Annotated in this window: 56 protein-coding genes and 1 pseudogene (2 of these 57 running past the window's edge); 29 read left to right on the top strand and 28 right to left on the bottom strand. The window is 69.2% G+C overall.

Features of this window, described 5'->3' with window-relative positions; genetic code table 11:
- Nucleotides 1-625, bottom strand: partial view of an ATP-binding response regulator gene (locus tag FJ694_RS03880; protein ID WP_157264410.1) — the 5' portion only. It extends 941 nt beyond the left edge of the window; the window shows 625 of its 1,566 coding nt (coding positions 1-625); the start codon lies at nt 623-625; its stop codon lies off the left edge, out of view.
- Entirely contained in the window at nt 622-2,142 is a 1,521-nt protein-coding gene (locus tag FJ694_RS03875) for an ATPase domain-containing protein (RefSeq protein ID WP_157264409.1), read from the bottom strand. The genes FJ694_RS03880 and FJ694_RS03875 overlap by 4 nt, the downstream gene beginning before the upstream one ends.
- A gap of 591 nt (nt 2,143-2,733) precedes the next feature.
- Between FJ694_RS03875 and FJ694_RS03870 the strand changes: the two genes are divergently transcribed.
- The 4 genes from FJ694_RS03870 (at nt 2,734) to FJ694_RS03855 (ending at nt 3,880) form a co-directional block, all read left to right on the top strand.
- A complete protein-coding gene (locus FJ694_RS03870) occupies nt 2,734-2,979 on the top strand; it encodes a hypothetical protein (RefSeq protein WP_157264437.1) in 246 nt (81 codons plus the stop codon).
- 4 nt (nt 2,980-2,983) lie between these two features.
- A complete protein-coding gene (gene infA / locus FJ694_RS03865; protein WP_157264408.1) occupies nt 2,984-3,244 on the top strand; it encodes a translation initiation factor IF-1 in 261 nt (86 codons plus the stop codon).
- Between the two features lie 128 nt (nt 3,245-3,372).
- Nucleotides 3,373-3,582 (top strand): transcription antiterminator/RNA stability regulator CspE, encoded by a 210-nt coding sequence (gene cspE / locus FJ694_RS03860; protein WP_157264407.1) that lies wholly within the window; start codon nt 3,373-3,375, stop codon nt 3,580-3,582.
- 88 nt (nt 3,583-3,670) lie between these two features.
- A complete protein-coding gene (locus FJ694_RS03855) occupies nt 3,671-3,880 on the top strand; it encodes a cold-shock protein (RefSeq protein ID WP_157264406.1) in 210 nt (69 codons plus the stop codon).
- A gap of 59 nt (nt 3,881-3,939) precedes the next feature.
- Here the strand turns inward: FJ694_RS03855 and FJ694_RS03850 are convergent, their stop codons facing one another.
- A complete protein-coding gene (locus tag FJ694_RS03850) occupies nt 3,940-4,161 on the bottom strand; it encodes a CrpP-related protein (RefSeq protein WP_157264405.1) in 222 nt (73 codons plus the stop codon).
- 431 nt (nt 4,162-4,592) lie between these two features.
- Here FJ694_RS03850 and FJ694_RS03845 point away from each other — a divergent pair, with 431 nt between their 5' ends.
- Nucleotides 4,593-4,898, top strand: a complete 306-nt coding sequence (locus FJ694_RS03845; RefSeq protein ID WP_157264404.1) for a hypothetical protein — start codon at nt 4,593-4,595, stop codon at nt 4,896-4,898.
- A 213-nt stretch (nt 4,899-5,111) separates the two neighbouring features.
- On the top strand, nt 5,112-5,402 hold the full coding sequence (locus FJ694_RS03840; protein ID WP_157264403.1) for a hypothetical protein: 291 nt from the start codon (nt 5,112-5,114) through the stop codon (nt 5,400-5,402).
- Nucleotides 5,403-5,606: 204 nt separating this feature from the next.
- On the opposite strand, the gene FJ694_RS03835 is transcribed toward FJ694_RS03840, so the two are convergent.
- A complete protein-coding gene (locus FJ694_RS03835; protein WP_157264402.1) occupies nt 5,607-6,110 on the bottom strand; it encodes a universal stress protein in 504 nt (167 codons plus the stop codon).
- Between the two features lie 262 nt (nt 6,111-6,372).
- Complete coding sequence (locus FJ694_RS03830; RefSeq protein WP_157264401.1) at nt 6,373-7,935, bottom strand: bifunctional aminoglycoside phosphotransferase/ATP-binding protein; 1,563 nt, start codon at nt 7,933-7,935, stop codon at nt 6,373-6,375.
- 233 nt (nt 7,936-8,168) lie between these two features.
- On the opposite strand from FJ694_RS03830, the gene FJ694_RS03825 reads away from it, so the two are divergent.
- Nucleotides 8,169-9,524, top strand: a complete 1,356-nt coding sequence (locus tag FJ694_RS03825) for an MBL fold metallo-hydrolase RNA specificity domain-containing protein (protein ID WP_157264400.1) — start codon at nt 8,169-8,171, stop codon at nt 9,522-9,524.
- 161 nt (nt 9,525-9,685) lie between these two features.
- Nucleotides 9,686-9,829 (top strand): annotated as a pseudogene (locus FJ694_RS37895) (nicotinate phosphoribosyltransferase); the annotation flags it as partial.
- A gap of 100 nt (nt 9,830-9,929) precedes the next feature.
- On the opposite strand, the gene FJ694_RS03815 reads toward FJ694_RS37895, so the two are convergent.
- From FJ694_RS03815 to FJ694_RS03795, 5 genes are all read right to left on the bottom strand, one after another.
- Entirely contained in the window at nt 9,930-10,676 is a 747-nt protein-coding gene (locus FJ694_RS03815) for a type 1 glutamine amidotransferase domain-containing protein (protein WP_157264398.1), read from the bottom strand.
- Between the two features lie 94 nt (nt 10,677-10,770).
- Nucleotides 10,771-11,937, bottom strand: coding sequence for a zinc-dependent alcohol dehydrogenase (locus FJ694_RS03810; protein ID WP_157264397.1), 1,167 nt, complete (start codon nt 11,935-11,937; stop codon nt 10,771-10,773).
- Nucleotides 11,934-12,473: an SRPBCC family protein gene (locus FJ694_RS03805; RefSeq protein WP_157264396.1), complete on the bottom strand. Its 540-nt coding sequence runs from the start codon at nt 12,471-12,473 to the stop codon at nt 11,934-11,936. The genes FJ694_RS03810 and FJ694_RS03805 overlap by 4 nt, the downstream gene beginning before the upstream one ends.
- Before the next feature lie 32 nt (nt 12,474-12,505).
- Nucleotides 12,506-13,645, bottom strand: a complete 1,140-nt coding sequence (locus FJ694_RS03800; RefSeq protein WP_157264395.1) for a glutathione-independent formaldehyde dehydrogenase — start codon at nt 13,643-13,645, stop codon at nt 12,506-12,508.
- On the bottom strand, nt 13,642-14,148 hold the full coding sequence (locus FJ694_RS03795) for a hemerythrin domain-containing protein (protein ID WP_232539884.1): 507 nt from the start codon (nt 14,146-14,148) through the stop codon (nt 13,642-13,644). The genes FJ694_RS03800 and FJ694_RS03795 overlap by 4 nt, the downstream gene beginning before the upstream one ends.
- 411 nt (nt 14,149-14,559) lie before the next feature.
- Here FJ694_RS03795 and FJ694_RS03790 point away from each other — a divergent pair, with 411 nt between their 5' ends.
- Both FJ694_RS03790 and FJ694_RS03785 read left to right on the top strand, forming a co-directional pair.
- A complete protein-coding gene (locus tag FJ694_RS03790; RefSeq protein WP_157264393.1) occupies nt 14,560-15,714 on the top strand; it encodes a zinc-dependent alcohol dehydrogenase in 1,155 nt (384 codons plus the stop codon).
- A 10-nt stretch (nt 15,715-15,724) separates the two neighbouring features.
- Nucleotides 15,725-16,285 carry a hypothetical protein gene (locus FJ694_RS03785; protein WP_198320715.1) on the top strand — a complete coding sequence of 187 codons (561 nt, stop codon included), beginning with the start codon at nt 15,725-15,727 and terminating at the stop codon, nt 16,283-16,285.
- Here FJ694_RS03785 and FJ694_RS03780 read toward each other — a convergent pair.
- Together FJ694_RS03780 and FJ694_RS03775 are read right to left on the bottom strand one after the other, a co-directional pair.
- A complete protein-coding gene (locus FJ694_RS03780) occupies nt 16,261-19,449 on the bottom strand; it encodes a bifunctional diguanylate cyclase/phosphodiesterase (RefSeq protein ID WP_198320714.1) in 3,189 nt (1,062 codons plus the stop codon). The two genes, FJ694_RS03785 and FJ694_RS03780, sit on opposite strands and share 25 nt — an antisense overlap.
- A 391-nt stretch (nt 19,450-19,840) precedes the next feature.
- Nucleotides 19,841-21,967, bottom strand: coding sequence for a PAS domain-containing sensor histidine kinase (locus tag FJ694_RS03775; RefSeq protein ID WP_157264391.1), 2,127 nt, complete (start codon nt 21,965-21,967; stop codon nt 19,841-19,843).
- 422 nt (nt 21,968-22,389) lie between these two features.
- On the opposite strand from FJ694_RS03775, the gene FJ694_RS03770 reads away from it, so the two are divergent.
- The 4 genes from FJ694_RS03770 (at nt 22,390) to FJ694_RS03755 (ending at nt 24,599) form a co-directional block, all read left to right on the top strand.
- Complete coding sequence (locus tag FJ694_RS03770) at nt 22,390-22,818, top strand: Rossmann-fold NAD(P)-binding domain-containing protein (protein ID WP_198320713.1); 429 nt, start codon at nt 22,390-22,392, stop codon at nt 22,816-22,818.
- Between the two features lie 176 nt (nt 22,819-22,994).
- Nucleotides 22,995-23,450: a universal stress protein gene (locus FJ694_RS03765; protein ID WP_157264389.1), complete on the top strand. Its 456-nt coding sequence runs from the start codon at nt 22,995-22,997 to the stop codon at nt 23,448-23,450.
- 204 nt (nt 23,451-23,654) lie between these two features.
- Complete coding sequence (locus FJ694_RS03760; protein WP_157264388.1) at nt 23,655-24,194, top strand: hypothetical protein; 540 nt, start codon at nt 23,655-23,657, stop codon at nt 24,192-24,194.
- A gap of 168 nt (nt 24,195-24,362) precedes the next feature.
- Entirely contained in the window at nt 24,363-24,599 is a 237-nt protein-coding gene (locus FJ694_RS03755; protein WP_157264387.1) for a universal stress protein, read from the top strand.
- Nucleotides 24,600-24,743: 144 nt separating this feature from the next.
- Here the strand turns inward: FJ694_RS03755 and FJ694_RS03750 are convergent, their stop codons facing one another.
- A complete protein-coding gene (locus FJ694_RS03750) occupies nt 24,744-25,676 on the bottom strand; it encodes a hypothetical protein (protein WP_157264386.1) in 933 nt (310 codons plus the stop codon).
- Nucleotides 25,677-25,777: 101 nt separating this feature from the next.
- Nucleotides 25,778-26,905, bottom strand: a complete 1,128-nt coding sequence (locus FJ694_RS03745; protein ID WP_157264385.1) for a hypothetical protein — start codon at nt 26,903-26,905, stop codon at nt 25,778-25,780.
- Between the two features lie 677 nt (nt 26,906-27,582).
- Between FJ694_RS03745 and FJ694_RS03740 the strand changes: the two genes are divergently transcribed.
- The 3 genes from FJ694_RS03740 to FJ694_RS03730 are packed head-to-tail and all read left to right on the top strand — an operon-like array spanning nt 27,583 to nt 29,392.
- Nucleotides 27,583-28,038: a universal stress protein gene (locus FJ694_RS03740; protein WP_157264384.1), complete on the top strand. Its 456-nt coding sequence runs from the start codon at nt 27,583-27,585 to the stop codon at nt 28,036-28,038.
- A gap of 53 nt (nt 28,039-28,091) precedes the next feature.
- The gene (locus FJ694_RS03735; RefSeq protein ID WP_157264383.1) at nt 28,092-28,742 is read left to right on the top strand and encodes an isochorismatase family protein; all 651 of its coding nucleotides are present in this window, start codon (nt 28,092-28,094) and stop codon (nt 28,740-28,742) included.
- Nucleotides 28,739-29,392 (top strand): BON domain-containing protein, encoded by a 654-nt coding sequence (locus FJ694_RS03730; RefSeq protein ID WP_157264382.1) that lies wholly within the window; start codon nt 28,739-28,741, stop codon nt 29,390-29,392. Before FJ694_RS03735 ends, FJ694_RS03730 begins: the two co-directional genes overlap by 4 nt.
- Nucleotides 29,393-29,445: 53 nt before the next feature.
- On the opposite strand, the gene FJ694_RS03725 is transcribed toward FJ694_RS03730, so the two are convergent.
- The 7 genes from FJ694_RS03725 to FJ694_RS03695 all read right to left on the bottom strand — a co-directional run bounded on the left by FJ694_RS03725 (nt 29,446) and on the right by FJ694_RS03695 (nt 35,970).
- A complete protein-coding gene (locus tag FJ694_RS03725; RefSeq protein ID WP_157264381.1) occupies nt 29,446-29,943 on the bottom strand; it encodes a PAS domain-containing protein in 498 nt (165 codons plus the stop codon).
- Between the two features lie 33 nt (nt 29,944-29,976).
- Nucleotides 29,977-30,774, bottom strand: a complete 798-nt coding sequence (locus FJ694_RS03720) for a PAS domain-containing protein (RefSeq protein ID WP_198320712.1) — start codon at nt 30,772-30,774, stop codon at nt 29,977-29,979.
- A 337-nt stretch (nt 30,775-31,111) separates the two neighbouring features.
- Entirely contained in the window at nt 31,112-31,747 is a 636-nt protein-coding gene (locus tag FJ694_RS03715) for a response regulator (RefSeq protein ID WP_157264379.1), read from the bottom strand.
- 14 nt (nt 31,748-31,761) lie between these two features.
- Entirely contained in the window at nt 31,762-33,006 is a 1,245-nt protein-coding gene (locus FJ694_RS03710; RefSeq protein ID WP_157264378.1) for a sensor histidine kinase, read from the bottom strand.
- A 717-nt stretch (nt 33,007-33,723) separates the two neighbouring features.
- A complete protein-coding gene (locus FJ694_RS03705; protein WP_157264377.1) occupies nt 33,724-33,861 on the bottom strand; it encodes a hypothetical protein in 138 nt (45 codons plus the stop codon).
- A gap of 699 nt (nt 33,862-34,560) precedes the next feature.
- Entirely contained in the window at nt 34,561-35,373 is an 813-nt protein-coding gene (locus tag FJ694_RS03700) for a universal stress protein (protein ID WP_157264376.1), read from the bottom strand.
- A gap of 153 nt (nt 35,374-35,526) precedes the next feature.
- The gene (locus FJ694_RS03695; RefSeq protein WP_259373147.1) at nt 35,527-35,970 is read right to left on the bottom strand and encodes a c-type cytochrome; all 444 of its coding nucleotides are present in this window, start codon (nt 35,968-35,970) and stop codon (nt 35,527-35,529) included.
- 231 nt (nt 35,971-36,201) lie between these two features.
- On the opposite strand from FJ694_RS03695, the gene FJ694_RS03690 reads away from it, so the two are divergent.
- Nucleotides 36,202-36,723, top strand: coding sequence for a Rossmann-fold NAD(P)-binding domain-containing protein (locus tag FJ694_RS03690; protein WP_157264374.1), 522 nt, complete (start codon nt 36,202-36,204; stop codon nt 36,721-36,723).
- 274 nt (nt 36,724-36,997) lie between these two features.
- A complete protein-coding gene (locus tag FJ694_RS03685) occupies nt 36,998-37,669 on the top strand; it encodes a Crp/Fnr family transcriptional regulator (protein ID WP_157264373.1) in 672 nt (223 codons plus the stop codon).
- Nucleotides 37,670-37,688: 19 nt separating this feature from the next.
- On the opposite strand, the gene FJ694_RS03680 is transcribed toward FJ694_RS03685, so the two are convergent.
- Nucleotides 37,689-39,770, bottom strand: coding sequence for a PAS domain S-box protein (locus FJ694_RS03680; RefSeq protein WP_232539882.1), 2,082 nt, complete (start codon nt 39,768-39,770; stop codon nt 37,689-37,691).
- A gap of 31 nt (nt 39,771-39,801) precedes the next feature.
- Complete coding sequence (locus FJ694_RS03675) at nt 39,802-40,551, bottom strand: response regulator (RefSeq protein ID WP_157264372.1); 750 nt, start codon at nt 40,549-40,551, stop codon at nt 39,802-39,804.
- A 518-nt stretch (nt 40,552-41,069) separates the two neighbouring features.
- Here FJ694_RS03675 and FJ694_RS03670 point away from each other — a divergent pair.
- Nucleotides 41,070-41,477 (top strand): ATP-binding protein, encoded by a 408-nt coding sequence (locus FJ694_RS03670; RefSeq protein ID WP_157264371.1) that lies wholly within the window; start codon nt 41,070-41,072, stop codon nt 41,475-41,477.
- 108 nt (nt 41,478-41,585) lie between these two features.
- On the opposite strand, the gene FJ694_RS03665 is transcribed toward FJ694_RS03670, so the two are convergent.
- A complete protein-coding gene (locus tag FJ694_RS03665) occupies nt 41,586-41,996 on the bottom strand; it encodes a TauD/TfdA dioxygenase family protein (protein WP_157264370.1) in 411 nt (136 codons plus the stop codon).
- Nucleotides 41,997-42,562: 566 nt separating this feature from the next.
- Nucleotides 42,563-43,669, bottom strand: coding sequence for an LLM class flavin-dependent oxidoreductase (locus tag FJ694_RS03655; protein WP_157264368.1), 1,107 nt, complete (start codon nt 43,667-43,669; stop codon nt 42,563-42,565).
- A 179-nt stretch (nt 43,670-43,848) separates the two neighbouring features.
- Here FJ694_RS03655 and FJ694_RS03650 point away from each other — a divergent pair, with 179 nt between their 5' ends.
- The 9 genes from FJ694_RS03650 to msuE all read left to right on the top strand — a co-directional run bounded on the left by FJ694_RS03650 (nt 43,849) and on the right by msuE (nt 53,578).
- Nucleotides 43,849-45,099, top strand: coding sequence for an acyl-CoA dehydrogenase family protein (locus tag FJ694_RS03650; RefSeq protein ID WP_157264367.1), 1,251 nt, complete (start codon nt 43,849-43,851; stop codon nt 45,097-45,099).
- Nucleotides 45,096-45,686, top strand: a complete 591-nt coding sequence (locus FJ694_RS03645) for a cysteine dioxygenase family protein (protein WP_310735030.1) — start codon at nt 45,096-45,098, stop codon at nt 45,684-45,686. Before FJ694_RS03650 ends, FJ694_RS03645 begins: the two co-directional genes overlap by 4 nt.
- On the top strand, nt 45,686-47,299 hold the full coding sequence (locus tag FJ694_RS03640; RefSeq protein ID WP_375140193.1) for a rhodanese homology domain-containing protein: 1,614 nt from the start codon (nt 45,686-45,688) through the stop codon (nt 47,297-47,299). The genes FJ694_RS03645 and FJ694_RS03640 overlap by 1 nt, the downstream gene beginning before the upstream one ends.
- A 116-nt stretch (nt 47,300-47,415) precedes the next feature.
- Nucleotides 47,416-48,357: a LysR family transcriptional regulator gene (locus tag FJ694_RS03635; RefSeq protein ID WP_198320711.1), complete on the top strand. Its 942-nt coding sequence runs from the start codon at nt 47,416-47,418 to the stop codon at nt 48,355-48,357.
- A 116-nt stretch (nt 48,358-48,473) separates the two neighbouring features.
- Nucleotides 48,474-49,505 (top strand): ABC transporter substrate-binding protein, encoded by a 1,032-nt coding sequence (locus tag FJ694_RS03630; RefSeq protein ID WP_157264365.1) that lies wholly within the window; start codon nt 48,474-48,476, stop codon nt 49,503-49,505.
- Between the two features lie 99 nt (nt 49,506-49,604).
- Nucleotides 49,605-50,651: an ABC transporter permease gene (locus FJ694_RS03625; RefSeq protein WP_157264364.1), complete on the top strand. Its 1,047-nt coding sequence runs from the start codon at nt 49,605-49,607 to the stop codon at nt 50,649-50,651.
- Nucleotides 50,645-51,454, top strand: a complete 810-nt coding sequence (locus FJ694_RS03620) for an ABC transporter ATP-binding protein (RefSeq protein ID WP_157264363.1) — start codon at nt 50,645-50,647, stop codon at nt 51,452-51,454. The genes FJ694_RS03625 and FJ694_RS03620 overlap by 7 nt, the downstream gene beginning before the upstream one ends.
- Before the next feature lie 16 nt (nt 51,455-51,470).
- Nucleotides 51,471-52,658, top strand: coding sequence for a c-type cytochrome (locus tag FJ694_RS03615; protein ID WP_157264362.1), 1,188 nt, complete (start codon nt 51,471-51,473; stop codon nt 52,656-52,658).
- Between the two features lie 350 nt (nt 52,659-53,008).
- Nucleotides 53,009-53,578 (top strand): FMN reductase, encoded by a 570-nt coding sequence (gene msuE, locus FJ694_RS03610; protein ID WP_157264361.1) that lies wholly within the window; start codon nt 53,009-53,011, stop codon nt 53,576-53,578.
- A gap of 91 nt (nt 53,579-53,669) precedes the next feature.
- On the opposite strand, the gene FJ694_RS03605 is transcribed toward msuE, so the two are convergent.
- The 3 genes in view from FJ694_RS03605 to FJ694_RS03595 are tightly spaced (at most 30 nt apart) and all read right to left on the bottom strand, a layout consistent with a single transcriptional unit that may run on beyond the window.
- Nucleotides 53,670-54,941, bottom strand: a complete 1,272-nt coding sequence (locus tag FJ694_RS03605) for an NAD(P)/FAD-dependent oxidoreductase (RefSeq protein WP_157264360.1) — start codon at nt 54,939-54,941, stop codon at nt 53,670-53,672.
- An 11-nt stretch (nt 54,942-54,952) separates the two neighbouring features.
- On the bottom strand, nt 54,953-55,264 hold the full coding sequence (locus tag FJ694_RS03600; protein WP_157264359.1) for a c-type cytochrome: 312 nt from the start codon (nt 55,262-55,264) through the stop codon (nt 54,953-54,955).
- A gap of 30 nt (nt 55,265-55,294) precedes the next feature.
- Nucleotides 55,295-55,409, bottom strand: partial view of a YeeE/YedE family protein gene (locus FJ694_RS03595; protein ID WP_157264358.1) — the final stretch only. 1,067 nt of this gene lie beyond the right edge of the window; the window shows 115 of its 1,182 coding nt (coding positions 1,068-1,182); the start codon falls outside the window, past its right edge; it ends in the stop codon at nt 55,295-55,297.

Here is a 55,409-nt window from a genome sequence, read left to right as displayed (position 1 = left end):
CGATGAGCCGCACGATCTGGCCCATCTGCCGCTCCATCATCGCCAGCACGCCGGCAAAGCGCGCATCCGGCGCCGGCATCGCCTGGAGCACTGCCAGCCCCGTGCGCAGCGGCGCCAGCGGGTTGCGCAGCTCGTGCGCGAGGGTGGCCAGGAACTCGTCCTTGCGGCGGTCGCCGTCGCGCAGCTCGGCCTGGGTGCGCTCCTGCAGCAGCAGCTGGTCGCGGATCTGGTACTGCCGCCGGCGCGCGCGCAGCGCCGCCTGCACGGCGCTGAGCATGGAGCGGGCGGACACCGGCCGGTCCAGCAACGTCACGTTGCGCAGCCGGCCCAGCACCCGATCCATCGCCGGCGTCGCCTGGCGGCCGCGTGCCAGCACCACGACCGGCACGTCCGACCACGGCGGCTGCTGCTCCAGCCACGCCAGCACCGACTCCAGCGCCGGGTCGAACAGCGCGTCCTCGGTGAGCAGCACGACGCCCGCGCCCTGCGCCAGCTGCTCGCCCAGCGCGGCCAGCGCGGTGCAGACCACGCCTTCCAGCCCCGAGCGCGCCAGCAGCGACAGCGTCACCTCGCCGTCGCGGCGCGTCGGCGGCAGCACCAGCACGCGCTCCGCGGACGCGCTCATGGCAGCGCGGGCGCAGGCCCTTCCCCGAGGTCCGGCGCATCGGTGGCGGGCCGCAGGCCACTGTCCACGGGCACCCCGGCGAGCACGCCGCGCAGCTGCACCAGCGGTGCGCTCAGGTGCACGCCGTCGGCGTCGAACCAGAGCTGGCGGATCGTCTCCTCGTGGCGGCCGCTGCGCTTCTTGAGCACCGAGATCGCCTTCTTGACCCGGCCCTCGTGCTCGAACAGGCGCAGCACCACGACGCTGTCGGCCAGGTAGCTGGCGTCCACGGGCGACTGCATGCTCGGGCCCAGCAGGCCGCTCTGGGCCGCGACCAGGAAAGTGGCCACGCCGTGGTTGTTGAGGTAGGCCAGCAGCTCGTGCAGCTGCGCCGTGAGGAAGCGGCCGTCGGGCATGGCATTGAGGTAGCCGTTGAGGCTGTCGATGACGACCACCCGGGCGTCGCGCTGCTCCACGGCGTCCCGGATCAGCGCTGCGAACTCCCCGGGCGCGATCTCGGCGGGATCGATCTGGCGGACGTGGACCTGGCCCGCGCCCAGCCCCTCCACCAGCGGCATGCCCAGGCCCTGGCAGCGGGTCAGCAGCAGCGCGCGCGACTCGTCGAAGGCGAAGACCGCCGCGTGCGCGCCGCGCGCGGCCGCGGCCTGCGCGTACTGCACCGCCACGGTGGACTTGCCGCTGCCCGGCGGCCCGAGCAGCAGCGTGGTCGTGCCGCGGTCGATGCCGCCGCCCAGCAGCGTGTCCAGCGCCGCCACGCCGCTGGGCACGCGCTCCGGCGCGAAGTCATTGCCGTGGTGGGCCGCCACCAGGCGCGGAAACACCCGGATGCCGCCGCGGCGGATGCTCATGTCGTGGAAGCCGCTGCGGAAGTCGCTGCCGCGGAACTTCACCACCTGCAGCTGCCGCTGCATCTGGCCGTAGGCCGGGGCGCGCTGGTTCAGCGAGATCACGCCGTGCGCGATGCTTTGCAGCTGCAGGTCGGGCCCCTCGGCCGTGCGGTCGTCGAGCAGCAGCACCGTGCAGTGGCGCGCGGCAAAGAACTGCTTGAGCGCCAGGATCTGGCGCCGGTAGCGCAGCGAGCTCTGCGCCAGCAGCCGCAGCTCCGACAGGGAGTCGAACACCATGCGGCTGGGATCGACGCGCTGCACGGCGCCCAGGACCTGGCGCGTGGTGTCGGTGAGCTCCACCTCCGAGGGGTGGTACATCGTGAGCTCGGCATCGCCTTCGAGGTCGCCCTCGCGGCCGAGGATCTCCTCGATCTCGACGCCGTCGAGCGAGAGCCCGTGCGATGCGGCACCCGCGGCCAGCTCCTCGCGGTTCTCGGACAGCGTGATGTAGAGGCAGCGCTCGCCCAGGCGCACGCCTTCGCGCAGGAACTGCAGCGCCAGGGTGGTCTTGCCCGCGCCCGGGTTGCCGTCAACCAGGTAGAGGCGGTGCGCGATCAACCCCCCGTGCAGCACGTCGTCGAGGCCGGGCACGCCGGTGCAGGAGCGTTGAAGGGTGTTGTCGTGTTCCATGGGCAGCGGCTCGGCACGGTAACCCGAGGGACGTAGCACACGATGGGCCTGCCGTCACCCGGCGGCTGCATCCGTCCGGCAAGGAAGGCGGCCCGGCGGTGGGCAGGTCGCGGAACAGGCTCGAGGGCAGGGACGGCGGCCTGCGCTGCGACCGGCGGCGACCGGCGCGCCCATCCGCCGGCGCGACCCAGGGCCCCATCGCCACCGCCCCGCCCCGCCCCGCCCCGCCCCGGCGGCTGGATGCTTCCTCAACTTTTTGGCCGATCCTGGCCGCGTACAAAGACCTTTGTGCCCGCGCCGCGCCGCGCGGTGGTACATTGGGCTCCTGGCGCTTGCAGCAAGCAGCCCCGCATGGGGCCTTTTCCCGAGCCGGCGCCTGGATCACGAGTCGATCCCCTTCCCTTTCCAGGACTTTTGGTTGCCCTTGCAATCCCGGCGTCCTGGTAGCCCCAAGCTCGCAGCGAACACCCCTGCCAGCTTCGCGCGCGGACCGAGCTCATCCATCCGCCGCCTCACGTGCGCCTTGCCGCACGCCTTTCCCGTCAAGCCCGGCACGGCCCCATCCAGGGACCGCGCCATCGAAAGCCGTTCATCGACACATCCATCCGGGTAGGCAAGTACCTTGTCTCCCCTTTGACCCGGCATCTCGGGTCGAGCCGCTACGCGGCTTCCGTCTCCATTCGCAGCGGGTACGGCAGCGCCACCCACGACCGTGTCATGCGCTTCGTGCCGGAGTTCGACTCCGGCGAAGCCGCCCTGCGCTACGCCACCGCGCAAGGGCTGGACTGGATCGGCCGCACCGCCGCCGCTTCGCACCCTTCACACACCCAGGAGTGAACCCATGGCCAAGGAAGAACTGATCGAAATGCAGGGCGTCGTGGGCGAGGTCCTGCCGGACTCGCGCTTTCGCGTGAAGCTCGAGAACGGGCACGTGCTGGTGGCCTATACCGCCGGCCGCATGAAGAAGCACCACATCCGCATCCTCGCCGGCGACAACGTTTCGCTGGAGCTCTCGCCCTACGACCTGAGCAAGGGCCGCATCACGTTCCGGCACCTCGAGCGCCGCGGGCCGCCCTCGTCGGCGCACCAGCGCAGGCGCTGATGCTGCTGTCCGCCGCGACGACACCGCACCACGACTTCGGCTGCCTGGCCAGGCGGCTGCTTGACTGCACCAGCCTGAGCTGGGGCCTTTCTCCCCTTTTCCCCACCATCCTCACAAGGATTGACGACATGACGACTGAAACCGGCACCGTGAAATGGTTCAACGAAAGCAAGGGCTTCGGCTTCATCACGCCTGACAGCGGCGGCAAGGACCTGTTCGCCCACTTCAAGGAAATCAGGGGCAGCGGCTTCAAGACGCTGGCCGAGAACCAGCGCGTGGAGTTCGAGGTCACGCAGGGCCAGAAGGGCCCGCAGGCTTCGAGCATCCGCACGCTGTAACCACCGCGGAGGGCACGGCCTTCGGGCCGCTTCCCGAGGCCGGCGCGGCCCCGCTCCCAGTATTTCGTTACCCCCAAGGACTGATGACATGACCACCCAGACCGGCACCGTGAAATGGTTCGACGAACCCAAGGGCTTCGGCTTCATCACGCCTGACGGCGGCGGCAAGGACATGTTCGCCCACTTCAGCGAGATCAGGAGCGGCGAGTCCAGGACGCTGGCCCAGGACCAGCGCGTGGAGTTCGAGGTCGCGCAGGGCCGCAAGGGCCCGCAGGCGTCCAACATCCGCGTGCTGTAACCGCGGCACGGCCGCGCTGCGCCGGCCCTGTCCACGACGAGGCGGGCCGCCACAGCGCTTCAGCGGCTGGGGCGTATCCAGACGCCCGTCACGGGTCTCGAAGCCTGCCGCTCATAGCCCACGCGCCAGGCGTCGTACCGGCGCTGCCATTCCTGCTGCGACTCGCCCGTCAAGGGCGGCATGTTCAAGGCACGCAGCATCGGATTCGAACCCCAGGCTTCACCCCGGGCCGCCGCCTTGGCGCCCTGCCTCTCCAGCTCCGCATGCTCGCCGGGCTTCATGTCGGGGTTCCCTTCTCAAGACCTGGCTCGTTTCACGCGCAACCAGGTTGCGCCAGGCGACTGGACGCCCCTGCTGCCTGCCGCCTGCCGGGCGACCGGCTCAGGCACCCGTGACTCACGCTAACACGTCGGCTTGGCCCTCCCGCAGGCAGGGCCCGAGGACGCGCCTGCCCGCCGCTCCATCGGCGGGGGCTGCAATCCAGAAACCCGGGCATGTTTTCGCCTTCGGGTTCGGCAGGCGCCCCGCTTGCCTTGATCCATGACTCAACAGGAAACCCATGACAAACCCTTCGATATCCATGCCCGGCCAGGAAATGCTGCAGCCTTTCATGCAGCCCTTCGTCCACCTGACACAGCGCAACATGCAGTTGTTCACCAGCTTCTCGGCCTCGCCGGAAATGGTGGGCCTGTGGCTGAAGAACGGGCAAAGAATGTTCAGCCAGGCCGTCCAGGAGACCGCCTCCGGGAAAGGTTCGCGCCAGCCTCATGAAGCGATCGAGCAGGTGCAAGCCAACATGTCGGAAGTGGGACAGTCCAGGGCGTTTGCCGGCCTTTTGCAGGGCCTGATGCAAAGCCACCTGCAGTTCCTGACCGACCTGGCCCAGGCGCAGATGGCTGCGCTGGGCCGCATGCCGGTACAGATGATGGAAAACCTGCAGCAGGCAGCCGTCAACGGCGCGCCCGCCGCGGCAGTGCTGGAAGAGCAGCCCGCGCGCTCCCGGCGCAAGGCGCATTGACCTGGCCGTCCTGCCGGAAGTGAATTCCCGCCGACGGATGGCTGCGGGGCGGGTTGCCAGCCCTGCTGGTGAAGGAAATCCAAATGCGTGATGGGGATGGCCCCTCGGCATTCAATGCACAGTGCATCCGGTCCATTTGCCCGAAGCGCGCGGGCCGCGAAGCGGCCGGCGCACGTTGCGGCTCCATCCACCCACACCCGCCCTTCGCAGCCCATGCCTTCCGACACCCCGTCCCGTGACGACCTGCGCGCCCGCTTCGCGGCGCAAGCGCCCGCCGACATCCCGAGCTGGTTCCAGCCGGCCCTGGTCGAGCCGCTCCTGCCTTCGCTGCCGGAGCGCGGGCCGGAGGTGGACCACAACGCCGCGGTCAAGACCTGGTCCGACCAGAGAAGCCAGGCCCACGCGCGGCGCGAGCAGTACCGGTACTTCGCCTGGCGCTGGTACTACGCCGACCAGATGCTGGCGCACAGCGAGATGCCGATCAGCCTGCAGCCGCATGCCTGAGCCCGACGGCTGCGTTGCTCGGGGAGCGCGCGCCTCACCACCGGGCCGGCAATGACTGGAGCGGCCCATGAGTGCCGAGTCCGATCCGGAGCAGAAGCCGCGCCTCCCGACCGCGGCGCCGCCATGAGCTCCGCGCCCAGCGGTCTTGCTGCCGGCGCCCTCGCCAGCCTGCCGGCCGCAGGCATGCGCGTCCTTATGGCTTGCTCAGTTGGCTGCCCACAGCAGCGCGGCGCCGGCGCCGACGCTGGCGGGAATGCCGATGCGCTCCAGTGCGCTGGCCTGGTCGCCGACGATCACCTCGACGGGCACGTCGGCCCGCTCGATCAGGGCGCCGGTCAGCGACTGGCCGATGGCACGCACCAGCGGGCTCCTGCGCGCCGTGCCCATGACGATGCGGTCACAACGCAACCTGCGCGCGGCAGCCAGGATGCAGCCCACCCGGTCGCCGACCTCGGCATGGACGTGGTGCTCCACGCCCGCCTCGGCCAGCAGCCGGCGCGCGGGCTCAAGAGCGACGCTGGAGCGCTCGCGGTGGAAGTCGGCCCGTACCTCGCGGCTGACGTGGCGCGCCACGTAGGCCGAGAATGCCGGCTGGACATTGAGCAGGTGCACCCGCAGGCCCGGCTCGCGCCGGTGCTCGGCGATCACGTGGCGCACGGCCCGCAGCGCGTTGGGCGAGCCGTCGCAGGGCAACAGAAGATTGGCCATGGCAATGCCTCCAGAACGCATCGGTGCGCCGATGCAGCGGTGAGTCGAATCTAGCGCCCACCCGCCAGGGCATGAAGCAGCCTGGCCGAGCAGCACCTTCCAGTAAAACCGAACCCTGGAAGTCGATTCCTCGACCCGGAGCGGTCCACGCCGGGGCGCCTTGCCGCTCGCCGCCCGCGCCCAGCAGCTGCCCGGACATGGGCTCGCGCACGCCTCATGCGGGCGCCGGACCGGCGCAGTTCCCCCTGCCCGCTCCGCACGGTCAGGGAGCGCATGCCGCTGCCGCGGTTGCCTGCAACCAGCGGGCCGCCAAGGCACCGGTATCCAGCGCCGCGTCAGTTTCCACCTCGAGGGCGAAAGCACGCTCGCCCGCGTCCAGCGGCTCGGCAGTGTCGAGCTGGGCCTGAAGCACTTCCACGCCGGCTTCGGAAGCGTCATGGCCCGCGGCATCGCGCTCGGCCACGCGCCGGCGCAGCGTGTCGGTGCGGGCACTGCAGGCCAGGATCGCGAAGGGCACGCCCAGGCTGCCGGCCAGCTCCGCGAAACCGCGGCGCTGCGCCCGGCGCAGGAATGCGGCGTCCACGATCACGGGAAAGCCGCCCAGCAGCGCCTCCCGGGCGCAGGCCGCCATTCGCTCATACGTACGCTGTCCGATCTCGTGGGAGTACAGGGCCAGGCCTTGCTCGGCCGAGCGCTGCAGGGGCTGCAGGCCGAACAGGCGCTTGCGCTCCACGTCGGAGCGGATGCGTATGGCCCCGGCGCGCATCACCAGCGCCTGCGCCAGCGTGGACTTGCCGCTGCCCGCGGGGCCGCAGGTGATCAGCAGGCGTGGCGCCGCGCCGGCGGCCACCAGGTCTTGCGCGCATGCCAGGTAGTCCGGGGCGCCGGCGTCCCCGGCCGGCGACAGCGAGTGCACCAGGGCGCGCACCAGGGCCCGGTAGACCTGGAAGAAGCGCAGCACGCGCGTGCCGGCGTAGTCGCCGCACTGCTGCAGGTAGACGTCGAGGAAGCAGAAGGCCAGATCGGCGCGGCCGTGCGCCTGCAGGTCCATGGTGGCGAAGGCCACGTCGCTCATGACGTCGCTCCAGCGCAGCGCCGCGTCGAACTCGATCGCATCGAACGCGGTGGCATCGTCCGGGCCCAGCACGACGAGGTTGCCCAGGTGCAGGTCGCCGTGACACTCCCGTACCGCACCGACCTCGCGCCGCTGTGCAAGCACCGGAGCCAGCGCCTGCGCCTGGATGTCGACCCAGCCGCGCAGCGCGGCCAGGCGCGCGTCGTTGCCGGTTCCGGCGTCGAGCTGGTCGAGCACGTTCAACGCCTGGCGCCGCACTTGCGCCGGGTTTCCGAAGGTCTCATGCGGCGCGGCCATGGCGGCGCGCTGGTGAAAGAAGGCGATGCGCTGCGCCAGCAACTCGATGTGCCGCCCGTCGAGCGTGCCCTGTCGCGCCCGCGCGCTCATCAGCGCATCGTCGGCGAAGCGGCGCATGACCACGGCATGGTCGAGCACCGGTCCGGACCCGCCCCAGCGCGGCGCCGACGGCGTGCCGCGCACCGGGATCACGCCCAGGTACAGCGCGGGCGCGAGGCGGCGGTTGACGCGCAGTTCCTCCCGGCATGCCGCCTCGCGCTTGGCCGCGTCGCCGAAGTCCAGGAAGGGCAAGCGCACCGGCTTCTTGAGCTTGAAGGCCAGGCGATCCGTGAGCAGCACCCAGGAGACATGCGTCTCCTTGAGCACTACCGGTTTCCCCGTGCAGTGCTCCAGCTGCGACCCCAGTGTTCCGATCGACAGCGCTGGAGGAGATGTGCAGGCGGCTTCCGTCATGACTCAGGACCTCTGCTGCGTCGTGAACCGGCCGTCGCACCTTGCGATCCATCCGCGCGCATCGGCCAGCACACGCAATTCCAGGGCAGTGCCACACCGGGCACGCCGGCACAGGCCAGCGTATCGGCTTCCCGGCCCACTGTGGCCCCCGCGGCCGCTTGCATCCTTGAGATGGCTCAAGCGCCGGGCCAGCCTCCATGGCGACCATGGGCAGCACCGTCACGAGGTGACCGATGAAGCTCGGCTTTCTTGGCGCTGCGGGTACCGTCACCGGCTCGAAGTACCTGCTCGAACACCGCGGCCGAAGGATGCTCGTCGACTGCGGCCTGTTCCAGGGCTGGAAGGCGCTGCGCGAGATGAACTGGGAGCCGCTGCCCTTCGAGGCGAGCGCGGTCGATGCGGTGCTGCTCACGCACGCGCACCTGGACCACTCGGGCTCGCTGCCCCTGCTGGTGCGGCAGGGTTACCGGGGGCCGGTGCTGGCCACGCCGCCCACCGTCGAGCTGTGCCGGCTGCTGTTGCCCGACAGCGGCCGCATCCAGGAGGAAGACGCCGCCTTCGCCAACCGCCACCACACCTCGCGCCACGAGCCGGCGCAGCCGCTCTACACCGAGGAAGACGCCAGGACGGCCCTGCGCCGCCTGGACCCGGTGCCCTTCGACGCGCCGACGCCCGTCGTACCGGGCGTGACCGCCACCTTCCAGCGTGCCGGGCACATCCTGGGCGCGGCGTCCGTGCTGCTCGACGTCGAAGGGCACCGGCTGTTCTTCTCCGGCGATGTCGGCCGGCCCGACGACCTGGTCATGCCCGGTCCCGCGCCCGTGCCAGCGGCGCACTCGATGGTCGTGGAGTCCACTTACGGCGACCGGCTGCACCCCGCGCTGGACGCCGAAGCCGCGCTGGGCGACGTGATCACGCGCACGGCCGCGCGCGGCGGCAGCGTGGTCGTGCCCGCCTTCGCGGTCGGCCGGGCCCAGGCGCTGCTGTTCATGCTGCACCGGCTCAAGGCGCGCGGCGCGATCCCCGATCTGCCCGTGTTCCTCGACAGCCCGATGGCGATCGACATGACGGCCATCTACCACCACTACCGCGCCGAGCACCGGCTGTCGGCGCAGGAATGCGCGGGCATGTGCGGCGTGGCCGAGATGGTGCGCACGCCGCAGCAGTCGCGCGCGCTGGGGCAGCTGCGCTTTCCCGCAGTCATCGTCTCGGCCAGCGGCATGGCCACGGGCGGACGCGTGCTGCACCACCTGCGCCAGCGCCTGCCCGACCATCGCAACAGCGTCGTGCTGGTGGGATTCCAGGCCGGTGGCACGCGCGGTGCACGGCTGCTCGCCGGTGAAAGGATGCTTCGCATCTTCGGCGAGGACGTGCCGGTGAAGGCCGAGGTCGTTGCGCTGGAGGGCCTGTCGGCCCATGCCGACGCGGCACAGCTGGTGCAGTGGCTGTCCACCGCGCCGCAGCCGCCGCAGCGCGTGTTCGTGACCCACGGCGAGCCTGCCGCCGCCGATGCGCTGCGCCAGCGCATCGGCAGGGAGCTCGGCTGGTCGGCCACCGTGCCGTTGCTGGGCCGGGTGGTGGAGCTGTAGCCGCTGATGGCACCAGGTTACAAGGCGGCGACCGAAGCACGGGCCTGGATTGCGCCTCGTCAATGGCGCGCGCCCAACCGCTCCTGACCTTGTCTTCGGGCACCACGATCGGGAGTTCCGTCGCCACCGGACGGGCGTGGCATGAAGCCCGGCCCAGGCAGTTGCCAGGCGCGCGTGCAGCGTACCCAGCCGGCTTCGACGGTACGGCCACGGCCGTGGCGGGGTGGCGCTTCGGCATCCCGGTGCTCGGCACCATGGCCCATTCGTTCATCCAGGCACATGCCGGCGAGGAAGCCGCCCTCGAGGCGTGCAAGGGAGCCCTGGACACCGCCTCGCCTCCCGCGGCGGCATCCGCCGCCGTTCCTGGTGACTGCACCGGCTCGATGGAGGCCGAGCAAAGGTGGCTCAGCCCGTGAGGCCGCGCGCTGCCTTGTGGTGGTTGCGCGCGACATAGAAGGCAGCGAGCGCGCCGACCAGCGCCACCGCCCGGAACGACGGGCGAGGCAGCCATTTCATCGCACCGAGCACCACCTGCGGCGGTGCATCGCGCTGCGGCGACGAGTCCGCGGCGGTGGCGGGAGCCGCCGCAGTCTCCGCCGTTGGCGGCTGCCCGGCGAAAAAGGGCAGCAGCGCGCTCACGAACGGCACCATGTCCTGTGGCCCGCGGCTGGTGAGCCAGTTGCGGTCCCTCACCACCGCCTGGTCCAGCCAGGTCGCGCCCGCGTTGACCATGTCGTCGCGCACGCCCGGCCACGACGTCATGCGGCGGCCCGAGGCCAGCCCGGCGGAGGTCAGCAGCCAGGGGCCGTGGCACAGCGTCGCGATGGGCTTGCCGCCGGCATCGAACCCGCGCACGAACTCGCGCGCCGGTGCCGACTGGCGCAGGAGGTCGGGATTGATGAAGCCGCCGGGAATGAGCAGGGCGTCATAGTCGTCCACCGAGGCATCGGAGAGCGTGCGGTCCACCTTCACCCGGCTCGCCGGCTCGTGGAGGTTCACGCCGCGGATGCGTCCCGGGCGCAGGGAGATGATGTCCACGCCGGCGCCCGCTGCGCGCAGCGCCGCGACGGGCACGGTCAGCTCGACCTTCTCGAACCCGTCCGCGGCGAGCACCGCGATGCGCCTGCCCTTCAATTGATGCCCAACCGCCATGGGGTCCTCCGTTCAGTTGTCCCGCGCGCCGTGCGCCGCGCCTTCCGTGCCCGGCCGCAGCCGGCCGGCCACCGCTTTCCGCGAGTGCCGGCGCTCAGGGCTCGAACACCGCGCGCACCAGCCCGTCCTGCTTCTTCTTGAACATTTCGTAGGCGCGCGGCCCATCCTCCAGCGAGAAGCGGTGCGTGGCCATGAATGACGGGTCCAGCTCGCCGCGCTGCGCGTGTTCGAGCAGTCGCGGCAGGTAGCGTTGCCCGTGCTGCTGCGCGGTGCGCAGGGTCAGGCCCTTGTTCATGATCGTCCCGATCGGGAACTTGTCCATCATCCCGTACACGCCCAGGACCGACAGCGTGCCGCCCTTGCGGCAGCACAGGATCGCCTGGCGCATCGCCTCCCCGCGGTCGGTATGCAGGTGCAGCACCTGCTTGATCCGGTCGTAGGCGTACTCCAGTCCCTCGCCATGCGCTTCCATGCCCACCGCGTCGATGCAGGCGTCGGGGCCCCGGCCACCGGTCATGTCCTTCAGCGCGTAGACCACGTCGGTGGCGGTGTAGTCGATGGTTTCGGAGCCGACCTGCTCGCGCGCCATGCGCAGCCGTTCCGGAAAGCGGTCGATGCCGATCACGCGCTCGGCACCGAGCAGGAATGCGCTCTTCTGCGCCATCAACCCGACACCGCCGCATCCCCACACGGCGACGGTGTCGCCCGGCTCGATGGCGCAGAAATCGGCACCCATGTAGCCCGTGGGCGCCGCATCGGAGAGGAACAAGGCCTGCACGTCCGAGACGCCGTCGGGCACCGGGAAGCAGTTGGTGTCCGCGTGCGCCAGGCGCATGTACTGCGCATGCGAGCCCGCGTAGCCGCCGAACGCGTGGGTGTAGCCGTAGATGCCGCCCGTGGGATACCCGAGCAGCGGTTCCTGCAGGTACGGATGCGGGTTCGTGTTGTCGCACAGCGACCAGAGCTGCTTGCCGCAGTACCAGCATTGGCCGCAGCCGATGAAGGAGGGCACGACCACCCGCTCACCCTTGCGCACCTTGCGCACCCCCGGGCCGACGTCGACGATCTCGCCCATGAACTCGTGACCGATCACGTCGCCTTCCTTCATCGTCGGTATGTACCCGTCGATGAAGTGCAGGTCCGAGCCGCAGGTGGTGCTCAGGCGCACCTTGAGGATCGCGTCTCCGGGATTGACGATGATGGGGTCGGGAACGGTCTCGACCGCGAGCTTGTTCACGCCGTTCCAGCAGATGGCTCTCATTCGAATGCTCCATAGGGATCGGGGTCGTCGCGCGTGGTCGGGTTGTGCTCCAGCGTGGGCACCTCGCCGGTTTCGGCCAGGCTCTTGAAGCGGCGAAGGACGAGTGCGCCCATCGCGTGCGGCGCGTGGGTGAGCCGGGCCACGAAGTCGCCCAGCTTGCCGCCGGGCGGATCGAAGCGCCAGGTAAGCCGCACCTCGGTGCCCCAGCCGGGGCGGCCCGGGCCGAACACCAGCTCGCCTTCGTTGGGCAGCTCGGCGCCCTCCGTGGACTGCCAGGCGATCCGCCTGCCGGGATCGTCCACGACGATGCGCGAGTCCCACTCGACATCGCCAATCCATTTCGCGTGTGCTTTCCAATGCCAAAGGTCGCCCGAGGCGGAGACCTCGGCAAGCTGCGCCATGACCACGCGCTGCGCGCGCGCGTCAAGCCAGAGCCGGTGCAGCTCCTCGGGCGGCAGCCCGATAGGCAGTGCGCAGCGCACCTCGTGCGCGCTACCCTGGAGCGAGGAAGATTGCGGTGCTTGACTTGCGCTCATGCGTGTTCCCGTTCGAGGTGCAGACGGACCGTTCAGCCGTTGGGCTTCAGCGTCACCTTGGTCCAGCCGTCCTGGCGTTCATCGAAGTTCCTGTAGGCCTCGGGCGCCTGCTCCAGCGGCAGCTCGTGCGAGACGATCCACGAAGGCTTGACCTTCTCCTGCTCGATGAGGCGGCTGAGGAAGCGGTTGTAGGCCTTCACCGGGCACTGGCCCGTGCCCATCTTCTGGCCCTTGAACCAGAACATGCCGAAGTCGAAGGCCATCTGCCCGCGCCGCTGCAGCTTGTCCTGCGCGTTCGGATCCATCGGCACGAACACGCCCACCACCCCGATGTGGCCGGTGAACTTGACCGCGTTCACGAGGTTGTTCATGGTGAGGTTGGGCACTTCGTGCTGATGCATGTTGCAGCACTGGTAGCCCACGCATTCGCAGCCGCAGTCCGCGCCGCGCCCGCCGGTCAGCTCCATGACGCGCTCGATGCCGCCGCCCTCGGTGTCGTCGATCGCCACCGCGCCGATCTTCTCGGCCAGCGCCAGCCTGTCCTTGTGGGTATCGACCACCATCACCAGGCTCGCGCCCTTGACGGTGGCTGCCAGGGCCGCCATCAGCCCCACGGGGCCGGCGCCGTAGATCACCACCGACTCGCCGGGACGCAGCTGCGCCAGCTCGGTGGCGTGGTAGCCCGTGGGGAAGATGTCGGAGAGCATCACGTAGTCGTTCTGCTTCTCCTGGGCGTCGCGCGGCAGGATCAGGCAGTTGTAGTCGGCATAGGGCACGCGCAGCAGTTCCGCCTGCCCGCCGTGGTAGGGCCCCATGTCGGCGAAGCCGTAGGCGGCGCCGGCGAGCCCCGGGTTGGCGGTCAGGCAATAGTTGCTCAGCCCGCGCTCGCAGTTCTCGCAGAAGCCGCAGCCGATGTTGAAGGGCATGGACACCATGTCCCCGACCTTCACCCGGTCCACGGCGGGCCCGACCTCGATCACCTCGCCCACGTTCTCGTGGCCGAGGATGCGGCCCGGCCGCATGTCGGTGCGCCCTTCGTACATGTGGAGATCCGAGCCGCAGATGTTGGTGCGGGTGATGCGCACCAGCGCATCGGTCGGACGTTCGATGCGGGCGTCGGGCATGTCCTGGACCTGGACATCGCGCGGCCCGTTGTAGACCAGTGCCTTCATGATGACCCCTTCTTCCTTCCCGCCGGCGCGGGCGCCGGTGCTGCGGCCTGAAGCTCCTTCTTGCGCGCATGGAGCTCGGGCACCATGCCGCGCAGGTCGGCCGTGGAGTAGCGCGCCTTCAGGAAGACCTGCTCGCGCTCGTCCATCACGTGGTCCATCACGGTGGCGAACAGCTGCTTGACCGTGTCGTCGTAGCCGTCGTCCGTGGGCGCCATGCCTTGGAGCCTGGCGATCGCCTCCTTGGCCTCGGCGTGCTCCTGCAACGCCTCGTCCATCAGCGCATCGTCCTCGATGGCGGCGCGCACGCGCGGATAGAAGATTTCCTCCTCGATCTGCGTGTGCACGGTAAGGTCCTGGCAGATCTTCAGGGCCAGCTTCTGCTTGGCCTTGGACGACCCGCCGTCGTCACACAGGCCCTGGTAGTCGAGGAAGAGCTTCTGGACCAGCTTGTGGTCTGCGTCCAGCAGGTCGACCGCGTCTTCGTAATAAAGGGTGGCGCTCACCTGGACTCCTTGTGAAGGTAAGGCAGTCATGTGAGCACACAACTTCCTTGCGGCACAAGGACACATCACTGATGATGTAGCTGGTTTGTGCCTTGCCCAGCCGCTGCAACTTGGTGCAGATACTCCCCGCTGGCTGGGGCCGGTCTTCGATCCATGGCGTCCCACCGGGCCGGGTCTTGGTCCCCTGAGCCGGGCAATGCCCGGGAACCGTGTGCCATCAGCCCGGGGCACTCCAGACGAACGACGGCTTGGAAACGCCTGCCTTCTGACCGATGATGGAATCAGGTTCAGCGCACGGTGCGCTGCAGTTCGGCAAGCGCAGGCCGCTGACGCAATCGTCGATGGCCCAGGTCCGGTGGCGCGCTTCGCTCAGCTTGCCGGTCGCACCTTCAGCGTCAACCGGAGCCCACCATGCGTGCCATGACCTACCGCGGACCGTACCGGATCCGCGTGATCGACAAGCCCATTCCCGAGATCGAGCACCCGCGCGACGCGATCGTCCGCGTCACCCGCGCCTGCATCTGCGGTTCGGACCTGCACCTGTACCACGGGATGATGCCCGACACCCGCGTCGGCCAGACGTTCGGTCACGAGTTCGTCGGCGTCGTCGAGGACGTGGGCGCCGATGTGCACACGCTGAAGACGGGCGACCGTGTCCTGGTTCCATTCAACATCTTCTGTGGCGAGTGCTACTTCTGCCAGAAGCAGCTGTTCAGCAACTGCCACAACGTCAATCCGAACGCGACCGCCGTCGGCGGCATCTACGGGTACTCGCACACCACGGGTGGCTACGATGGCGGCCAGGCCGAGTATGTGCGCGTCCCGTTCGCCGACGCCGGGCCGATGAAGATCCCGGACACCATCGACGACGACAACGCGGCGCTGTGCACCGATGCCTACCCGACGGGCTACCAGGCCGCCGAGATGGCGGAAATCAAGCGCGGCGACTCCGTCGTCGTGTTCGGTGCCGGACCGGTCGGGCTGTTCGCGGCAAAGTCGGCATGGTTCATGGGGGCCGGCCGGGTCATGATCGTCGATCACTACGACTATCGGCTTGAGTTCGCGAAGAGGTTCGCGCAATGCGAGACGCTCAACTTCCGCGACGTCCGAGATCCCGTCTGGCACCTCAAGAAGGCGACCGACTGGCTGGGCTGGGACGCGGCCATCGACGCGGTCGGCTGCGATGCGACCGGGGACATGCTGCACCGTTTCGTCGGCATCCGGCCGTTCAAGCTGCAAGCCGGGGCCGCGAACGCGCTCAACTGGGCCATCGACTCGGTGAGAAAGGGCGGTGTCGTTTCGATCATCGGCGCCTACGGGCCGCCGTTCAACCTGGTCGCGATCGGCGACGCGATGAACAAGGGCCTGACGATCCGCACGAACCAGGCAAGCGTCAAGCGCAACCTGCCGCGTTGCATCGAGCACATCGAAGCCGGGCACATCAACCCGAAGGACGTGATCACCCACCGCTTCGCGCTGGAGGACATCAGCGAGGGGTACAACGTCTTCGCCAACAAGCTTGACGGCTGCATCAAGCCGATGGTGATTCCTTCCACCGGACACTGAGGAGCCCGCCATGGACCAAGGAGTTCGTTCTTCCTCCCAAGACATCCTTGCGGAGCCGATCCCGGGCGGCTATTCACTGAACACGGAGCAGCGCCGGTCGGTGGACCTGGCTGCCGACATCCGGGGCTGGGGCTCGGACCTCGACCCGGCAACGCGACCCGGCGTGCCGCGCGACAAGGCGCCCGACATCGGCGTCGAGTCGCTCTACCCGCCGATCGAGCAGCAGGTGGCCAGGATCAAGATCCACAAGTCGATCGAGCACGGGAAACTGACGCCGGTGTTCGGAACTTCATGCCCGCCGCAGGGTTTGAGCGGGGCGATCCGCGACTTCGCCTATCGGTTCAGCGAAGGCCAGCTGCCTCATTGGCTGGCGCTGCTGCTCGCCGACCGCGTCAACGTGGTCGAAGACCTCGCCGCAGACCTGGCACGCCTGCGCGTGCCGAACCTGCCCAAGGAACTCGGCCTGTCCGCGCAATGGCGGTACAACCGTGCCGGGTTCGTCAAGGGCGCTGCCATCGCCGGCCTGTGCGTGGCTGGCCTGGTGGCTTACACACGCTCGCGGCGCAGGTAGGTCGTCGCCACGCCGCGCTCGGGCGCGGCCAGCCAGGTACGCAGGGATTCGTCTTCCATCGGCCGCGCGAACAGGTAGCCCTGTGCGTAGGCGCATCCCAGCGCAAGCAATGCTGCGCGCTGGGCTTCGTTCTCGACACCCTCCGCGACGCATCGCAGGTGCAGTGCCCGTGCCAGTCCGACCACGGTGCCGGTGATGGCCATGTGCTTGCCGCCCTGCTCCAGGACGTCGACGAAGGACTTGTCGATCTTGAGCACGTCCACCGGGTAGCGCTGCAGGTAGGCCAGCGACGAGAACCCGGTTCCGAAGTCGTCCACGGCCACCCTCACGCCGATCGCCTTGAGCTGCTGCAGCCTCACCAGCATGGCGTCCCGGTCGTGCATCAGCACGCCTTCCGTGATCTCCAGCACCAGGCGATCGGCCGCCAGTCCGGATGCCCGCAGGGCATCGCGGACATGCTCGACGAAATCGGTCTCCGCCAGCTGGCGCGCCGACACGTTCACGGTCACGGTGAGCGGCTTGCCCGCCACGCAGGGCCAGTGCACGGCGCGCCGGCAGGCTTCGTCCAGCACCCACTGCCCCAGCGGGACGATCAGGCCCGTCTCCTCCGCCACCGGGATGAACTTGCCGGGCGGCACGAGCCCGTTGGCGGCATGCCGCCATCGCACCAGGGCCTCCACCCCGCGGGCTTGTCCGGTTGAGAGTTCGACGATGGGCTGGAAGTGCAGCAGGAGCTCGCCGCGGGCCAGGGCCCGGTGCAGGTCATCCTCCATGCGGCGGCGCTCCAGCACGGCCTGGTGCATCTCCGGGCGGAACAGCTCGTGCCGGCGCTTGCCGCCCTGCTTCGCCCGGTACATCGCCAAGTCGGCGTTGCGCAGCAGCTCGTCGGCCGAGTCCTGGGCGCACGCCCGGGCGATGCCGACGCTGGCGCCCACGCGCAACGCATGCCCATCCAGCTCGAAGGGCTCGCTCAATGACTCGACGACCCTGTGGGCCAGGGACACGCAGTCGGCCTCGTGCGCCATGTCCTCGACCAGCACGGCGAACTCGTCGCCTCCGAGCCGCGCCACGGTGTGGGCTGGGCGGGTGGCCTCGCGCAGGCGGACCGCGATGTGCTTGAGCAGCCGGTCACCGAACTCGTGCCCAAGGGAGTCGTTCACGGTCTTGAAGTCGTCGAGGTCGATGAACAGCACGGCGGGCTGGACACGGGGACCCAGCCCGTCAGGCCGCGGCACCAGGGCCTGCTCGACCTGCTCCCGGAAGCGGGAGCGGTTCTCCAGCCCGGTGAGCGCATCGTGATGGGCGCGGAACGTCAGCTCGCGCTCGAGCGCCTTGCGCTCCGTCACGTCCCACACCGTCCCGACGGCGCCGATGACGGCGCCCCGGGCATCGCGCAGCGACGCCGAGCGTCCGCGGATGTGGCGGACGGACCCGTCAGGGCGCTGCAGACGGAAGTCGGCTTCGCATTCCTTGCCCGAGTGCAGCGCCTCCTGCCAGGCTCGCAGGAGGCGGGGCACGTCATCGGCATGGACATGCCGGATCCAGCCGTCGTCGAGCACCTCGCCCTCCGGGCGGTCCCATGTCTGCTTCAGGCGAGGGTTCACGTAGAGCAGCCGGCCATGCGCGTCGGCCATGAAGACGCCCACCGGCGACGAGACGCTCAGCGCCCGGAAGCGTTCCTCGCTCACGCGCAATGCCGCCTCGCTTTGCGCGCGTTCCGTGATGTCGCGCGTGTTGAGGACGATCCCGCCGATCTGCGCCTCGTGCACGAGGTTCCAGCCGCGGGTCTCCACGGTGCGCCAGGTGCCGTTGCTGCTGCGGCAGCGGACCGTGAACTCCACCTGCCGGCCCGGCGCCGTGGTGACGTCGGCCAGCGCTTGGAGGGCAATACCGACGTCTTCCGGGTGCACCAGTGCGGAAATGTGGCGCCCGACGATCTCGTGCGGTGCCAGGCCCAGGACGCGCTCGGCCGCCGGGCTGACATAGCCCAGATGGCCGCTGGGCGAGATGACGGAGATGATGTCCTGGGCATGCTCGATGAAGGCCTTGAAGCGCGCTTCCTCGGCACGGCGGCTGGCCTCGAGCTCGTGCCAGCGGGTCATGTCGCGCAGGCTGACGATGAGGCCCTGGCTGTCGGCCACCGTGCGGGCCACCCGGCCGACGGCTTCACAAGGGCGCCAGTGGCCGCGGCTGTCGCGTATCCGGACCTCGGCGATGTGCGTCATGCCGGGTTGCGCAAAGGCGGCCTGGATCGCAGCCTGGGCTCCGGGCCAGTCCTCGGGATGCATCAGTGCCTGGGCAGACGTCCTCAACAGCGCCTGCGAGGCATGTCCGAAGTCCCGCGCCATGGTGGGGCTGACGAACTGCAGCGTTGCATCCTGTTCGAGGACCAGCAGGGTGTCCGAGGCGTTCTCGACGAACAGGCGGAAGCGCTCCTCGCTTTCCCGCAAGGTCTCTTCGGCCTTGCGCTGCGCCGTGACGTCGCGTGCGATGGCCAGCACCGACGCCACGGCGCGGCACTCGCTGAATTCGGGCACGCAACGAATCTCGTACCAGCGCTCACCGCGGGGCCCGCGGCACTGCACGACGATGTCGGCGCTGCAACCTGTCGCCACGACCCGCTCCAGCGCTTGTACCCACCTGCGCGTGCAGGGCGGGCACATGCCCATGTCCACCTCGTCGGGCCGCCGGCCCAGGATGACCTCGGGAGCCAGGCCGGTTTCCCGCAGCATCGCGCCGTTGGTGTAGACGAATCTCACTTCCCGATCGAACCGGCTGATGATGTCCGGCGAGTTCTCGGCCAGGGCCGTGAAGGCCTGCGTACGCTCCCACTGTCGCTCCTCTTCGCGCTTGCGGGCGGAGATGTCGCGGAAGTACACCGACAGGCCATCCAGTCCCGGATAGGCGTCGACTTCCACCCAGAGATCCAGGGGCCCGTAGTAGGTTTCGAAACGGCGCGCCTGCTGCAACCTCATCGCAGCGTGGTATTCCTGCTCGAACACCGTCCCCAGGGCGTTGGGGAAGATCGACCACAGCACCTGCCCCAGCAACCGCTGGACCGGATGCTGCAGCATGGAAGCTGCCTGTTGATTGACGTACGTGAATCGCCACGCGGCATCGACGGCGAAGAAGGCATCGCTGATGCGCTCCAGAACCGTTGCCACGTGTCGCTGGGCGCTGTCGAGTTCGACCGGCGCCGTCGCAAGGGTCATGACCATGGAAAACGGGTTGAGCTCACGGGAGGCCCTTGGGCTCGGTGTGGTGTCTTGGGGATGCCTGCCTCGATGCCATGGCGGCTTTTCGTGGCAGCCTGAGACTTCTTATCGTGCTTGCGGCGAAGTTGCTGAAGCCCGGCCCCGTGACATTGTTCGCGCTTCGCACCGCTGAAGTTGAGCGCGCTCTTGCACAACTGCCTGCTATCAGGCATGTCGGCGCCGATTGCCGCGTCAAGCGCCCACCGGGTCCGGGCCGAATCGCTGGCCGAGACGGCACGGCGGATCGAAAGCCAGGGCTTGGCGCCGGACGGAACAGGCTGCGCGAGTGCCAGTGCGCCGGTCACGCCACGCGGAACGGCAACTCCACGCTGAAGGTGCTGCCCTGCCCCGGCTGGCTTTGCACGGACAGTGTTCCCTTCATCATGTGCACCAGGCGCCGCACGATGGACAGCCCCAGTCCGGAGCCGCCGTAGCGTCGCGTGATGGAGTCGTCAGCCTGCGTGAACGGCTCGAAGATGTGGCGTTGCTGCTCGGGCGCGATGCCGATGCCGGTGTCCACGACGTCAAGGCGCAGCAGCGCGTTCCCGGCACCGGCGGCCTGCACCCGCAGGCGCAGCGTCACACTGCCGGCCGCCGTGAACTTCACCGCATTGCCGAGCAGGTTCAGCAGCACCTGGCGCAGTCGCAATGCATCCCCGATCAGCCGCAGCTGCAGCGCCGGCGCAATGTCCACCATCAGAGCCAGGCCCTTGGCGTTGGCTTGCGGCCGCACCATCGCCAGCACGGTGTCGAGCAGCGGGGCCAGGTCGAAGGCCGCCTCTTCCAGCCGCAGCTCGCCGGCTTCGATGCGCGAGAGGTCCAGCACGTCGCTGACGAGCGCCAGCAACTGTTCGCCGGCATCGTGGATGTGGCCGACGAAACGGCCCACGTCTTCGGGCAGCTCGCGCAGACGCAGCAGCTGGGACAGGCCGATGACGGCGTTGAGCGGCGTGCGCAGCTCGTGGCTCATGTGCGCGAGAAACGCGCTCTTGGCGCGGCTGGCGGCCTCGGCCTGGGTGCTGCGCTGGCGCAGCGCCTCCTCCAGCGCGCGGCGCTCGGTCAGGTCGGTGAGCACGCCCAGGAAGCCTATCGCCTGGCCGTGGCTGTCGCGCAGCACGCTGATGTTCATCAGGCCGGGAAAGCGCGTCCCGTCGCCGCGCACGAAGGTCCATTCCGTGCGGACATGGCCTGGTTGCTGCGGCGGGCGCCGCATGGCGTCCTGCAGCGGCGGCGGCAGTGCCTGTGCGTTGTCGCGTACCTCCTGCGGCAGCGCCGCCGCGTGCTCCAGCAGTTCCGCCACGTCGAAGAAGGCCAGTGCCGAGTTGCCCAGGGCCTGGACCGCGGGCACCCGCAGCATCGCCTCGGCCGCCGGGTTGAAGCTGGTGACCTGCGCGGCGAGGTCGGTGGCGATGATGGCGCTGGCGGCACTGGTCAGGATGGCGTGCTCGCGCTCCGCGAGTTCCAGCAGTTGCGCCGTGCGCTCGTGCACCTGCGCTTCCAGGGAGGCATTGAGCTCGGCCAGCCGGGCCAGGGCCTGCTGCCGCTCGGTGATGTCGTGCCCCTGGACGCAGATGCCGGTGACCTGCTGCAGCCGGTCCAGGACGGGCTGCAGCGCGACTTCCAGCACGAGGGAGCGCGCGGCAGCCGCATCCCGCAGCAGCAGGGGCAGCGCGCCCGCAACGCGGGGCTTGCCGCTGCGCCATACCTCGTCGTGCAGGTCACGAAATGCCTGGGCGCCTTCGCCAGGAAAGGCCTCGGCCAGGGTGCAGCCCACGAGATCGCGCGGTCCGGCCAGCGCCGACAGGGCCCGGTTGGCCTGCACGATGCGGTGCGCCGCACCCTCGGTGAAGTAGACGAAGCCCGGGGCGTGCTCGAACAGGTGGGCCAGCCGGCCCCGCTCGGCCTCCAGCGCGCGGTTGACCTCGTGCAGCAGCTGCGCACGGTTGGCCAGGTCGGCTTCGGCGCGCACCCGTGCCACCTCGTCGGCGCTCTGCCTGGCCTGCGAGCGCAGGCGTACGACGTCGGTGACGTCAATGGTGCTGTGCGAGATGCAGGCCAGTGCGCCGTCGGGTCCTGGAATGGGGGTGTTGAGCGCGCTCCAGTAGCGCTCCTCGAAGTGCCTGGAGCCATCAGCCGCAATGACCGGAATCGGGTAGCGCTGCACGGTCAGCATGTCAGGCTCGCCGGTGACCAGGACCTTCAGCAGCGATGCCCGCAGCGCGTGCACCCCGCCCTCGTCTCCAGGACGGGCCCCGAATGCCTCGAACAGCGGCACGCCCAGCAGCTCGGCGCGGGTGCGCCCGGTGGCTTCAAGAAAAGTGTCGTTGACGGCCAGGATGCGGAACTCCGGCGTGGGCGACAGCAAGTACCCGCCCGCCGTGGAGCGCTTGAAGACCGTCTCGAAAACCGATGTGCATAGCGAGTCCATCACCGCAGACAGACCAGCAGCCCCTGTGCCCGGCGGTCACACCTGGCCCTCGCCCCGGGCGACCTTCCCGCCTGCATACCGGGCTTGAGAAGCCATGTTTCATCAACATCGCCTCGCCGGGCGTGTTCGCCGGGCCGCTGCTTCCTGCATCAGGCGCATCGAGGCCGTCACGTCCACGAAGCGCTCCAGCGTGAAATGTGACCACCTGGGCGGAACCTGGCCGGGACTGCCACTTGCACAATTCGGGCTGCTCACCGTGCCTGCCGCGTGACCGACGTCCAAGCGGCGCAAGAACGTGCTGTAACCGCCCGGCGCCCGGCTTGCTCATGCATCCGACCACTTCTCCGCTCCTGCTCACCGCGAACGCCCTGCCTACTCCGGTGGGTCAAGCCGTTCTGCAACTGGCCCGCTCGCTGCGCACCATGAGCCGTTCCGGCGCCTTGCCGCCACTGCTGGACGGCAAGCACCTGGGCCTGCTGTCGGCCGACCGTCACAATGCCTCGCAGGGCGTGGTGGCCCACGCGGCGCGCGGACTCGGAGCGCGCGTGGCCTGGGTTCCCCCCTTGGCCGTTGCTCCGGACAACGTTGCGCAGATCCGCGACACCGCGCGGCTGCTCGGGCGCTGCTATGACGCGCTGGACTGCGACGGCCTGCCGGCCGAGCTGGTCCAGTGCCTGCACCGCGACAGCGGCGTGCCGGTGTACGACGGCCTGGGTCGCCACGACCACCCGGTGGCGCAACTGTTGCCCCACCTCGATGGGGAGCAGACACAGGCCACCGGAGCGCCCGCAGGCGGCGATGACGGCCACCACCTCCTGCTGCAGGCCATGCTGGTGCATACGTTGCTGTGAGCGCGGTCGCCCGGGAGGCGGCACCATCCCGGGCCCGACCGGTTGCGCCACCGCCTGGCAATGCAGCAGCATGGGGCGGCGTCCGGCGTGCCTGATTGCGTTATCTCAAGCGGGGCCGCCCGGAGCCTCCAACAATGGCCGGGAGGGCTGCCAGGACTGCCCTGCCGGAGGTCGCGATGTATCAGAAGATACTGGTTCCAGTCGACGGCAGCGCGGAGTCGGAGCGGGCCCTGCAGGAGGCGGTCCACCTTGCCCGCCTTATCGATTCCAGGCTGGTGCTGCTGCATGTCGTGGACGCCTACCATCTGTTGCTGACCCAGCCCACGACGGCCAGCTTCGATGAAGCGCGGCAGGCCTGTCTCGAGAGCGGCCAGGCACTGCTGGACCAGCATGCAGACAGCCTCGAAGCCTCGGGCCTGCCCTTCGAGGCCGTGCTTCGCGAAGTGCTGTCCAACCGGGTTTCCAGCGCCATCCTGGACGAGGCGTCCCGGCGCCAGTGCGGCCTGATCGTGATGGGCATGCATGGGCGCAACGGACGCACCCGGCTGTCCCTGGGCAGCGACGCGGAGCATGTCGTGCGGGCGTCCATGGTTCCCGTGCTGCTGGTGCGAGCCGGCGCTGCCGCCAGTTGAGGAGCGCCCGCCAGCACCTGGGCTGCCGCTGCGCGGCAGGCTCGGCGCAGCGCCTGCCAAGGTCGATGCCCCAGGCACGCCTGCAATCCGGCAGCAGGCGCTGGTGACATTCAGGTACGACGCCGCTTGCGCATGCGCAAGCGGCACGCGAACGGGCCGCTTATGTTTACCCGTTCCTTCCGTTCCATTCCAAGGAGCCCAGCCATGAATCGCAGGAAGACGCAAAGCATGACTGACCAGGCTGACCATGCAAACGGTGACGCAGGAGCCGCCTCGGGGACAGTGCCCCTGCTGGACGGCGTCTCCACGGCTGTGCAGGCAGCCGAGCAGCTCATGAAGTGGATGAAGCAGCTGCAGTCGCACCAGTTGACCGTTCTGGAAAACCTGCTTCCGGCGTGGAATGGAGTCGTGGCGAGCACGGTTTCTCCGGTGCCGGGCTCCGGCAAGCTGGGCGAGTCCGGGAACGACGACCTGGCGGCCGTGGTCACGCAGTTGTCCCAACGCCAGCTCGAAGCGACGGCGAATCTGCTCAGCTCCCAGGCTGCCCTGATGTGGCAGCTGCTCGAGTTCATGACCCCGCGGCCATTCGGAGCACTTCCTCCTTCCGTCATGCCGATGGCAGTCGTCGTCGATGCAGCCGATGCGAAGGCGATATTCGAAGGACTTCGAAAGAACTTCGAGCAGGCTGCCCAGGACTGGCAAGCATTCTGGGACCGGCAAAAGGCGGGCTTGCAGACCCCGTAACCGCCGCGCACCACGCGGAACACCGTCGCCGGCCTGCCGCTCGGCCATCTCGTTGCCCCACGCACGGGCAGCAAGCTTCCCGCCGATTGCGTTGTCTCGATCCCGGCCCGCCGTACCTCACGAAGATCGTTCCACCGGTCGCCATGCGGCTGCACACGGAGGTCGGCCATGTACTCGAGGATCCTGGTGCCCAGTCAGGCCGTGCTGCGCGAGATTCCTTCCGGCCGGGCCGCCACGGCCATTGTCGAAGAAGCCAGTGCACATGACTGCCAGCTCATCGTGATGGGCCCCCATGGCCGGCGTGGCCTGACGCGGCTCGCCCTGGGCAGCGATGCCGAGCTCGTGGTGCGCACGTCCACCGTACCGGTGCTCCTGGTGCGCGCGGAAGGCGGCACGCCCACCTGAAGATGGCTGGACAGTAAGCCACGGCGACTTCTTCACTGGTGCGGGTGAGCATGGGCAAGCACCGGGATGTCACGACGGCTTGAAGCTCATCCTTCGCCCGGGCCGGCCAGCCCGCTTCTCTCCAATGCCGCACCGAGCCCGGGATCACCTGGTGTAGCGGCTGTCCACCACGTCCGGGTTCACGGAACCATGCTGAAGCCAGGGAGCGGCAGCGCCGGGGAACCAGGAACTCCGATGGAAAGCGCCGAGTCGCGCAAGTGCCGAGTTCCAGGCGGACAGCAGCGAAGCGCCGTCGCCCGCGACCACGGCCGCCGGCAGCTGTCCGCGCTGCACACGCTGCAGTTGCCGGCGCAACTCGCGCACCTGGTACTGGCCGGCGCGCAGCGCATCCAGCCACGTGCCCGCCCAGGGCAGCGACTCGACGGGCATGTCCCACGGCTGGTCGTCCAGCGTCAGTCCCTGAGCCTGCGGCAGCGTGAGCCGGTTGGCGCAGAACCCGAGATGCCACTGCAGCACCGACAGCGTGTAGTCCAATGGGTTGCTGGCCAGCCGGGTCAGGTGGCGTGCCCACTGGTCCGTCTGCGCCGAGTCCAGGGCGGCCGTGTCGAGAACCGCCGCCGTGAGAAAGTCCTCCAGGTCGCTCTCGCGCAACGGCTTCCCGTACAGGCCCAGGTAGTGCAGCTTGTCCGTCGGCATGTGCACGCCCTTGGGCAGGTAGATCCCGATGCGGCGCGCACTTTGCCGGCCGTCATAGAAGCCCAGCTCCCAGGGCGTCCAGGTCGAGCCGGCAGGGTCGCTGCCCACCACGTAGATCAGGCTGCTGGCGTGCCGCATCACGTTGCGCAGGTAGGCAGCGGTGTCGGGCGTGACGTTGCCGCGGTCAAGCTCGTCGGCACTGTTCTTCCAGTCAACGTAGGTCGTGAAGCCCAGCTCCATCTCGATGCAGTCCACGAGCTCGTCGATGAGCTGCTCGTCCTGCTTGCGGTGCGACAGGAAGACGTCATAGACCCGATCGAGCGGCTTGTTGGCGCGCTGCGCCGACATGGTCAGGCTGGACACGGCGGGATGGGCTGACATGGTGGACCTCCTGGCCTGCGGTGCCGTCAAGGGAGCCGTGCCACCGCGTGATGTGAATCTCTGCAACGCGCTGCGCCGGGTGACGCAGGGAACGGGAAGCGCTATGGCCGCCGCGGCACCAGCATCAGGGCATGCGGAAAGAAGTCCCGCGGCCACTGCACACCCGCACCCACGATCACGCCGTCGTTGCTGATGTCGTTGCCTTCGGTCAGCTGATACCAACCCTGGTCGCGCCCCAGGCCCGACAGGCCGACCTGCCCCTGCTTCGGATGCCACAGCGTCAGGTTCTCATGCGGGTCGCCGTTGCGGTCGAAGTTGTAGCCCACCACGACGCCCTTCTTGTTCAGTGCGACACCCGCGGTGCCGAAGCAGCAGCCGGGCCGCTGCAGATTCACGACCTGGCCATCGCGGGTGGCAAACGCCGAGGTCTCGAAATCGAAGCGCCGGCTGCTGCTCCACATTTTCCCGGCCACGTCACCACTCTCGTTGATGCTGTTCGGGAGCATGTTGTCGAAATCCTTGGGCGGACGAATCAATCGAGGTTTTTGCCCTTGAAGCATCAGTACACCCTGCGTGACCATGATCCCGTTCACCGCCACCTGCCTGAATCCGACGATATCGCCCTTCTTGTTGATGCCGGTGGCCTGCGAGGAAATGCCGCCCCAGCTTCCCAGATCGATCAATCGGCCCTTGTAGTAATAAAAGCCGTGCCTCACTCCGGGCGCCACTTCAAACCAGCCGACGACTTCGGAGCGGTTGTTGATCGCGCTGGCTTCGGATGGGCCACCGATGGGCGACAACAGTAATCTCAATTCGTGCCGGCGCCACAGGAAGGCCTGCCTGCTGTCGCCCCGCATGTAGTAGCCCACGACCTCGCCATCGTCGTTCAGGCCGTTGGCTTCCCCTGGACCGTCGGTGTGGATGGGCAGGGGCAGCTTGCCCAGCTCGAACAGGGCCGGACGCATGCCCCCGTTCACATTGAAGACGGCATACCCTGCAGCCTGCCCACGCCCGTTGATGGCGCGCGCATGACTGGCGCCGCCTTGTACCGAGCCCAGGTCGTGTACCGCGTAGGTCGTCGCACCGGCGTGGGCCGGGGTGCCGACACTTGCACTCTCCGGCACTGCCCAGCTGTTGGAGCAGGCCAGCATCGCCACCATCAAACCGGAAATGCGAAATGGCTTCATGGATTTCTCCCGCGGATCATGGTTGATCGGCACGTCAAGCATGGAAAACAGTTCATCGATTTCCAGCCGTCCATTCGATGAATGTCAGCACGCCAGCATCATCGTCTCGCGGCACCTTCAATAGCGCCAGCAGACGCAAAATGCAAATCCCCGTGAATGGAACATCAACGGGTATTATTCCGAGCAGAATCGAGTTTCTGCCCACCTGAGACCCGTTATTCGGGCACGCTACAGGAGTGGTTTCACCATCGCCACCACTGCCACGTCGCTGACCCGATCGAAATGCCGGTAGAACATCCCGATCGCCCCGAAGTCCTCCAGCGGGGCGTCCAGTACACGGGCCATGGAAATGGCCACTGGCACACCGCCGCAGGATCATTTCGTCAAGGCGCGACAGCGGGATCAAGGCGTTCATTCGATGCTCCTTCCGTTGAGAAGATGGCGTCGATGCACGACCCCTGGTGGCCGGTCCCTGGCGCCGGTCGCAGAGTCTCTGTCGCAACGGCAACGAAAATCTAGGAGCCGGCCGATACGCGCACTTGCGACGCGTCAACTCCAGTGCCTCGGACGGGCCGCAAATGTATCCATCTGCACGACATGGCTGCGCACCTCGATGGCGGGCGCCGGAGCGGCCCTGCATGGGCGCCAATTGCGATTTCGCAAGCTCCCTGGCCGGCACGCGTTGATCATGCGGCGTCGAATCGACTGGCGAGGTCCGCATGTACGCAAGGATCCTGGTGCCCATCGATGGCAGCGACACGGCCGGCCAAGGCCTTCGTGAAGCCATCGCCCTGGCCACGGCGCTCCAGTCGGTGCTCGTGCTGCTGCACGTCGTGAACGACCTGCCCATGCTGGTCGATATGTCGTCCGTGCTGCACGCCGCCGATTTTCAGCAGGACGTGCTGGAGCATGGCGAGAAGCTGCTTGCCAGCGGGCGCGGGGAGGCAGACCACGCTGGCGTACGCACCGAGGCCGTGCTGACGGAACTGATGTCAGGCCGTGTGGGACAACTCATCGCCCGTGAAGCGCAGGCCAGGAATTGCCAGCTCATCGTGATGGGCACGCACGGCCGTCGCGGCCTCAGCCGGTTGGCCATGGGCAGCGATGCGGAGCTCGTGCTGCACCATGCCGCGGTACCGGTGCTGCTGGTCCGGCATCAGCACCTCAAGCCCTGAGCCTGCATGGGCGCCACTGCAGCATCGAAGTTCAAACCGACCGAGGGCTGGCCATGACAAGGACCGAGGAGACGGGCCATATCGAGCAAGTGGAACCACGCCGCGGCGACGCGTTGCTGGTGGTCGATCCCCAGCGGGATTTCCTGCCCGGCGGCGCGCTGTCCGTGCCGCGCGGGGACCGGGTGCTGGCCCCCTTGGCCCGCGGCATCGAGGCGTTCACCAGGCGCAACCTGCCCGTGTACGTCACGCGGGACTGGCATCCGCCGAATCACTGCTCCTTCCACGCCCAGGGTGGTCCATGGCCCAGCCACTGCGTGGCACACAGCCCTGGCGCAGCCTTCTCGGCGGCGTTGCGGCTGCCCGCTACGGTGGGGCTGGTTTCCAAGGCCACGTCGCCAGGGCGGGAGGCCTGTTCGGCCTTCGCGGGAACCGATCTGCTGCCGCGTCTGCGCAATTCGGGCGTGAAGCGCCTGTTCGTCGGCGGACTGGCGACCGACCATAGCGTGCTGCGCACGGTGCTGTATGCCCTGGCGCAGGGCTTCGCGGTCGTGGTGCTGCGCGACGCCGTGGCCGCGGAGAACCTGCAACCTGGCGATGGAGAGCGAGCGGTGGAGGAGATGGGGCGCGCCGGCGCCGTCCTCAGTGACAGCGCAGCGCTGATGGCCGGCCCCATGAGTGCCCGCCCGGAAAGGAGACAGGCATGAAAGGCGATGCACAGTTGAAGCGGGACATCGAGGACGAGTTCGACATGGACCCGGCCGTGCAGTCCACGGCGCTGGGCGTGGCGGTCAAGGACGGCGTGGTCACGGTGTCCGGCCACCTGCAGACCTATGCGGAAAAGTGGGCGGTGGAAAAGGCGCTGCAGCGCGTCAGCGGCATCAGGGCCGTGGCCCTGGAGCTCGACGTGCGGCTGTCCCCCGATCACCGGCGCAGCGACACGGACATCGCCCAGGCGGCCGAAGCCGCGTTGTCCCACCTCGCCTCCATCCCCGCCACTGCCGTCAGGCTGATGGTGGACAAGGGCTGGATCACGCTGCAAGGCGAGCTGGAATGGGAGTACCAGCGCCGGCTGGTGGAGAAGGCCGTGGGTGCTCTCCGGGGCGTGATCGGCGTCTCCAACGACACCACGCTCAAGCAGCGCCCCATGCCGCCTGACCTGGCCGAGCGCATCCGCCAGGCGCTGGTGCGACACGCGCAGCGCGAGGCCCGGCATCTCGACATCCATGTCAGTGGCGCAGGCACGGTCAGCCTCGACGGCACGGTGGATTCCTGGCGCGAGCGCGAAGCCGTGGAAGGCACGGTGCGCTCCGCTCCTGGAGTCCGTTCCGTGGTCAACCGGCTCAGGGTGGCTTGAGTCTCAGCGGCACTCGGGCTCTAGCGCCCGCAGACTTGTCCTCGATACGCTTGTCAGGCACTTGTCGGGCACGAAGACGCCGGGCGGAGCGAACCCGCATCCAGGTCGTGCGCAAATCCCATCAGCCCGCTTATGCCGCTTTCGCCTGCACGCATCGGCACCATACTGACGAGGAGGCGCCTCGGAATCCCGTTGCCGGCATTGAAGAGCCCGATCTCGACCCGCACGGTGGCGCCTTCGCGCAACGCGCGCTCCTCCAGGTCCCTCTCGATGTGCAGCGCGGACCGGTCGCCGTCCACGGGGCGACCCTGCAGCGAAGGACGTGCCGGCACCAACAGGGCCGCAGCGGCCGGGTTGGCCAGAAGCCAGCGGCCCTGTGCATCCTTGGCCCAGATCGGAAATGGCGCGGCCTCCAGGCAATGCAGCAGCAGCTCGGCGCGGCCTCGATACCGGGCTTCACTGGCACGCAGCTTTTGCACCGACTCCTGTTGCGCGCGCGCCATCAGCACCTGGTCCGTGACCACCTCGAAGAACAGCATCGCGCCGACCACGGTACCGTCACCATCGCGCCAGGGCCGCATGGCTCAGCGTACCCAGTCGGTATTGCCATCCCTGCGGTGGAACGGTTCGTCTGCGGCGCATTGGTCCGCTCCCTGCAGCACCCGAGCATGCATGTCGCGCCAGTGACGAGGCGTCTCCGGAAGCACCTCGTCATGCGAGCGGCCCAGCAGCGGCGTGTCCGCGGGCAGGCCGAGCTCCGACAAGTACTGCCGCGACCAGGCCCGGTAGCGCATGTCGCGGTCGAAGAGCGCGATGGCCACCGGGATGCCGTCCACGAAGTACCCCAGCACGGATTCGTGTTCAGCCCTGGCGCTTTCACCGGCAACGCATCGAGCCGTCTCCCCGACCAGACCCTCAGGCGCCTGCTCCAACGCCTGCCGGCACCCCCCGTCGTCGCCAGCCAGCCTTGATGAAGGTTCGTCGTCGGGAACCCGCGTCGCGGCAAAGGCCCAGCGGTCGATGTTTCCATCCAGACGCACGGGCACACCCCGGCAGTCGAACCAGTGAAAGGCGCCGTCTGCCTGGCGCAGTCGCAAGCGCAACTCGACGGCGCGCTCTTCAACCAGCGCGGCGGTCCAGGCCGCCAGCGCTCCAGCCCGGTCCTGGGCATGCACCCAGGACAGCCACGTGCTGCCCGATCGCGCGCTGTCATCCGACCCGGTGCAGTCCTGGAAAAGCCGGTTGGTCTGCATGATCCAGCCATCGGCATCCACCAGGAACACCAGGGCCGGCACGGCTTCGGCCAACGCTGAAAACTCGTCGCCGTGGTCCTGCGCCGGCGACGCCCACGGCGGCGCACCGTCTTCATCCTGCTTGGTCATCACTCTGCAATGCGGGCACGGGTTGTGGGATCGATGCGGACAGGACAGGCCCGCAATCTCGATATGGCGCCTGATCCCTGGCGGATCCCTGCGCCTTTCACTGCCCATGACGAGCAGCGCCTCAATTTTTTTGGTATCCCCTCACCCTCTCTCCAACGGTTTCAAGAGCTACCTTAGCGGCTTGGACGGGTGAGAGAAATACAAATGCCTGGGTGCTTGAACTACCGGGACCAGGGTAGCCGCCAAAGCCGATTGCAACAAAAACCAGAATTTCGGCAAAAAATCCGAACAGTGACAACCGGGCGGGCACGCCACCGCCAGCGGATTGATCCGCAGCTCACAACAAGACCAGTCCTTCACGAATGGCATAAGCCGTCAGTTCCGCAACCGAATGCAGGTCCAGCTTGCGCATGATGTTGCGTCGATGGACATCCACCGTGCCCACCGAGATGCGCAATTCCTGCGCAATGCCCGGAGACTTCTTGCCTTGTGCCACCAGCTTCAGGACTTCGCGCTCACGGCGTCCTAGCGGCGGCGCCCCGGCGTCTTGTTGGCCCCGGTACTGACGGGCCAATGTGGTTGCTACGGCGCACGAGAAGTAGCTTTTGCCCTCCATCACGGCGTGAATGGCCTGCCGGAGTTCCAGGGTGGCGGAAGATTTGGTCACGTAAGCATTGGCACCGGCCCGCATCATTTCCTTGACGAAACACGGGTCTTCATAAGCCGACAGCGCAATGATTTTCAGTCCCGGCCATTCCCGCAGCAGCAGCGCGGTCAGTTGGATGCCATTCATGTCCGGCAGGCCAATGTCCACGACCACGATTTGCGGCTGCAGCGTACGCGTCGCCTCAACGGCCGACACCGCACTGCCGACCTCGCCCACGATTTCCAGGTTTGCATCGCTTCCCAGCGATTGTGCAAGTATCTCGCGGACCAGTCGGTGGTCTTCGACCAGCAAGATCCTGGTGGCCATACTCGTCTCCCGGGCTAATATTGCAGCGGTACGGTAAGCGTGACCGTGGTGCCCTGGCCAGGCCGGCTTTCAATATCGAAGCGACCACCCAGAAAAGCCACGCGCTCGGGAATGCTGGCAAGTCCCAGGTTGTACCTGGACCCGGCCACACTTTCGGCGCGGATGGATTGAAAATCAAAGCCCACGCCATCATCGCTGACGCGGATCACGATGCGCCGGCCTTGAACACACGACACAAGCAGCGCCGTATCGACTTTCGCATGCTTGGCCACATTGATCAGCAATTCACGAACAGCTCGATAGACAATGGAGCGCGTATCCTGCGACAGCGGTTTCTCCAGGGCGTCATCCACAAATTCCACATGCAATCCATAGCGGCGCTCCATTTCCTCGCAAAGCCATTGCAGGGCCGGCACCAAGCCCAGTTCGTAAAGCATGGGCGGCATCAACTGGCTGGCCAGGGAGCGGGTGAAGCGATCAGCGTCCGCGATCAGCCCTTCGACTTCGGAAAGCAGCTCCCTGTTCTTTCCGCGAAAGCCTTTTCCCAGTGTGAAAAGTTTCATGCGTGCCGCCATGAGCGTTTGGGCAAGATCGTCGTGCAGGTCCCTCGCGAGCGCCCGTCGTTCCCGCTCGTCCATGGCAGCCTGCTCTCCCACCATTTGCTGCAACAGCACGGACCGGTTGCTCATGAACGTCCGCATCTTTTCAACGGTCCGCTTGAAATCGGCCTGCATGCCGTACATCTGATTCGTTCGCTGCTGCAATTCATGCACCATGGAACGCATGCGAGCAACTTCCCCAAATGGCTCATGCATCGCCGTGTCATCAATTTTTTCGGCATCGGCACTGGTCTTCATGGGCTCGATGAGGTGAACGATGTATTGAACCTTGCCGGCGCCGTCATCAAAGGGCAGTTGGGTTGCAGACCATTTACGCTGCAGCGGGCCCGCGAGCGCTTGCGGACATGGTGTTTCGTGCCGGGCATCCAGTACCACGTTGTCTTGCTCTCCCGAAGCAACGGCCCGCTGCAGCGACAAGCTCAGTCTGCTGATATTTGTCCGAGCCTGCATCCATCCAAAGTCGGCAGGCCACTCCACATCAAATAGCCCCCGACCGCGCAATAACCCTTCCAGTCTTGGGTTCAGGAGCGTGCACGACGTCGTACAGGCAACAACACTGTAACGCGGTGCGTCGGGCAGCAAAATCAGGCCGAATGGTGGCCTGGGGTCCATGGCCGTGGTCGCGGTAACAGTATTCATGTCAAGCGACCCACTGTCTCGGGTGGAAATCCTTCCAGTCTGCGATGCCCCCAAAGCTCGTTCTTGATAAAGCTCAAATTTGGTGTGAACTGCCAGGCCTTGACATTGGGTGGGCGGACATGAGCAGTGGCAACAGGCCCGGTCGCACCGTCATGCAGACAGTTCGGCCCGGGAAACGGAAAACGGGAAAAGGGAAACGGGCGGTGGGAAAGGGGAGATGGGAAAGGGGAAGAGTAATGCGAAAGGGAAAAGGGGCCGTGGTGCCTGGCAGGCTGGCAAGCTGATAAGGTCTAAGGCGACAGTCCGCTCCGACCACACCGTCCGAGCGGGCCGGAAGGGGCTTCGTTCCCCGCCCTGATGAGCGGGGCGTGCAGGGGGGACTCTCGCGACATTGGCATTCAGTCGGGCAGGTCCGCACGGGGCCCATCAATTTGGCCGGCGAGAAATTCGAAACCCATTTTCCCGTGCTTAAGATCCTGCGTAACACCCGCACCTGGCCGCCATGAGGTCCAGGCAAAGGCCAAAAGCCCAAAAGCCCAAAGCGGCTGTTCTGCCGTGTGCGTCGGCCAGCTTTTCAGAGCCCCGCACCAAGTATTGGTGAGACAGGCACGTCACCCGCCACGTTCGGTCACTCGATATATTCATGATCCGAACCGGCGGGATGAGGTCAGGTCGTCTTCATCGAGGGCCGCTTCATTCCGCGATGGAAGGCCAGAGTCAACGCTTGTCGCATTCGGCAATTTGCTGAATGCTCATCTTGACGCCGTTGCAATCACGGCTGGCATTCAGCATGGCTTCACGGCCGGAACTGGCATAACATGGTTTCACGGCCCGTGTGATGATGGCGGGAGTCATATAGCGCCTGCGCTGGGTTGAAGAACGATGCGACTTTTGACACATGCTTGCCTCCTTCCATCGCTGGGCAACTCACCCGAATCATCTACTTATAAGCCTGCGGCTTGCAGCCTTGTGACCAATAGCACGAATGGCAAGCCAGCGGGGAACCAGTAGCCACCCATTTTGTCCCCGTGGCTTTGAGCCGCAATACCTGGTGCAAGTAGAGTTCATACCGGAAAACAGGTAGCAACCTTCGAGAGCGCAAGATGATTGCAAGTCATTGTTGCCGCATGAAAATGCATCTTCCGAGAGCAAGTGGGATTCATGCAGCAATGCCTGAACCGGTCTTGCGGTCATTTGCCACCAGGTGACGCAGCGCCCGGATGTCCCGGGCTGTTTGATGATGGGTTTCACGAAAAACCGCCCATCGAGCCGGCACGACTGCCAATATCTGACCAAACGGGCCGGGTTTGGTGTTTTCATGGGGCGGCTTGAATTGACCTGTGGTTCAGGATGACACACTGCTGGTCCGCGAGGTTTTTTCCGTGCTCATAATGCAGATTCGTCAACTGCACGTTCTTGATTCAGGCAGATTGACTTTCCGTCGAGGCCAGAAGTTTTTGAGATGTACCAACTGCGACCGGACATGGTGAGTCGCGCCAAAAGGGTATCGCCACACCGATCCGGTGTCGTGTTGACGCCCTTTGCGCGCGTCGGTCAGTGCGCCATCAGCACCGGCAGCGTCATCGACTTCAGCACCGTGTGCGTGGCGCCGCCGAGCATCAGCTCGCGCATGCGGGCGTGGCCGTAGCAGCCCATCACCAGCAGGTCCGCGCCAAGGTCGGCGGAAAGCGACAGCAGCGCCTCGCCCACCGGGGCGCAAGCCGCCTTCTCGTGCAGGTACTCGGCTTCGATGCCGTGGTGCAGCAGCAGCGGCCGCACTTGCACGGGATCGCAGCCCCAGGCGGCCACGTGCACCGAGGCGCCAGGCTGCAGCAGCGGCAATGCCGCAGTCAAGGCGCGCGCGGCTTCGCGGCTGGGCTTCCAGGCGATGAGCACCCTGCGGCCCACGTCGCCGAACTCGCCGCCCGACGGCACCACGAGCACCGGGCGGGCGCCTTCGATGACGATGGACTCCACGAAGTCCGCCGGTACGCCGGCGGCTAGATCCGCCTCGTCGCGCTGGCCGAGCACGACCAGGTCATGCAGCCATGCCCTGGTCGCGAAATGCTTGGTAATGGCGCAGCCATGGGGCAACTCGGCCCACACGGTGTGGACACCGTCCCGGCCGGCCTCCACCAGGTTGTGCGCCTGCTCCCGGCAGCGCTCGTCGAATGCCGTGGCTTCGGGCATGAGCACCGCACCCTCGGCGAAGAAGCGGGACGGCCGCGGCGCCGGTTGGGGCGCGCAGGCATACAGCGCCGTCACCGCGGCGCCCAGGCGCCGGGCGAGTTGCCGAGCCACGTCCAGGCGCATACGGCTGCGCTGCGAAGCATCGACGTGAACCAGGATGGAAGCCACCATGTTCATGGACGTCTCCTTGGCATCCGATGCCGTGTCGAAGCGCTGGGCGCCGGACGGACCCCATCCAGGCCGGGCTCCGGGCCAGCGCTTGTGAATGACCGATTCCGTGGCGTCGCCCTTGCCCGCACCCACAGGGGCTCAGGCAGTCGGCGGACGCCGTCAGCGCGCGGCCTGCCGCGCCTGCGTGTCGAGGTAGCGGTACAGGGGAGCGATGCCCTGGCGCACGACCGCGTTGGACTCCCAGGCCGGCATGTCGGCAGCGGAGGTGCGCTGCTGCAGCGTCCCGCGCAGCAGAGCCTCGCGCACGGCATCCGGACTGGCGGCTTCGCTGGCGTCGATGCTCCAGGCGTAGCGCCTCAGCACCGCGCTCGCGAAGCGGTCCTCGCTCATGCCCGCCACGCGCTGCAGCAGGTTGGGTGCGCCGCCACCGCCCCGGGCGTCGGCGCCATGGCAGCGCGCGCAGTGCGCCTGGAACAACTGGCGTCCCTGCTCCAGATGGGCCGAAGAAGCAGGGCCCCCATCCTGCACGCGTGCGTTCGCGCCAAGGCTGCAAAGTGCCCATGCGGTCACGGCAAACCGCTTCGCCCAGGATCCGTTCGGCATCTCCCACTCCTTCGCCATCACGCTGCGTCGTCGCGGCAGCGAGCAATCTAGGCTGGCCACGACAGGCTGGCTTGCGCCGCGTCAAGTCCGCAGAAGCCGTCGCCTTTGCCGGCTCCAAACCGATGTCAGGCACGACGAGCGCTCGCGGAATTGACGGCACGCAAGCCAGGGCCCCCGTGATGCCCTAGCCTCACAGCGAGTTCGATGCCGACCGGGCACGGATCGCTGCCCATGGACTGGACCTTGACACCCGCATTGCTGTCCCAGGACGCCACGCCGACCCTGCACGGCGAGGCGCTGCTGCGCACGGCCCGCATGCTGCGCGACATGGCCAGCGGCGGCGGCCGCCTGCCGCCCTTGCTGCGCAGCCGGCACCTGGCGCTGTTGTCGCGGCGCCCGCACGCCCGCTCGCAAGCGGTGGTCGAAGCCGCGGCCCGGTGCCTGGGAGCCCATGTGGCCCGGCTGCCGGCCGCGTCGGTCCAGGGGGAGGAAGCGCAAGCCTGCGAGACGGCGCGCATGCTCGGCCGCCTGTACGACGCCATGGACTGCGAGGACCTGCCGCTCCAGGCCGTCCTGCAACTGCGCCAGTACAGCGGCGTCCCGGTCTACGACGGCCTGGGACGTCGGGACCATCCCATCATGGGACTGCTGCCCTGCCTCGAAGCCGCGCCGGCCGGCAAGCAGGAACGACTGCGGATCGAGGAAAGCCGCCAGTACCTGCTGCAGGCGCTGCTGTTGCAAACGCTGCGCTGACCCGGTGTCGTGAACCTCGGCGGCCCCATGCCGCACGGCGCGCTGTTGCAGGCCTGACACGAACGGTTCACCAAGCGTTACCCGGCGTCGCAGGGCATTGGCACGAGGTTGACGCTGGACGGCGAGGCTGCGGGCACCGGCTTCCCAACGCACAGGTACCTCCACCATGCTCGACGCCTCTGCTCCAGATCCATGCTCCCGCGCGGCGGACGCGCCGTCCCTCGGCTTGCCGTGCGCGGCGCCGTGCGATGGCAGCCGTGAAGCCATCAGCGACATGCTGCAGCAGCTCACCTGCTCGGACTTGCCGCTGCGGCGGCGGCTGCTGCATGCCGGCGACCTCGTCTGTCGCAGCGGCGATGCCTTCGGCGAGCTGCACGTGATCCATTCCGGCCTGTTCAAGACGGTGGCCACCACCGCCGACGGGCGCGAACAGGTGGTGGGGCTGCACTTCCGGGGCGACTGGCTGGGCTTCGACGGCATCGCATCGGGGCGCTACGGCTGCGATGCCGTCGCCCTGGACATCGGCGAGGTCTGGTCCTTCCCGTACCGCGCGCTCATCGCCGCCGCGGCCTCCAGGCCGGGCCTGCTGGCCGTGCTGCACGCCGCCATGAGCCGCGAGATGGCGCGCGAGCGCGAGTCGATGCTGTCGCTGTGCACGCTCTCGGTCGATGCGCGCGTGGCTGATTTCCTGCGGCGCTGGGTCGAGGCGCTGGACCTGCGCGGCCTGCGCACCGACCACATCACCCTGTGCCTGAGCCGCGCCGAGATCGGCAATTTCCTGGGCATGACGCTGGAGAGCGTGAGCCGGGCGCTGTCCAAGCTGGCCCGGGCGCGCGTGATCGCCTTTGCGCAAAAGGGCCGGCGCCAGGTGAGCATCCCGAGCCCCCAGGCACTGGGCACCTACATCGAACGCAGCCTCTCGCCCGGGCCGGTCACGCTGCAGTAGGGCACCCGGCCCGGCAACTTCAGTCGCGCCTGACGACGCTCGACACCGCCTGTGCCAGCTGTTCGCGGCTGCAGGGTTTGCGCAGCAGGGGCCATGGGCGCTGCGCCTGTCCGTCGATGAGCTCGGTGGAGTAGCCCGACATCAGCAGTACCGGCAGGCCGGGCCAGCGCTGCGCGGCCCGCGCCGCGAGCTCGGTGCCGCGCATGCCGGCACCCAGCGCGATGTCGGTCAGCAGCAGGTCGAAGCCGATGTCGGGCGCCTCCAGTGCCAGGGCCTGCTCCGCGCTGCCACAGGCGGTGACGCGGCAGCCCATCGACTCCAGGAACAGCCCCATCACCTTGCGCACCTCGGTGTCGTCCTCGACCAGCAGCACGTGCAAGCCCGCCGGCACTGTCGGCTGCGCCGGCGCCGCGCTGCCCGCGGCCGGCGGGTTTGCAGCCGGGACCTCGGGAATGAACAGCGTCACCGTGGTGCCCCTGCCGGGCGCGGAATCGAGCGTGATCGCTCCGCGCGACTGGATGACGAAGCCGTACACGGTGCTGAGTCCCAGCCCCGTGCCGCGCCCGGAAGGCTTGGTGGTGAAGAAGGGCTCGAAGGCCCGCTCCCGTACCGCCTCGGGCATGCCCGTGCCGGTGTCGCTGACGGCAATGGCGACGTAAGCCGTGGTGCCGTCCGCTGCGTCGGCGCCCCGGGCCGCCTGCGGCGGCAGCGCCGTGCAGCGGCGACACTCGAAGCGCAGCCGCCCCCCTGTCGGCATGGCGTCGCGCGCATTGATGGCGATGTTGAGCAGTGCCGACTCCAGCTGCACGGGATCAGCCACCACGGCGGGACAGCGCGGCGCATCGACCTCGATCTCGATGCGCTGGTCGAGCGTGCGCCGCAGCATGTCCGACAGCGAGGCCAGCAACTGGGCGACGTCCACTTCGCGGGGCTGCAGTACCTGGCGCCGCGAAAATGCCAGCAGCTTGGCGGTGAGTTCGGCCCCGCGCCGGCACGCGCGCAGCGCCGCCCCCAGCAGTTGCAGCGCATAGGCATCAGCCGCCACGGCGGGCAGGTCCTGGAGCACCTGCAGGTTGCCGTAGGCCACGGTGAGCAGGTTGTTGAAGTCGTGCGCGATGCCGCCGGTGAGCTGGCCCACGCTCTCCAGCCGCTGGGCATGCAGCAAGGTCTCCTCGCTCTGCGCGCGCAGCAGGCAGCTGGCCATCAGGTTGGACAAGGACTGCAGGAAGCGCAGCTCGTCCTCGCCGAAGCGGCCGCGCCGGCTCGAGTGCGCACTGAGCAGCCCGATGGAGCGCCCGCGGTCCAGCAGCGGCACGGCCAGGGCACTGCGCAGGCCGGCGTCCAGGCGTGCCGGCGGCACCTCGAAGCGCCGCTCCTGTGCGTAGTCCTCGACGCTGAGCGGTTCGGCCGCTGCCAGTGCGTACCGTGCCTCGGCGTCGGGGGCCACGCTGCGTTCGGCCTCTTCGCGTCCTGGAGCGGCGGTGCCGGCCGTGCCGCTGCTCCAGCGCCGGCAACCGCCGGCCTGCGCTTGCAGCACGGTCACTGCCTCGCACTCCAGCGCTTGCGCAGCGACGGCGGGGACGCGTTCGAACAGCTGCCGCGGTTCGCGCGCGTCCAGCGCCAGGCGGCCGAGCTGCGCCACCGCCTCGCTGTAACGCGCCCGCTGCAGCGCCTGGCGCACGCGCGGATAGGCGCCCACGTCGCGGATGGCAGCCAGCACGTAGGGCAGGCCCTGGGACTGCAGCGGGCTCAGGGCAATCTCCACCGGCACCTCGCTGCCGTCGCGGCGGCGCGCGACCAGCGCCATCTGCAACCCCATGGGACGCGGACGCGGATGGCGCGCGTAGCCACTGCGGTAGCCGGCATGGCGGTGGCGAACGGCATCGGGCACCAGCGCCTCCACGCTCAACCCCGCAAGCTCATCAGCGGCGTAACCCAGCAGCCGGCTGGCTTCGGGATTGGACAGCACGATGGTGCCGGCGCCGTCGACCAGCAGCAACGCATCCGGCGAGGCCGTGAACATCGAGCGGAACACCGCGTGGTCGTCGGGCGGCGAAGCGGCAGGGGTACCCGGCTGCGTCCCGGGAGTACCGAGGTTCACAGCACTGACCTCCGTGGTTCGCGCCGAGCGGTCAAGCCACCTCGACCGCAGCCGCCAGGATGTAGCCCGCGCCGCGCACCGACTTGATGAGCTGCGGGTCGTCGGGCTCGACCTCAAGCTTGCGGCGCAGTCGGCCCACCTGCACGTCGATCGTGCGGTCGAAGGGCGCGGCCTCGCGCCGGTGCGTCTGCTGCAACAGGAAGTCGCGCGACAGCACCCGCCCGGGATGCTGCACGAACGCCGACAGCAGCTCGAACTCGCCGGTGGTCAGCGCCACCTCGCGGCCGCCGGCCGCGGTGAGGCGGCGTGCGGCCGTGTCCAGCTCCCAATCCAGGAAGCGAAAGCGCGAACGCCCGGCCGGCGCATGGGGCCGGGCCACGGCGGGTGCAGCCGCCGGCACGCCCTCGGCAGCCGGGGCCAGGCGCCGCAGCACGGCCTTGATGCGGGCCAGCAACTCCCGCAGGTCGAAGGGCTTGGTGACGTAGTCGTCCGCGCCGATCTCCAGCCCGACCACCTTGTCCACCGCGTCGCCCCGGCCCGTGATGATGATGAGGCCGCAGTGCCAGTGCTCCCGCAGCCGGCGCGCGATGGCGAAACCGTCCTCGTCGGGCAATCCCAGGTCGAGCAGCACCAGTTGCGGCGCATCGCCGCACATGAGCCTCATCAGCGCCGCCGCGTCGTGGAGCCGGCTCACCCGAAATCCCTGCGCTGCCAGATAGTTCTCCAGCAGCAGGGTGATCTCCGGGTCGTCGTCAAGAATTGCCAGATGGGCCGTGCTCACGAACAGGAACCTCCAGTGATGCCTTCACGGTCAGCACCGGCATTCGGCCCGACGAGCACCTTGATCAGGAATTGATGGCAACCGCTGTTGCATCCCGTGCACCGGGCACTGCCCAACGGTCGTCGTTCAAGGAAGGCAGTTTGCGATCTGCCGAACATAGCCGGTGCCACAAAACTCATCAAGCTGCATCTTCTGCAAGCGCTGCTTGCAATCGGAACGGGCTCGGCCCGGGCCCCCGTATCGGTCAACCGGCGGGACACCGCGATGGCGGGAAGGAGTGATGACGCCCAGCGGCGTGCCCGCGTCGTCGAGCACCGGCATCCACGCCAGCCCCTCCGAGACAAACCGCGACTCCAGCGCGGACAGGGTGGTGCCATGGCCACGGCCTGAACGGTGCGCCGCATCAGCGCGGATACGAGGCTGCTCATGACGCGGCGCCTACCGTTGCGAGGCCTGGCTGCCCGAGTCGCTGCTCGACGGCCAGGATCTCGCGCGTCACGGACAACAGCGTGTCGGGCGTGACGCTGATCGAGTCGATGCCGATCTCCACCAGCAAGCGCTTCCTTCACGCGGCGGCCGGACACGCGCTGGAAAGCGCGGTGTTGCTGGAGTTGGAGCGCTGCGGTGCCGAGATGGGTTACGCGCGCACACCCGGCGGCTTCGGGGTGGACTTGCTGGCGCGATTACCTGACGGCGGCCAGCATATGGTCCACGTCTGTGCCGATCCTTCGCCGACCACGCGCGAGCGTGAATTCCGGGCACTGCTGGATGCTCGCGAGGATGTCCCGCACGCGGCCGCCCATGTCATCAGCCTGGACCTCATGCCACCACGCGAACTGCCGGAAGGCATTCAATGGCACGGAGCTGGTGCTTGGCTGCTGGGCGGACAGGCGGCGCTGGGAGGCCACGAAACATCCCCGGCGTGACGCCGTGCAGCGCTTACCTGCACACAATTCACAGGCCCAATGCCTGCATCGGCATCCATCTGCCCATCTCTTGCTTGAGCATTTCATGAGAGCTTGAATGTGCCCGCGTCACGTTTCCCCCATCATCGGCCCGCTCCTTCCATTTCGTTGCGCCTTCAACCTGCGCAGGAATGGGTTGTAGACCACCAACTCCAGGCCTTCAACCTCGCGCTTCGTTCCGGCGCCAAGCAGGTCGCACGCACCGGCCAGCCGGAGCCAGACGGCGTCGCTGCCCGCACGCGGCGCCGCCTCGGCATACAGCATCGAGGCGGCGGCCGCTGCCTCATCGGCCGTTTCAGCCAGCGCACGCATCAGGCCGACGAGTTGCGCATCGTCGAGATGGTGGCCGTAGACCAGCAGCACCTGGTGCTCGTGCAGCACGGTCCGCAGCCTCGGTACCCCGGCATCGGCGAACGGCATCGAGGCATCGGTCCGATGGACGCCTGCGCCCTGGCGCCGCGACGACGGTATCGGCGCCATGCGGCTAGCCCCTTTCCGCGCCCGGTGTCCTGGCGCGGCTTGCGACGGCCCACGCGGCGGGCCATCGCGTCCGCTCGGGCGGCACCTCCTGGCGTGCCCCGTCGGCGGGCTGCGAAGCCGGCTCGTGCCGCCACTGGCTCGAAGTCACGGCCAGGATGCCCTGCAATGCCTGGCTGATCGAGTGATCGGCGATGAATGTCCTGCGCATGATGGCCACCTCCAACAACTGCACCGCCTGCACGGGCCGGTGCCTTTGCGCTCACCATAGGCCCGTCGGGTTGCCGGCCCAACGAACGATTGCTTGGATCGATATGGAGCGCGGAGCGGAGCAGCGCCTCGTCGTTTCGGGGCACCTCACGGGTTCTCCAGGCAATGGGCCTGAAGGCAGCTTGGCGCTTCCCCGCATTCCCCGCTGCAGTCCCGCACGGCATGAATCCGTCGATCAGCACTCGTGCATCGTGCGCCGGATGCCTGGTCAGTGACTGCGACAGCCACGAAATCCAGTCAGGCCCAGACAGGACATGGCAATTGCGAACGAATCGAGGCGAACATCGGAATGCGCCGGCTCAGGCCGGCACCGCAGCGTCCGTCTGTGCCGCCAGCCGCGCCTCGCGCTCGGCGACCAGCGCGCGCACGCGCGGGATCAGCTCGCGCCCGTAGTCCACGGCGTCGTCGAGCGGGTCGAAGCCGCGGATGAGCAGCGTGCCCACGCCCAGTTCCACGTACTGCAGCAGCGCCTGCGCCACCTGCTCCGGCGTGCCCACCAGCGCCGTGCTGTTGGAGCGCGCGCCGGTCTCGCGCGCGACGGCGGTCCACAGCCGCTCGTCCACCACGTCGCCGCGCTCGGCCGTGGCCAGCAGCCGGCGCGCGCCTTCGCTTTGCTGCGGTCCGCCGCGAGACCAGCCGGCCTCGCTGCGCAGCCGCTTCGTCTCGGCCAGGATGGCTTCGGCGCGGTCCCAGGCCTGCCCCTCGGTGTCGGCCAGGATCGGCCGGAACGACACCGAGAAGCGGATGCCGCGCCCGTGCTTCGCGGACTCGGCGCGCACCCGCTGCGTCAGCTCGCGCGTCTGCGCCAGCGACTCGCCCCACAGCGCATACGCGTCGGCATGCCGGCCCGCCACGCGCAGCGCGGCCGCGCTGGCGCCACCGAAGAAGATGGGGATGTGCGGCTGCTGCAGCGGCTTGACCTCGGAGAAGGCCTTCTCGTAGCGGTAGAGCGCGCCGTGGTGGTCGAAAGGCTCCTGCGCCGTCCAGGTGCGCCGCAGCACCTCCAGGTACTCGTCGGTGCGCGCATAGCGCTGGTCGTGGTCGAGGAAGTCGCCGTCGCGGCGCTGCTCCTCGTCCGAGCCGCCGGAGATGACGTGCACCGCCAGCCGCCCGCCCGTGAAGTTTTCCAGCGTGGCGAGCTGCCGCGCCGCGAAGGCCGGGCCGATGAAGCCCGTGCGGTGCGCGAGCAGGAAGTTCACGCGCTCGGTGACGCTCGATGCGTAGGCAATCACCTGGCTGGCGTCCGGCCCGGTGGAGTGCTGCGGCACCAGGATGCGGTCGAAGCCCGCGGCCTCGTGCGCCTGGGCGAAGCGGCGCACGTAGTCGCGGTCGATGACGGGCCCCTGCGGGCGCAGTGTCTCGGACTGCAGCTGGGTGGTGATCATGCCGATGATCTCGACGCTCATGGGTCGTGCTCCTTCCTGGGCCATGCCGGCCTGTGCGGTGAGGAGCCACACCGTAGGGGGGCACGTGTGGTCCGCACAAATAATCAAAATCTCTATTCATGCTTGAAATGCATGTTTGACCGGCTGCGTGGGCCGCTTCTACGCTGGACGCCGGATCAAAACGATGCATGGATGGCGGCATGAGCCTTGACCTCGCTGCACTGGCGCCGGTGGACGACAGCTCCGCCACGCACCCGGCGGCCCCGACCGCGACGCCGGCCCGGCTGGAGCCGGAGCTGTTGGCGTTCATCACCCGCTCGCTGGCGGCCACGGCGGCCGAGGTCGATGCCGCCGGCATCTTCCCGCACGCCAACTTCGAGCTGCTGCGCCGCCACGGCCTGCCGGCGCTGACGGTGCCGCGCGAGCTCGGCGGCGCCGGCGCCGGCCTGGCGCAGGCGCGCGAGGCCGTGGCGGCCGTGGCGCGCGGCGAGCCCGCCACCGCGCTGGTGCTGGTGATGCAGCTGCTGCTGGCGCGGCTGCTGGGCCAGGGCGACTGCCGCTGGCCGGCGGCAGTGCGCGAGAAGGTGCTGCGCAGCGCGGTGCGCGAGGGCGCCCTGGGCAACCAGCTGCGCGTGGAGCCCGAGCTGGGCACGCCCGCTCGCGGCGGCCTGCCGGGCACGGTGGCCCGGCGCACCGCCGGGGGGTGGCTGCTGTCCGGGCACAAGCTCTACACCACCGGCATCGACGGCCTGCGCTGGCTGGTGGTGTGGGGCCGCACCGACGAAGCCGAACCGCGCACGGGGCAGTTCCTGGTGCCGGCCGATGCGCCGGGCTTGAGCGTGCGGCGCAGCTGGGACCACCTGGGCATGCGCGGCACGGCCAGCGACGAGGTGCTGCTCGACGACGTGCCGATCCCGCTGGACCACGCGGTGGACCTGCGGGCGCCCGCCGCGTGGCTCACCCGTCCCGACCCGGAGCAGCAGGCCTGGATGGCGGTGCTGCTGGCCAGCCTCTACGACGCCGTGGCGCGCAACGCGCGCGACTGGCTGCTGGACTTCCTGCGCCGGCGGGCCCCGGCCAGCCTGGGCGCGCCGCTGGCGACGCTGCCGCGCGTGCAGGAGGCCGCGGGCGAGATCGAGCTGCTGCTGCTGGCCAGCCGCGCGCAGCTCGATGCCGCCACCGCCGCGGCCGACGCCGGCCGGCCCTGGAGCGCGGCCGACAGCGGGCTGCTCAAGGTGGCCGTCACGCGCAACGCCATCGCCGTGGTGGAGCTGGCGCTGCGCCAGTCCGGCAACCACGGCCTGGACCGTGCCAACCCGCTGCAGCGCTACCACCGCGACGTGCTGTGCGGGCGCGTGCACACGCCCCAGGACGACAGCGCGCTGGTGGCCGCGGGCCGCGCGGCGCTGCAGCCGGCATCCCACCCCCACCCTCACGGGAGAACCCTTTGAGCACCGTTCCCTTGCGCGCCTTCGTGGCCGCGCTCACGCGCGAGTTCGAACACGAGGCCGACGAAGCTTCGCGGCTGGCTGCCGTTCGCCCCTACCTGGCTCGCCTGGTCGCGCGCGACGACTGGCTGCCCGACGAGATGGCTCAGCCGCACCCGCAGCACTACCGCCAGTACCTGCTGCACGCCGACCCGCTGGAGCGCTTCTCGGTGGTGAGCTTCGTGTGGGGGCCGGGGCAGCGCACGCCGGTGCACGACCACACCGTGTGGGGCCTCATCGGCATGCTGCGCGGCGAGGAGATCGCCCAGGACTTCGCCCCCGACGCCGCGGGCCGCCTGGTGCCGCACGGCGCGCCCAAGCGGCTGCGCCCGGGCGACGTGGCAGCCGTCTCGCCCACGCTGGGCGACGTGCACCAGGTGAGCAACGCCTTCGGCGACCGCACCTCCATTTCCATCCACGTCTACGGTGCCAACATCGGCGCGGTGCGGCGCCACGCCTGGACCGAGGACGGCCAGGTCAAGCCGTTCGTGTCCGGCTATTCCAATCCCTGGGTCGTGAACCTGTGGGACCGCTCCAAGGAGACCGCCTGATGTCCATGGCCCCCGCCCTGCCGCGCCTCACCGCGGCGGACGTGCGCGCCGCGCTGCTGCAGCGGCGCGAGATCGCGCTGATCGACGTGCGCGAGGAAGACCCCTACGCCCGGGCGCACCCTCTGTTCGCGGTGCAGCTCTCGGCCGGCCGCATCGAGCTCGACGCCCCGTGGCGACTGCCGCGGTGCGACGTGGACATCGCCGTGTACGACGACGGCGAGCGCCTGGCCGAGCCCGCGGCGCGGCGCCTGCAGGCGCTGGGCTACACCCGCGTGCACCTGCTCGACGGGGGCCTGCAGGGCTGGCGCGACGCCGGCGGCGAGCTGTTCCGCGACGTCAACGTGCCCAGCAAAGCCTTCGGCGAGCTGGTGGAGCACGAGCGCGGCACGCCCTCGCTGCCGGCCGAGGAGGTCAAGGCGCTGCTGGACGCCGAGGCCGACGTGGTCGTGCTCGACGCGCGGCGCTTCGACGAGTACCGCACCATGAGCATCCCGGGCGGCATCAGCGTGCCTGGCGCCGAGCTGGCGCTGCGCGTGCGCGACCTGGCGCCCGATCCGAGGACGCGCGTCATCGTCAACTGCGCCGGGCGCACGCGCAGCCTCATCGGCGCGCAAAGCCTCATCAATGCCGGCATCCCCAACCCCGTGGCCGCGCTGCGCAACGGCACCATCGGCTGGACGCTCGCAGGCTTCGAGCTGCAGCACGGTGCGGACGCAACATTCGGGCCGGCCGGCGAGGCGCAGCGCCGGGCCGCGCAGGCCGCCGCGCAGGCGCTGGCCGACCGCGCCGGCGCGCTGCGCCTGACGGCAGATGGCCTCGCGGCATGGGCGCTGGATGCGCGCCGCACGCTCTACCGCTGGGACGTGCGCACGCCCGACGAATACGCCGCCGGCCACCTGCCGGGCTTCGGCAGCGCGCCCGGCGGGCAACTGGTGCAGGAGACCGACGTCTTCGCCGCCGTGCGGGGCGCGCGCATCGTGCTGGTGGACGGCGGCGCGGCGGCCGACGGCGTGCGCGCGGCCATGACCGCGCACTGGCTGGCGCAGCTGGGCTGGGAGGTGGGCTGGCTGGTGGACGCCGACCCGTCGCAGTTCACCGAGACCGGCCCGTGGAAGGCGCCGCATGCGCCCTTCCCCGAGGTGCCGTCGGTGTCCGTGGCCGAGCTGCGCGAGCTGCTGGCCTCGCCCGGCACGCTGCTGCTGGACCTCACGGCCAGCGCCCATCACGTCAAGGGCCACATCCCGGGCGCGTGGTGGGCACTGCGCTCGCAGCTGCCGCGGGTGCTGCAGACGCTGCCCACGCCGGACCGCATCGTGCTGACCTGCGGCAGCAGCGCGCTGGCGCGCTTCGCGGCGGCCGACCTGGCGCGGCTCACCGACGTGCCGGTGGCCGTGCTTGACGGGGGCAACGCCGCCTGGGCGGCGCAGGGGCTGCCGCTGGAAGCCGGCGGGCAGCGGCTGGCCAGCGAACGCATCGACCGCTACCGCCGCCCCTACGAGGGCACCGACGCGCCGCGCGAGGCGATGCAGGCCTACCTGGACTGGGAGTTCGGCCTGGTGGCGCAGCTGGGCCGCGACGGCACACACGGCTTCAAGGTGCTGGGCGCGGCGTGATGGAGCGCGATGCGCCACCCTCAGGCCGACAGGCCGACACGGCCACGGCGGCCGGGGCGGGAGCGTGGCGGGCAGGCGATACAGTGCCTGCAAGTTCCCGCCCACAGAACGCCTCGATGAAAACCGAAGACCTGCGCGCCTTCGACGCCGTGGTGCGCCACGGCTCGATCAGCCTGGCCGCGCGCGAGCTCGGACTGACCCAGCCGGCCACCACGCGCCGCATCCAGAGCCTGGAGGAATCGCTGGGCGTGCAGCTGCTCGACCGCAGCATCAAGCCGCCGAAGCCTTCCACGCTGGGCCTGCGCGTGCATGCGCAGACGCGCGCCGCGCTGCGCGAGATCGACGCGCTGAGCCACCTGGTGGCTACCGACGCCGTGCCGCAGGGGCGGCTGCGCATGGGCCTGACGCATTCCATGGGCTCCTTCGGCCTGGTGGAGCTGCTGCTGGACGTGAAGACCGCCTTCCCAGGCGTGCAGCTGCAGCTCTCCACCGACTGGAGCACGAAGCTCGTGGATGCCGTGCTGCACGGCCGGCTCGATGCCGCCGCGGTGTTCATGCCCGGCTCCAAGGTCTGGCCCGACGGGCTGGTGGCGCAGCGCCTGGCCTCCACCGAGGTGGTCGTCGTCGCGGCCAAGGGGCGCTTCGCCAGGGCCAGCGTGCGCCTGCGCGACGTCTTCGAGGCCGGCTGGGTGCTCAACCCCGACGGCTGCGGCTTTCGCGCCGGGCTGCAGCGCGCCTTGTCCGAGCAGGGCCTGCCCTTCCATCTCAACCTGGAGACGCACGGCAGCGAGCTGCAGCTGGGGCTCGTGGCCGCCGGGCTGGGCCTGGGCCTGGTCGCGCGCCCGGCGCTGCAGTCCAGCCACCTGGCCGAGTCGCTGGACGTGCTGGGCGTGCGCGACTTCAGCCTGGCGCCGGACGTGTGGATGGTGAGCGCGAGTGCGCAGGGCAACCTGCAACGCGCCATCGAGCACTTCGGCGCAGCGCTGGTGTGCGGCATGGGCGACGCCGGTTCCGAGCCGGTAGCGCGCGCAACCAAACGGAGAAGCGCTGGAAGGTGAATCGGCGGCAATGCCGGCTTCATGCGCCGCGCATATGAATCCGCCCAATCATTATTTGTGCGATTGAAGTCCTCCAGCTGCAATGGCGTTGTGCAACGCAACGCCCAGGAGGACCGATGAACCCGCCAGAATCTCCCGCGCTCGAAGCCCGGGCTCCCCTCACCCGTCGCCAGTTGCTCGGCGGTGCCGGCGCAGCCGCCATGTTGACTGCCGGCGCGGGCCTCGGTGCCCACCGCGCCGCCGTGGCGCAGAGCAGCAAGCCGCTGACGCTGGCCTGGAACGCCAATGCGATCTGCCTGGTGCCGGTGCCGGTGGCCGACCAGCTGGGTTTCTTCAAGAAGCACGGCGTGAAGGTCGAGCTGACCAACTTCAGCGGCTCCACCGACGCGCTGCTGGAGTCGATCGCCACCGGCAAGGCCGACGCCGGCGTGGGCATGGTGCACCGCTGGCTCAAGGCGCTGGAGCAGGGCTTCGACGTCAAGATCACCGGCGCCTCGCACGGCGGCTGCACGCGCATCGCCGGCTCGCGCACGGCCGGCGTCACGGACCTGCAAAAGCTCAGGGGCAAGACCATCGGCGTCAGCGACCTGGCCAGCCCGGGCAAGAACTTCTTCGCCATCCTGCTGGGCAAGCACGGCATCGACCCGAACAAGGACGTCGAGTGGCGCCAGTACCCGGCCGACCTGCTGGGCCTGGCGGTGGAAAAGGGCGAGATCCAGGCGATTGCCGACGGCGACCCCAACCTCTACCTGATCCAGAAGCGCAACAAGGACCTGGTCGAGCTGGCGACGAACCTCTCCGGCGAGTACGCCGACAAGACCTGCTGCGTGCTGGGCGTGCGCGGCTCGCTGGTGCGCGGCGACAAGGCCACCGCCGCGGCGCTGACACGCGCCATCGTCGAGGCCAGCGACTGGGTTGCCAACAACCCCAACGAGAGCGCGCGGATCTTCACCAAGTTTTCGCCCGTGCCTGAGGCCGACCTGCGCGCCGTGCTGGGCACGCTCACGCACAACCACCACCCGTCGGGCCTCGCGCTGCGCCAGCAGATCGAGTTCTACGCCCGCGACTTCAAGAGCATCGGCGTGTTCAGGCCGGGCACCGATCCGGCGAAGTTTGCCAGCCACGTCGTGGCCGACGTGCTGGCTTGACGGGTGTTCCGTTCGTCCTGAGGCATCGAAGGATGAGCGGCCCCTGCCGGGCGGCAGCCACCCTTGCGCAACGCCGCTAACCCAACGACCGAGAGTTGCATGAGCAGCATTCCTTCCGACTTGTCCGGTGCTCTTCATGACGCCCGGACACTCCTTCCACGCCGGCCGCTGCCGCTGTGGTGGACCGGCGCGCTGGCCGCGCTGGCCTGGGCCGCCTTCGGGCTGCTGACCTGGCGGCTGCCCAACGTGGAGCTGGGCTTCAGCGAGTGGAGCTACACGGCCGAGCTGGGCGTGGCCGCGCTGCTGGGCGCGGCGCTGCTGCTGCTGGTGGCCGCTACCCTGCCGGCACTGGCCGCCGTGCACGCCGCGCCGGCCCGGGCCCTGGCCGCGCTGCGCCGCGCAGGCCCCTGGCTGGTGGCGCTGCCGCTGCTGCTGGCCGCCTGGGAGCTGCTCACGGCCAAGCTGGCCTGGCTGCCGGCGCCCTTCTTCGCGCCGCCGCAGTCGCTCATCGAGGTCTATGCCGGCGACTGGCAGCGGCTGGCGGAGTGCGCGGCGCACTCGCTGGCGCTGCTGTCGGCTGGGGTGGCCGTAGGCGCGGTGGCGGGCTTCCTCACCGGCGTGACCATCGGCTGGTCGCGCGGCGCGGGCTACTGGATCCACCCGCTGCTGCGCTTCCTGGGGCCCATCCCCTCCACCGCGCTGCTGCCCATGGCCTTCTTCCTGGCGCCGTCGAGCTGGTCGGCGGCGGCCTTCCTCATCGCGCTGGCCACGGGCTTCCCGGTGACGGTGCTGACCTGGTCGGGCGTGGCGGGCGTCAACCGCCAGTACTACGACGTGGCGCGCACGCTGGGTGCGAGCGAGTGGTTCCTGGTCTGGCGCGTGGCCGTGCCCGCGGCGCTGCCGCAGGTGTTCGTGGGCCTGTTCATGGGTTTAGGAGCCAGCTTCTCCGTGCTGGTGGCGGCCGAGATGATGGGCGTGAAGGCAGGCCTGGGCTGGTACCTCACCTGGGCCCAGGGCTGGGCCGCCTACACCAACATGTTCGCGGCGCTGTTCGTGATGGCGGCGCTGTTCTCGGGGCTGATCACGGCGCTGTTCGCCGTGCGCGACCGGGCCCTGGCCTGGCAGAAGGGGACGCTGAAATGGTGAGCCACGCCACGCTGAACCGCCCGGCCGCCGCGCCGCATCGCACCGCCGGCGCGCACATCGCCGTGCGCGGCGTGAGCCACGCCTTCGAGCGTCCGCAGCAGGGGCCGCTGCCGGTGCTGCAGGACGTGAGCATCGACATCCGCCCGGGTGAGTTCGTCGCGCTGCTCGGGCCCAGCGGCTGCGGCAAGAGCACGCTGCTGCGCCTGGTGGCCGGGCTGGAGCCGGCCGGTGCCGGCGCCATCAGCCACGACGGGGCGCCGGTGCGCCGCCCCGAGCCCTCGCGCGTGGTCGTGTTCCAGGACCCGACGCTCTATCCCTGGCGCACGGTCTGGGACAACGTGGCGCTGGGCCTGCAGGCGCGCGGCGAGCTGAAGGCCAAGCGCCGGCGCGTGGACGAGGCGCTGGCGCTGGTGGGCCTTGCCGAGTTCGCGCACGTCCATCCGCACCAGCTCTCCGGCGGCATGGCGCAGCGCGCGGCGCTGGCCCGGGCCCTGGTCAACGACCCGGCGCTGCTGATCCTGGACGAGCCGCTGGGCAAGCTCGACTCGCTGACGCGGCTGGCGATGCAGGCCGAGCTGGTCGCGCTGTGGCAGCGTGCCGGATTGAGCGTGCTCATGGTCACGCACGACGTGGAGGAGGCGCTGTTCATGGCGCAGCGCGTGCTCGTGATGGGCCCGCGCCCGGCGCGCGTGCTGGCCGAGCTGGATGTGGACCTGCCCTACCCGCGGCACCGCGGCGACTCGGCGCTGGCGCGGCTGCGGCACGAGGCGCTGCGGCACCTGGGACTCGACCAGAGCTGGTGAAGCGAAGGCGAAGCCCATGTCCCTTGAAGACGGCTGGTGGCGCGGCCCCGGCCTGGATGCCCTGCTCGCCGGCACCGCCGCGCTGGAACGGGGCCTGCTGAGCGGGCTGCACGCGCTGGGCCTGGCGCCGCTGGTCCATGGCCAGCCGGCCTGGCCGTTCGACGTGCGGGTGTCGCAGGCGATGCTCACGCTCGACGCGAGCCACGCGCGGCAGCTCGGCCTCGTGCTGGCATTGCTCGTGGCCGGGCTGCTGGCCGGGTTGCTCGCGGCGCTGCTGCGCTGGCCGTTGCACGCGCATCGGGCCTCGGCGTCATGCCTGGGACTTGCCGCGGCGAGCCTGGCCGGCGCGGCCTGGTCGTGGCCTGCGTCCACGCTGCTGTGGGCGCCGGCGGTGCCGACGAGCTTCCACAGCCTGCCGGCACAGGCGCAGGCGCTGGGCGCGCTGCAGGGCCGGCGCCTTTATGAGCAGCACTGCGCCGGCTGCCACGGCGCGAACGGCGACGGCGACGGGCCGCTGGCGGCCCAGGGCCCGCGCTGGCCGCCCACCTTCAACCGCAGCCTGCTGTGGCGGCGCAGCGACGGCGAGCTGTTCTGGCACGTGCGCCACGGCATGCGCGACGGCGAGGGCCGGCCCACCATGCCCGCGCTACCCGGCAGCCTGCCCGACGACGCGGCCTGGGCGCTGATCGCCTGGCTGCAGCTCCACACCGCCGGGCAGCAGCTGGCGCGCGCCGGCGAGTGGCAGCTGCCGCTGGCAGCCCCGGCGCTGGACGTGGATTGCGACGGCGCCGCGCCGCGCCGGTTGCGGGAGCTGCGCGGGCAGCGCCTGCGCATCGTGGCGCTGGCGCCCGGGCAGCCGGCGCTGCGCGAGGACCCGCGTTTCCAGACCGTCACGCTGTCCGCGGCACCACGTGTGCAATCGGAAGGGTGTCGGGCCGTCTCGGAGGCAGGCTGGCAGGCCTACGCGCTGGCGGCCGGCGTGGCGTCCGAAGCGCTGGCGGGCACCGAGTTCCTCGTCGATCGCGGCGGCTGGCTGCGCGCACGGCGCAGGCCGGACGACGCGCCCTGGAGCGACGCGATGCTGGTGTGCCGCGGCAGCGGCAGCGCGCCGATGCCCGCCCCGGGCGCCGACGGCCTGGACCGGCTGCTGGCGCGCATGGACGCGGAGCCGGTGCGGCCGGTACGCGGCGGGCGGTTGCACTGATTCCGCTCAGCCCCTGGCGAGGGAGGTCGCTGGGCCGTGCGCAGGTGTTCATTCCTGGCGCCATGTCCGGTCAGGAAGCCTGGCGGCAGCGTGCAAACCCGCACGCACCGGTCACGCTGCCTGTCCCTGGAATCCGCCCTCTTCGTCATCGCCCTGGGCGCTGCGCGGACCCGGTGCCTTCGGGCGCGCTGATGGACCAGCCGACGCGGCGGATCGGCTCAATGGTTGCCAATGCAACCCTTATCCAGCGAACCGCAGCATGAACCTGGCAGGCGTTCATGCCTTGTGCGCATGCGAATCTGCGCAATGCTTCGTTCCGGCCCCTTGCCGCCACCGTTACGGTTAGGGGCATGAACACCCGTCAAGTCACCCTCGTCATCGGCAACGTCAGCAACCGCTCGCGCACCAAGGCGCTGGCGCAGGCCATTGCCGACGCGCTGGCCGAGCGCCTGCCCATCCAGCTGCGCGTGCTCGAAATCCACCAGCTCGCGCCGTCCATCGGCGTGGGCACGCTCACTCAGGAGCTGCCGCCGGCCGGCCGTGCCGCCGTTCAGGCCATCGAGAACGCCGACCTCGTCATTGCCGTTACGCCGGTCTACAAGGGCTCGTACAGCGGGCTGTTCAAGCACCTGTTCGACCTGGTGCATCCCGAGGCGCTGGTGGACCGCCCGGTGCTGCTGGCGGCCAACGGCGGCAGCCCGCGCCACGCACTGGTGGTGGACCACCAGTTGCGCCCCCTGTTCGCCTTCTTCCGCGCGCTGACCGTGCCCTCGGCCGTGTACGCCTGCGAGAGCGACTTCGACGGCTACACGGTAGGCAGCGAGGCGCTGCGCGAGCGCATCGCCGAGGCCGCGGACCAGGCGGCGCGGCTGCTGCTGGCGCGGCACGAGGAAGCCGCCCCGCTGCGCGCGGCGGCCTGACCCGGCACCGCACCGAACCTGCCGCGGCCCGCCAGCGTCCTGGGCGGACGGCCGCGCGGCCGATCCATGCGCGGCGCACCTCGACGGGCCGTCAACCGAGAGAGTCGGCCCAGATGTTCCTTGCCCAGCTCCACGCGTGGACGCCTTCGAGCTCCGTCGGTCCCGGACTCAGCCCCCCGGCTCCAGCGACCGCCTTGAACGTCTTCTCGGCGGCCACGTACTCGTGCACGCTGGCCACGTGCACCACCTGGCGGTCGTCCACGAAGCTGTAGCAGGTGTTGGTGAGCATCGGCGCCGGGTTCACCTCCCAGCCCGCGAGCCGGGCGACGATCGCCGCGGCGGCCACCTTGGCATGGCTGTTGGCCATGTGCGCGCTCTTGGGCATCAGCGGCGCGAGCATGATCGAGTCGCCCACCACGTGCACGTCGGGCGCCACCGTGGACTCGAAGGTCTGGTAATCGACACCGCACCAGCGCCGGTCGGCCAGGTTGTTCAGGCCCGCCTGCACGGCGATCGCGCCGGCGCGCATGGGCGGCAGCACGTTGAGCACCTGGGCCTTGAGATCCTCCTGCACCTCGAACTTCAGCAGGCCGGCGCGCGCGTCGATGGCGGTCGTCTTGTGCTGTGGCCGGTACTCGATGATCCCGGGATAGAGGTCGCTCCAGACCTTCTTGAAGAGCGCGCCCTTGGACGTCACGTCCCCATTGGCATCGAGCACGATCACCTTGCTGCGTGGCTTGGCGTTCTTGAAATACCACGCGACCTGGCACGCACGTTCGTAAGGTCCCGGCGGGCACCGGTACGGCGCCTCCGGGATGGCCAGCGCGTAGACGCCACCGTCGGGCATGGCCTCCAGCTGCCGGCGCAGGGCTGCGGTTTCGGCGCCGGCCTTCCACGCGTGCAGCGCCGCCCCGGAAGCGTGGGCGGCCTGCAGGCCTTCGATCCGGTCGGACATCAGCTCGACACCCGGCGCGACCACCAGCTTGTCGTAGCCGATGGTGACGCCGCCGCTCAGGGTGACGACCTTGCGCTGGGTGTCGATCGAACGCGCGGCATCCTTCACGACGGTCACGCCCTGGCGGCGCAGGCCGCTGTACGGAACGGTGATGTCGGCCAGCTGCCGGCTGCCGCCGAGCACCAGGTTCGATATCGGGCAGGACACGAAGGCCTCGTTCGGCTCGACCAGCACCACGTCGATGCGGTGATCCGACAGCAGCCGCACGTACTTGGCGGCGGTGGCGCCCCCATACCCGCCGCCCACGACGACGACACGTGCCTTCGTGGGCACGGAAGGGGTGGCGCAGGCGGAAAGACCGAGCACGCCCACGGCGGATGCACCCTGGAGGAAATGACGACGCTGCATGGCGATGTTCCTCAACGGGGCTGGGCCGCGAAGTAGGCGGCAATCTGCTCGAGCTGCGCGTCGCTGTAGCCCTTGGCCAGCTGGTGCATGATCGTCGCGGGCCGGCTGCCCGCCTTGAACGCCTGCAGCTGCGCCAGGAGCTCTTCGCGAGGCACGCCCGCCAGGGGCGGCATGCTGGTGCCCGGCACGGCACGGCCCTGGGTGCCGTGGCAGTTCGCGCAGGTCGCGGCCAGGCTGCCGACATGCAGGCGTTCGGCAGTCTGGGCAAGCCCCGCGGCGGGCCAGGCGCATGCCAGCGCCAGCGCCGTCCAGAGTTTTCTCATGGCTCCTCCTTCGTGAATGGTCGCAGCACTCTACGGTTCGCTTGCGACCCTCTCAATCCCGGCCGGCGTCATATGCTTATGAGAATTCGGCTGCGCAACGCCTGTATATCCCTCATGGTGCAACCGCAACCGGATGGCCAGCAGC

Source organism: Azohydromonas aeria, from assembly GCF_009760915.1.
Taxonomy (GTDB): Bacteria; Pseudomonadota; Gammaproteobacteria; order Burkholderiales; family Burkholderiaceae_C; genus Azohydromonas; species Azohydromonas aeria.
This window is presented reverse-complemented; position numbering and strand designations above follow the sequence as displayed.

Coding starts and splice junctions, on each gene's coding strand:
- FJ694_RS03875 (WP_157264409.1), bottom strand. CDS start 2,142: ATGGAACACGACAACACCCTTCAACGCTCCTGCACCGGCGTGCCCGGC.
- infA (WP_157264408.1), top strand. CDS start 2,984: ATGGCCAAGGAAGAACTGATCGAAATGCAGGGCGTCGTGGGCGAGGTC.
- cspE (WP_157264407.1), top strand. CDS start 3,373: ATGACGACTGAAACCGGCACCGTGAAATGGTTCAACGAAAGCAAGGGC.
- FJ694_RS03855 (WP_157264406.1), top strand. CDS start 3,671: ATGACCACCCAGACCGGCACCGTGAAATGGTTCGACGAACCCAAGGGC.
- FJ694_RS03850 (WP_157264405.1), bottom strand. CDS start 4,161: ATGAAGCCCGGCGAGCATGCGGAGCTGGAGAGGCAGGGCGCCAAGGCG.
- FJ694_RS03845 (WP_157264404.1), top strand. CDS start 4,593: ATGTTCAGCCAGGCCGTCCAGGAGACCGCCTCCGGGAAAGGTTCGCGC.
- FJ694_RS03840 (WP_157264403.1), top strand. CDS start 5,112: ATGCCTTCCGACACCCCGTCCCGTGACGACCTGCGCGCCCGCTTCGCG.
- FJ694_RS03835 (WP_157264402.1), bottom strand. CDS start 6,110: ATGGCCAATCTTCTGTTGCCCTGCGACGGCTCGCCCAACGCGCTGCGG.
- FJ694_RS03830 (WP_157264401.1), bottom strand. CDS start 7,935: ATGACGGAAGCCGCCTGCACATCTCCTCCAGCGCTGTCGATCGGAACA.
- FJ694_RS03825 (WP_157264400.1), top strand. CDS start 8,169: ATGAAGCTCGGCTTTCTTGGCGCTGCGGGTACCGTCACCGGCTCGAAG.
- FJ694_RS03815 (WP_157264398.1), bottom strand. CDS start 10,676: ATGGCGGTTGGGCATCAATTGAAGGGCAGGCGCATCGCGGTGCTCGCC.
- FJ694_RS03810 (WP_157264397.1), bottom strand. CDS start 11,937: ATGAGAGCCATCTGCTGGAACGGCGTGAACAAGCTCGCGGTCGAGACC.
- FJ694_RS03805 (WP_157264396.1), bottom strand. CDS start 12,473: ATGAGCGCAAGTCAAGCACCGCAATCTTCCTCGCTCCAGGGTAGCGCG.
- FJ694_RS03800 (WP_157264395.1), bottom strand. CDS start 13,645: ATGAAGGCACTGGTCTACAACGGGCCGCGCGATGTCCAGGTCCAGGAC.
- FJ694_RS03790 (WP_157264393.1), top strand. CDS start 14,560: ATGCGTGCCATGACCTACCGCGGACCGTACCGGATCCGCGTGATCGAC.
- FJ694_RS03785 (WP_198320715.1), top strand. CDS start 15,725: ATGGACCAAGGAGTTCGTTCTTCCTCCCAAGACATCCTTGCGGAGCCG.
- FJ694_RS03775 (WP_157264391.1), bottom strand. CDS start 21,967: ATGGACTCGCTATGCACATCGGTTTTCGAGACGGTCTTCAAGCGCTCC.
- FJ694_RS03770 (WP_198320713.1), top strand. CDS start 22,390: ATGAGCCGTTCCGGCGCCTTGCCGCCACTGCTGGACGGCAAGCACCTG.
- FJ694_RS03765 (WP_157264389.1), top strand. CDS start 22,995: ATGTATCAGAAGATACTGGTTCCAGTCGACGGCAGCGCGGAGTCGGAG.
- FJ694_RS03760 (WP_157264388.1), top strand. CDS start 23,655: ATGAATCGCAGGAAGACGCAAAGCATGACTGACCAGGCTGACCATGCA.
- FJ694_RS03755 (WP_157264387.1), top strand. CDS start 24,363: ATGTACTCGAGGATCCTGGTGCCCAGTCAGGCCGTGCTGCGCGAGATT.
- FJ694_RS03750 (WP_157264386.1), bottom strand. CDS start 25,676: ATGTCAGCCCATCCCGCCGTGTCCAGCCTGACCATGTCGGCGCAGCGC.
- FJ694_RS03745 (WP_157264385.1), bottom strand. CDS start 26,905: ATGCTTGACGTGCCGATCAACCATGATCCGCGGGAGAAATCCATGAAG.
- FJ694_RS03740 (WP_157264384.1), top strand. CDS start 27,583: ATGTACGCAAGGATCCTGGTGCCCATCGATGGCAGCGACACGGCCGGC.
- FJ694_RS03735 (WP_157264383.1), top strand. CDS start 28,092: ATGACAAGGACCGAGGAGACGGGCCATATCGAGCAAGTGGAACCACGC.
- FJ694_RS03730 (WP_157264382.1), top strand. CDS start 28,739: ATGAAAGGCGATGCACAGTTGAAGCGGGACATCGAGGACGAGTTCGAC.
- FJ694_RS03720 (WP_198320712.1), bottom strand. CDS start 30,774: ATGACCAAGCAGGATGAAGACGGTGCGCCGCCGTGGGCGTCGCCGGCG.
- FJ694_RS03715 (WP_157264379.1), bottom strand. CDS start 31,747: ATGGCCACCAGGATCTTGCTGGTCGAAGACCACCGACTGGTCCGCGAG.
- FJ694_RS03710 (WP_157264378.1), bottom strand. CDS start 33,006: ATGAATACTGTTACCGCGACCACGGCCATGGACCCCAGGCCACCATTC.
- FJ694_RS03705 (WP_157264377.1), bottom strand. CDS start 33,861: ATGACTCCCGCCATCATCACACGGGCCGTGAAACCATGTTATGCCAGT.
- FJ694_RS03700 (WP_157264376.1), bottom strand. CDS start 35,373: ATGAACATGGTGGCTTCCATCCTGGTTCACGTCGATGCTTCGCAGCGC.
- FJ694_RS03695 (WP_259373147.1), bottom strand. CDS start 35,970: ATGCCGAACGGATCCTGGGCGAAGCGGTTTGCCGTGACCGCATGGGCA.
- FJ694_RS03690 (WP_157264374.1), top strand. CDS start 36,202: ATGGACTGGACCTTGACACCCGCATTGCTGTCCCAGGACGCCACGCCG.
- FJ694_RS03685 (WP_157264373.1), top strand. CDS start 36,998: ATGCTGCAGCAGCTCACCTGCTCGGACTTGCCGCTGCGGCGGCGGCTG.
- FJ694_RS03665 (WP_157264370.1), bottom strand. CDS start 41,996: ATGGCGCCGATACCGTCGTCGCGGCGCCAGGGCGCAGGCGTCCATCGG.
- FJ694_RS03655 (WP_157264368.1), bottom strand. CDS start 43,669: ATGAGCGTCGAGATCATCGGCATGATCACCACCCAGCTGCAGTCCGAG.
- FJ694_RS03650 (WP_157264367.1), top strand. CDS start 43,849: ATGAGCCTTGACCTCGCTGCACTGGCGCCGGTGGACGACAGCTCCGCC.
- FJ694_RS03640 (WP_375140193.1), top strand. CDS start 45,686: ATGTCCATGGCCCCCGCCCTGCCGCGCCTCACCGCGGCGGACGTGCGC.
- FJ694_RS03635 (WP_198320711.1), top strand. CDS start 47,416: ATGAAAACCGAAGACCTGCGCGCCTTCGACGCCGTGGTGCGCCACGGC.
- FJ694_RS03630 (WP_157264365.1), top strand. CDS start 48,474: ATGAACCCGCCAGAATCTCCCGCGCTCGAAGCCCGGGCTCCCCTCACC.
- FJ694_RS03625 (WP_157264364.1), top strand. CDS start 49,605: ATGAGCAGCATTCCTTCCGACTTGTCCGGTGCTCTTCATGACGCCCGG.
- FJ694_RS03620 (WP_157264363.1), top strand. CDS start 50,645: ATGGTGAGCCACGCCACGCTGAACCGCCCGGCCGCCGCGCCGCATCGC.
- FJ694_RS03615 (WP_157264362.1), top strand. CDS start 51,471: ATGTCCCTTGAAGACGGCTGGTGGCGCGGCCCCGGCCTGGATGCCCTG.
- msuE (WP_157264361.1), top strand. CDS start 53,009: ATGAACACCCGTCAAGTCACCCTCGTCATCGGCAACGTCAGCAACCGC.
- FJ694_RS03605 (WP_157264360.1), bottom strand. CDS start 54,941: ATGCAGCGTCGTCATTTCCTCCAGGGTGCATCCGCCGTGGGCGTGCTC.
- FJ694_RS03600 (WP_157264359.1), bottom strand. CDS start 55,264: ATGAGAAAACTCTGGACGGCGCTGGCGCTGGCATGCGCCTGGCCCGCC.